Source organism: Stenotrophomonas sp. TEPEL (assembly GCF_004348785.1).
In the GTDB taxonomy this organism is placed as follows: Bacteria; Pseudomonadota; Gammaproteobacteria; order Xanthomonadales; family Xanthomonadaceae; genus Stenotrophomonas; species Stenotrophomonas indicatrix.
Genome location: NZ_QQXJ01000001.1, coordinates 3836552 through 3893391 on the forward strand (window position 1 = coordinate 3836552; position 56840 = coordinate 3893391).

The 56840-nt window shown below is 67.1% G+C and carries 53 protein-coding genes and 1 pseudogene (1 of these 54 cut by a window edge); 24 read left to right on the forward strand and 30 right to left on the reverse strand.

Going from position 1 to position 56840, the window contains the following annotated elements; genetic code table 11:
- A partial coding sequence (locus TEP_RS17555; RefSeq protein ID WP_132826568.1) for a hypothetical protein occupies positions 1–790 on the reverse strand: 790 nt, incomplete at its 3' end.
- Positions 791–1071: 281 nt separating this feature from the next.
- On the opposite strand from TEP_RS17555, the gene TEP_RS17560 reads away from it, so the two are divergent.
- A complete protein-coding gene (locus TEP_RS17560) occupies positions 1072–1473 on the forward strand; it encodes a hypothetical protein (protein ID WP_132826134.1) in 402 nt (133 codons plus the stop codon).
- Between the two features lie 284 nt (positions 1474–1757).
- Here TEP_RS17560 and TEP_RS17565 read toward each other — a convergent pair whose 3' ends face one another.
- A complete protein-coding gene (locus tag TEP_RS17565; RefSeq protein ID WP_132826135.1) occupies positions 1758–2468 on the reverse strand; it encodes a YceI family protein in 711 nt (236 codons plus the stop codon).
- Between the two features lie 85 nt (positions 2469–2553).
- Positions 2554–3144: a malonic semialdehyde reductase gene (locus TEP_RS17570; RefSeq protein WP_132826136.1), complete on the reverse strand. Its 591-nt coding sequence runs from the start codon at positions 3142–3144 to the stop codon at positions 2554–2556.
- 122 nt (positions 3145–3266) lie between these two features.
- On the opposite strand from TEP_RS17570, the gene TEP_RS17575 reads away from it, so the two are divergent.
- The 6 genes from TEP_RS17575 to TEP_RS17600 all read left to right on the forward strand — a co-directional run bounded on the left by TEP_RS17575 (position 3267) and on the right by TEP_RS17600 (position 7825).
- Positions 3267–4226 (forward strand): mitochondrial fission ELM1 family protein, encoded by a 960-nt coding sequence (locus TEP_RS17575; protein ID WP_025878217.1) that lies wholly within the window; start codon positions 3267–3269, stop codon positions 4224–4226.
- A 151-nt stretch (positions 4227–4377) separates the two neighbouring features.
- Positions 4378–5226 (forward strand): DUF2145 domain-containing protein, encoded by an 849-nt coding sequence (locus tag TEP_RS17580; RefSeq protein ID WP_132826137.1) that lies wholly within the window; start codon positions 4378–4380, stop codon positions 5224–5226.
- An 18-nt stretch (positions 5227–5244) separates the two neighbouring features.
- Positions 5245–5739 (forward strand): hypothetical protein, encoded by a 495-nt coding sequence (locus tag TEP_RS17585; protein ID WP_132826138.1) that lies wholly within the window; start codon positions 5245–5247, stop codon positions 5737–5739.
- Between the two features lie 32 nt (positions 5740–5771).
- Entirely contained in the window at positions 5772–6287 is a 516-nt protein-coding gene (locus TEP_RS17590; RefSeq protein ID WP_025878222.1) for a hypothetical protein, read from the forward strand.
- A gap of 74 nt (positions 6288–6361) precedes the next feature.
- A complete protein-coding gene (locus TEP_RS17595; RefSeq protein ID WP_132826139.1) occupies positions 6362–6922 on the forward strand; it encodes a queuosine precursor transporter in 561 nt (186 codons plus the stop codon).
- Positions 6923–7189: 267 nt separating this feature from the next.
- Entirely contained in the window at positions 7190–7825 is a 636-nt protein-coding gene (locus tag TEP_RS17600; protein ID WP_132826140.1) for a hypothetical protein, read from the forward strand.
- A gap of 132 nt (positions 7826–7957) precedes the next feature.
- Here the strand turns inward: TEP_RS17600 and glnE are convergent, their stop codons facing one another.
- Complete coding sequence (gene glnE, locus TEP_RS17605) at positions 7958–10753, reverse strand: bifunctional [glutamate--ammonia ligase]-adenylyl-L-tyrosine phosphorylase/[glutamate--ammonia-ligase] adenylyltransferase (protein WP_132826141.1); 2796 nt, start codon at positions 10751–10753, stop codon at positions 7958–7960.
- A 368-nt stretch (positions 10754–11121) separates the two neighbouring features.
- Between glnE and TEP_RS17610 the strand changes: the two genes are divergently transcribed.
- Positions 11122–12636, forward strand: coding sequence for an acetyl-CoA hydrolase/transferase family protein (locus TEP_RS17610; protein ID WP_132826142.1), 1515 nt, complete (start codon positions 11122–11124; stop codon positions 12634–12636).
- An 85-nt stretch (positions 12637–12721) separates the two neighbouring features.
- On the opposite strand, the gene TEP_RS17615 is transcribed toward TEP_RS17610, so the two are convergent.
- The 9 genes and pseudogenes from TEP_RS17615 to TEP_RS17655 all read right to left on the reverse strand — a co-directional run bounded on the left by TEP_RS17615 (position 12722) and on the right by TEP_RS17655 (position 24038).
- Positions 12722–14083 (reverse strand): VOC family protein, encoded by a 1362-nt coding sequence (locus TEP_RS17615; protein WP_132826143.1) that lies wholly within the window; start codon positions 14081–14083, stop codon positions 12722–12724.
- 162 nt (positions 14084–14245) lie between these two features.
- Positions 14246–14734: a hypothetical protein gene (locus TEP_RS17620; protein WP_132826144.1), complete on the reverse strand. Its 489-nt coding sequence runs from the start codon at positions 14732–14734 to the stop codon at positions 14246–14248.
- Positions 14735–14765: 31 nt separating this feature from the next.
- The gene (locus tag TEP_RS17625) at positions 14766–15518 is read right to left on the reverse strand and encodes an HAD family hydrolase (protein WP_032975604.1); all 753 of its coding nucleotides are present in this window, start codon (positions 15516–15518) and stop codon (positions 14766–14768) included.
- A gap of 97 nt (positions 15519–15615) precedes the next feature.
- A complete protein-coding gene (locus tag TEP_RS17630; RefSeq protein ID WP_032975605.1) occupies positions 15616–16035 on the reverse strand; it encodes an EF-hand domain-containing protein in 420 nt (139 codons plus the stop codon).
- Positions 16036–16262: 227 nt separating this feature from the next.
- The gene (locus tag TEP_RS17635) at positions 16263–16634 is read right to left on the reverse strand and encodes a hypothetical protein (protein ID WP_132826145.1); all 372 of its coding nucleotides are present in this window, start codon (positions 16632–16634) and stop codon (positions 16263–16265) included.
- 603 nt (positions 16635–17237) lie between these two features.
- Entirely contained in the window at positions 17238–17951 is a 714-nt protein-coding gene (locus TEP_RS17640; protein ID WP_132826146.1) for a M15 family metallopeptidase, read from the reverse strand.
- Positions 17884–19436: pseudogene (locus TEP_RS17645) on the reverse strand (serine hydrolase). The gene TEP_RS17640 and the pseudogene TEP_RS17645 overlap by 68 nt, the downstream one beginning before the upstream one ends.
- Before the next feature lie 55 nt (positions 19437–19491).
- A complete protein-coding gene (locus tag TEP_RS17650) occupies positions 19492–22515 on the reverse strand; it encodes a TonB-dependent receptor (protein ID WP_132826147.1) in 3024 nt (1007 codons plus the stop codon).
- A 50-nt stretch (positions 22516–22565) separates the two neighbouring features.
- Positions 22566–24038 (reverse strand): transglutaminase-like domain-containing protein, encoded by a 1473-nt coding sequence (locus TEP_RS17655; protein WP_132826148.1) that lies wholly within the window; start codon positions 24036–24038, stop codon positions 22566–22568.
- Positions 24039–24170: 132 nt separating this feature from the next.
- On the opposite strand from TEP_RS17655, the gene TEP_RS17660 reads away from it, so the two are divergent.
- From TEP_RS17660 to TEP_RS17685, 6 genes are all read left to right on the forward strand, one after another.
- The gene (locus TEP_RS17660; protein ID WP_132826149.1) at positions 24171–25616 is read left to right on the forward strand and encodes an SH3 domain-containing protein; all 1446 of its coding nucleotides are present in this window, start codon (positions 24171–24173) and stop codon (positions 25614–25616) included.
- On the forward strand, positions 25617–26711 hold the full coding sequence (locus tag TEP_RS17665; protein ID WP_132826150.1) for a dipeptide epimerase: 1095 nt from the start codon (positions 25617–25619) through the stop codon (positions 26709–26711).
- 415 nt (positions 26712–27126) lie between these two features.
- Positions 27127–27975 (forward strand): MurR/RpiR family transcriptional regulator, encoded by an 849-nt coding sequence (locus tag TEP_RS17670; protein ID WP_032975614.1) that lies wholly within the window; start codon positions 27127–27129, stop codon positions 27973–27975.
- 12 nt (positions 27976–27987) lie between these two features.
- Positions 27988–28752 (forward strand): L,D-transpeptidase family protein, encoded by a 765-nt coding sequence (locus tag TEP_RS17675; protein WP_132826151.1) that lies wholly within the window; start codon positions 27988–27990, stop codon positions 28750–28752.
- Positions 28749–30050: an amino acid permease gene (locus TEP_RS17680; protein WP_132826152.1), complete on the forward strand. Its 1302-nt coding sequence runs from the start codon at positions 28749–28751 to the stop codon at positions 30048–30050. The genes TEP_RS17675 and TEP_RS17680 overlap by 4 nt, the downstream gene beginning before the upstream one ends.
- A gap of 82 nt (positions 30051–30132) precedes the next feature.
- A complete protein-coding gene (locus TEP_RS17685) occupies positions 30133–30480 on the forward strand; it encodes a hypothetical protein (RefSeq protein WP_132826153.1) in 348 nt (115 codons plus the stop codon).
- A 116-nt stretch (positions 30481–30596) separates the two neighbouring features.
- Here the strand turns inward: TEP_RS17685 and yiaA are convergent, their stop codons facing one another.
- Positions 30597–31049 carry an inner membrane protein YiaA gene (gene yiaA / locus TEP_RS17690; RefSeq protein WP_132826154.1) on the reverse strand — a complete coding sequence of 151 codons (453 nt, stop codon included), beginning with the start codon at positions 31047–31049 and terminating at the stop codon, positions 30597–30599.
- A 172-nt stretch (positions 31050–31221) separates the two neighbouring features.
- Here yiaA and TEP_RS17695 point away from each other — a divergent pair, with 172 nt between their 5' ends.
- Positions 31222–32388 (forward strand): PQQ-dependent sugar dehydrogenase, encoded by a 1167-nt coding sequence (locus tag TEP_RS17695; RefSeq protein ID WP_132826155.1) that lies wholly within the window; start codon positions 31222–31224, stop codon positions 32386–32388.
- Positions 32389–32464: 76 nt separating this feature from the next.
- Here the strand turns inward: TEP_RS17695 and TEP_RS17700 are convergent, their stop codons facing one another.
- The 4 genes from TEP_RS17700 to folB all read right to left on the reverse strand — a co-directional run bounded on the left by TEP_RS17700 (position 32465) and on the right by folB (position 37179).
- Positions 32465–33055, reverse strand: coding sequence for a hypothetical protein (locus tag TEP_RS17700; protein ID WP_132826156.1), 591 nt, complete (start codon positions 33053–33055; stop codon positions 32465–32467).
- Positions 33056–33192: 137 nt separating this feature from the next.
- A complete protein-coding gene (locus tag TEP_RS17705) occupies positions 33193–35367 on the reverse strand; it encodes a glycoside hydrolase family 3 N-terminal domain-containing protein (protein ID WP_132826157.1) in 2175 nt (724 codons plus the stop codon).
- Between the two features lie 128 nt (positions 35368–35495).
- Positions 35496–36767 (reverse strand): mechanosensitive ion channel domain-containing protein, encoded by a 1272-nt coding sequence (locus tag TEP_RS17710; protein WP_033830173.1) that lies wholly within the window; start codon positions 36765–36767, stop codon positions 35496–35498.
- A 58-nt stretch (positions 36768–36825) separates the two neighbouring features.
- Entirely contained in the window at positions 36826–37179 is a 354-nt protein-coding gene (gene folB / locus TEP_RS17715) for a dihydroneopterin aldolase (RefSeq protein WP_005415016.1), read from the reverse strand.
- A gap of 365 nt (positions 37180–37544) precedes the next feature.
- Between folB and TEP_RS17720 the strand changes: the two genes are divergently transcribed.
- Positions 37545–38204, forward strand: coding sequence for a hypothetical protein (locus TEP_RS17720; RefSeq protein WP_132826569.1), 660 nt, complete (start codon positions 37545–37547; stop codon positions 38202–38204).
- A 41-nt stretch (positions 38205–38245) separates the two neighbouring features.
- On the opposite strand, the gene tsaD is transcribed toward TEP_RS17720, so the two are convergent.
- Positions 38246–39271, reverse strand: a complete 1026-nt coding sequence (gene tsaD / locus TEP_RS17725; protein ID WP_049468546.1) for a tRNA (adenosine(37)-N6)-threonylcarbamoyltransferase complex transferase subunit TsaD — start codon at positions 39269–39271, stop codon at positions 38246–38248.
- 166 nt (positions 39272–39437) lie between these two features.
- Between tsaD and rpsU the strand changes: the two genes are divergently transcribed.
- From rpsU to TEP_RS17755, 6 genes are all read left to right on the forward strand, one after another.
- A complete protein-coding gene (rpsU, locus tag TEP_RS17730; protein WP_002808376.1) occupies positions 39438–39653 on the forward strand; it encodes a 30S ribosomal protein S21 in 216 nt (71 codons plus the stop codon).
- Positions 39654–39792: 139 nt separating this feature from the next.
- Positions 39793–40236 (forward strand): GatB/YqeY domain-containing protein, encoded by a 444-nt coding sequence (locus TEP_RS17735; RefSeq protein WP_032975623.1) that lies wholly within the window; start codon positions 39793–39795, stop codon positions 40234–40236.
- A 105-nt stretch (positions 40237–40341) separates the two neighbouring features.
- Entirely contained in the window at positions 40342–41301 is a 960-nt protein-coding gene (locus tag TEP_RS17740; RefSeq protein ID WP_051501539.1) for a YihY/virulence factor BrkB family protein, read from the forward strand.
- 60 nt (positions 41302–41361) lie between these two features.
- Positions 41362–43101: a DNA primase gene (gene dnaG, locus TEP_RS17745; protein ID WP_025878279.1), complete on the forward strand. Its 1740-nt coding sequence runs from the start codon at positions 41362–41364 to the stop codon at positions 43099–43101.
- Positions 43102–43127: 26 nt separating this feature from the next.
- Entirely contained in the window at positions 43128–43628 is a 501-nt protein-coding gene (locus TEP_RS17750) for a protein tyrosine phosphatase family protein (RefSeq protein WP_132826158.1), read from the forward strand.
- A gap of 40 nt (positions 43629–43668) precedes the next feature.
- Positions 43669–44640, forward strand: coding sequence for a bile acid:sodium symporter family protein (locus TEP_RS17755; RefSeq protein WP_132826159.1), 972 nt, complete (start codon positions 43669–43671; stop codon positions 44638–44640).
- Between the two features lie 42 nt (positions 44641–44682).
- On the opposite strand, the gene cyoE is transcribed toward TEP_RS17755, so the two are convergent.
- The 4 genes from cyoE to TEP_RS17775 are packed head-to-tail and all read right to left on the reverse strand — an operon-like array spanning position 44683 to position 48091.
- Positions 44683–45576, reverse strand: coding sequence for a heme o synthase (gene cyoE / locus TEP_RS17760; RefSeq protein WP_132826160.1), 894 nt, complete (start codon positions 45574–45576; stop codon positions 44683–44685).
- A gap of 4 nt (positions 45577–45580) precedes the next feature.
- Complete coding sequence (locus tag TEP_RS17765) at positions 45581–46744, reverse strand: COX15/CtaA family protein (RefSeq protein WP_132826161.1); 1164 nt, start codon at positions 46742–46744, stop codon at positions 45581–45583.
- 10 nt (positions 46745–46754) lie between these two features.
- Complete coding sequence (locus TEP_RS17770) at positions 46755–47324, reverse strand: hypothetical protein (RefSeq protein WP_032975628.1); 570 nt, start codon at positions 47322–47324, stop codon at positions 46755–46757.
- A 50-nt stretch (positions 47325–47374) separates the two neighbouring features.
- On the reverse strand, positions 47375–48091 hold the full coding sequence (locus tag TEP_RS17775; RefSeq protein ID WP_132826162.1) for an SURF1 family protein: 717 nt from the start codon (positions 48089–48091) through the stop codon (positions 47375–47377).
- 57 nt (positions 48092–48148) lie between these two features.
- Between TEP_RS17775 and TEP_RS17780 the strand changes: the two genes are divergently transcribed.
- Complete coding sequence (locus tag TEP_RS17780) at positions 48149–48367, forward strand: twin transmembrane helix small protein (protein WP_010484233.1); 219 nt, start codon at positions 48149–48151, stop codon at positions 48365–48367.
- Positions 48368–48420: 53 nt separating this feature from the next.
- Here TEP_RS17780 and TEP_RS17785 read toward each other — a convergent pair whose 3' ends face one another.
- The 6 genes from TEP_RS17785 to TEP_RS17810 form a co-directional block, all read right to left on the reverse strand.
- Entirely contained in the window at positions 48421–49296 is an 876-nt protein-coding gene (locus TEP_RS17785) for a cytochrome c oxidase subunit 3 (protein ID WP_025878291.1), read from the reverse strand.
- Positions 49297–49310: 14 nt separating this feature from the next.
- Positions 49311–49901 carry a cytochrome c oxidase assembly protein gene (locus TEP_RS17790; protein ID WP_132826163.1) on the reverse strand — a complete coding sequence of 197 codons (591 nt, stop codon included), beginning with the start codon at positions 49899–49901 and terminating at the stop codon, positions 49311–49313.
- On the reverse strand, positions 49898–50095 hold the full coding sequence (locus tag TEP_RS17795) for a hypothetical protein (RefSeq protein ID WP_049464333.1): 198 nt from the start codon (positions 50093–50095) through the stop codon (positions 49898–49900). The genes TEP_RS17790 and TEP_RS17795 overlap by 4 nt, the downstream gene beginning before the upstream one ends.
- 8 nt (positions 50096–50103) lie before the next feature.
- Entirely contained in the window at positions 50104–51711 is a 1608-nt protein-coding gene (gene ctaD, locus TEP_RS17800; protein ID WP_025878294.1) for a cytochrome c oxidase subunit I, read from the reverse strand.
- Between the two features lie 61 nt (positions 51712–51772).
- The gene (coxB, locus tag TEP_RS17805) at positions 51773–52738 is read right to left on the reverse strand and encodes a cytochrome c oxidase subunit II (protein WP_132826164.1); all 966 of its coding nucleotides are present in this window, start codon (positions 52736–52738) and stop codon (positions 51773–51775) included.
- A gap of 11 nt (positions 52739–52749) precedes the next feature.
- Entirely contained in the window at positions 52750–53226 is a 477-nt protein-coding gene (locus TEP_RS17810) for a DUF2244 domain-containing protein (protein WP_093821024.1), read from the reverse strand.
- A gap of 273 nt (positions 53227–53499) precedes the next feature.
- Here TEP_RS17810 and putA point away from each other — a divergent pair, with 273 nt between their 5' ends.
- Positions 53500–56718, forward strand: a complete 3219-nt coding sequence (gene putA, locus TEP_RS17815) for a bifunctional proline dehydrogenase/L-glutamate gamma-semialdehyde dehydrogenase PutA (RefSeq protein WP_132826165.1) — start codon at positions 53500–53502, stop codon at positions 56716–56718.
- Between the two features lie 89 nt (positions 56719–56807).
- On the opposite strand, the gene TEP_RS17820 is transcribed toward putA, so the two are convergent.
- On the reverse strand, positions 56808–56840 hold the 3' portion of the coding sequence (locus tag TEP_RS17820; protein ID WP_132826166.1) for an AAA family ATPase. It continues 1035 nt past the right edge of the window; 33 of the gene's 1068 nt are visible here — the last part of the coding sequence; its start codon lies off the right edge, out of view; its stop codon occupies positions 56808–56810.

A 56840-nucleotide genomic window follows, 5' to 3' on the forward strand; every position in this document is an offset into this window, starting at 1 on the left:
GCACTACCCCACGGGGCGCAGCCCCACGTACCCACCCGAACCGATGCGCGGCCCAGATCTCCAGCGCCAGCAGCAGCGCGATGATCGCCAGCGGCAGCAGCAACCCCAGGTACACGCCCGGCATCATGCCGTTGATCTGCGCCTTCACCAGCCGCAGCACGCCACGCGTATGCAGCAGCTCATCCATGCGCATGGTCAGCGCCTCACGCACCATCTTCGGCTCCAGGCCCACAGTGCCAGCCTTGTCGATCAGCGTGTCTTCCACCATCGCGCGCAGCAACCCGGCGCGCACCTTGCCGATCACCCAGCCCACGCCGCGTGCCATCGGCCCGTTACCCAGACGATCCACGCCGGGCAGCGGATGCTCGCGCAGGTAGATCGCAGCAAGCGAATCGGCAACGTCACCCACGGTGCCCTGGCTCTGCAGCGCGGCACGCATGCGCTCGTCTTCCAGCGAGTCGGTGAAGCCGCTGCTCCACCCTTCCACCATCGTCTGCAGGTGCGGCTGGAAGTGGTCGAGCTGCTTGAACAGCGCGCGGTGTGCGCCGGCGGTGAAACCCAATTGCAGGCCGAAGAACGCGACAAGCAACGGCAGCAGCACCACATACGAGGCCAGCAGCCCGTGGTGCCAACGCCGCTGCCGGCGCAGCCAACCGCGTCGATGCAGCCCGCGCCAGGCGAAGATGCCCAGCACCAGCCCCAACAGCGTGCCCAGCACGCTGCCGCCGATCAGATCGAGCACGCTCAGGCCGGTCCAGAATTCGCCAAGCCAGTACTGCGCTTCCTGCATGGTGTTGCCTTCCATGGTTCAGTGCGGCCGCCATGGTAACCGCGACCCGATGCTCGGCTGCTCTCTGCCGCCGGCGGGTGCGGACCGTCGGCCAGCCGGCAGGTGCAGACCGTTGGACAGCCGATGGGTGCGGCCCCTCGCCCAGCCGGTCGGTGCGGCCCCTCAGCCGGTGGGTGCGGACCGTTGGTCCGCACGCCCCCACGCAGTCGCCCGCCAGCGGCCGGCACGACCCGGCAAGCAATGCGACAATCGCACTCCTTTCCTGCAACAACGAGGCCCACATGGCCAAACTGACCCTGGCCAGCGTGGACACGCTGCGTACCCGCTTCACTGATGATGCCGCCTGCGATGCAGCGCTGTCCGCCTTTGCCGACCCGGCTGCGGCGCGCGTACCGCTGCGTGAGCTGGTCGAGGCACAGCACCGCTACCTGCGGGCCGAACACGAAGTGGCACAGGTGGCCGACATCCTGCGCCGCGACCAGAAGTACGCACCGGTGGGTCGCCCGTCGGTGCATATCGTGCAGCTGCGCAAGCAGCAGGCAACGACCAAGCAGGCCGCGCTGATCGCCCGCCAGGTAGTGGCGCAGGCGGCGCAGACGTTCGTGCGTGCGAGCGGGTTGGTGGTGAAGGCCAAGCAGAGCCCGAGCGAAGCGTCGGCGGCGTGGCTGGGCGCGTTGCGCTAAGCGCGCGTGCCCGGTAGTGGCCAACCTTGGTTGGCCTGCGGAGTGCTCGTGCGCCAACCGAGGTTGGCACCTACCGGGTAGTGCCGGCCGCCGGCCGGCAACCTCGGGGTAGTTGGATGCATGCAGTTGCCGGCCAGCGGCCGGCACTACCAGACGATCGGGCCACCGAGTGATTCGGCAATCGGCCAATCAGGCAATCGAGCGACCCGTCCAGGACGCCGCCAAAAAGAAGGCCCGCATTTCAGCGGGCCTTCTGCCTTCTCACGACGAGTGAGCGGGAGGGATCAAGCCGCCGGCTTCTCGCCGGTGGCTTCGGTGGTGATGCGGATCTTCACTTCATCGCTGACGTTCGGGGCGTAGGCGCCGACGCCGAAATCGCTGCGCTTGATCGTGGTGGTGGCATCGAAGCCGGCGGCCGGAACCTTGGCCATCGGGTGCTCGCCGCCGCCGTTGACGGTGACGTCCAGGGTCACCGGCTTGGTGATGTCCTTGATGGTCAGGTCGCCGGTGACGGTCAGCTTGTTGGTGCCGGCCGCTTCAACCTTGGTGCTCTTGAAGCTGGCAGCCGGGAACTTGGCAGCGTCGAAGAAGTCGGCGCTCTTCAGGTGCTCGTCGAACTTGGCGGTGAAGCTGTTCAGGCCGCTCAGCGGCAGCTTCACTTCCACGGTGGACTTGGTGACGTCGGTGGCGTCGTACACCAGGGTGCCTTCGACGTTGCCGAAGTGCGCGCTCGGGTTGGAGAAGCCGAAGTGGCTCCACTGCGCCAGCACGTCGGTATGGGTCGGGTCGAGCTTGTAGGTGCCCGAGGCGATGGTGATGGCGGCAGCAGCCGGGGCGGCAGCAGCGGCATCGGCGGCCGGGGTGGTGGCAGCCTGTTCGGTGGCGGCCGGGGCAGCAGCATCGGCCGCCGGGGCGGCGGTGTCGGCCGGCTTGGAGCAGGCGGCGATGGCCAGGGTCAGGGCCAGCGGCAGCAGCAGTTTACGGGTGGCGCTCATCTCAGGAACTCTCCGGATCGTAGGGTGGGAACACAGTGCAGCAATGGCCCGCCACGGCGGGCGGGCCCGAAACCGTTACAGCGACTTACGCGATGCGCGCCGCTTCGTCGAAGGACAGGCGCGGCAGACGGGGGAACAGGCCCGAATCGTCACCGTACCCCAGGTTGACCAGGAAATTCGACTTGATGCTGGTGCCGGCGAAGAAGGCTTCATCGACCTTGGCGTTGTCGAAGCCGGACATCGGGCCGGCATCCAGGCCCAGCGCGCGTGCGGCCAGGATCAGGTAGGCACCCTGCAGGCTGCCGTTGCGGAACGCGCCTTCATGGCGGCCTTCGCGCGGGCCGTCGAACCAGGCCTTGGCGTCGGTGTGCGGGAACAGGTACGGCAGCTTCTCGTGGAAGTCCTGGTCGAAGGCGACGATGACGGTGACCGGGGCGGCCAGGGTCTTGTTGTGGTTGCCTTCGGACAGGGCCGGGGCCAGCTTGGCCTTGGCTTCGGTCGACTTCACGAACACGAAGCGCGCCGGGCTGCCGTTGGCGGCGGTCGGGCCCCACTTCAGCAGGTCGTACAGGGCGTGCAGCTGGGCGTCTTCGACCGGCTTGTCGAGGAAGGCGTTCTGGGTACGGGCAGTGCGGAACAACTGGTCCAGTGCAGCAGCGTCGAGCGCGTGGGACATCGGTGGATCTCCAGGGCGGCTAAGGTCTGTGCCCGCGGGCGGCGCGGGGCGAAACGTCGATCCGCAGTGTAGAGTGTCGCGACTGTTGCAACACCCAGCAGGGTTGAAACGAATTAATGCCAATGGTGAAACGATCGAGCGCGCCTTGGACGGTCACCGACGGCCGTGCCGGCAATGTCCGGCAGGCGGTCGCGCTGGCCTCGGCGCTGCGCCAAGGCACCCACCGCCCCCTGATCCTGCAGCCCCGGGCGCCATGGCGCTGGCTGGCACCGCGGCGCTTGCCCGGTGATGTACACGGCTACGGCCAAGCCCTGGCAACCCTCGCCGCCGATGCGCCCGCGCTGGCGATCGGCTGTGGCCGCCAGGCCGCCGGCGCGCTACGCGTACTGCGTGCGCGCGGCAGCCAGGTGGTGCAGATCCTCGACCCGCGCATCGGTTCCCGTCACTGGGATGTGGTGGTGGTGCCCGAACATGACGCGCTGCGCGGCAGCAACGTGTTGACCCTGATCGGCAGCCTGAACCCGGTGGACGATGACTGGCTGGCCTGGGGCCGCGCCGCGTTCGCCAGCTTCAGTACCCTGCCCGGCCCGCGCACCGCGCTGCTGGTGGGCGGCCCGACGCCGCTGGCGCCGTGGGACGAAACCGCGATGGTGCATGTATTCCAGGCGCTGGCCGAGCAGATCCGCAGCGAGGGCGGCAGCCTGCTGGCGACAACGTCGCGACGCACGCCGCCAGCATTGGCCGAGATCCTGCGCGCGAAGTTCGCCGATCTGCCGCATGTGATCTGGGGCGATGGCGGCGATGGCGTGAACCCGTATGCGGGCCTGCTCGGCTGGGCCAACCGCGTGGTGGTGTCGCCCGATTCGGTGAACCTGCTGTCCGAGGCCAGCGCCACCCGCATGCCGGTGATGGTGGCCCTGGCCGATACCGCACAGGGACGGTTGGCACGCTTCCAGCAGCAGCTGCGCGAGCGCGGGCGCCTGCAGCCGCGTTGGCTGGACTGGCAGTACGACCGCATTGAACCGCTGCGCGAAACCACGCGGATTGCCGCGGAGGTCAAAGCACGCCTGGCATCACGGTAGTGCCGGCCGCTGGCCGGCAACTCATGATCTTCGGCGACGTATATGCGGATGCCGGCCAGCGGCCGGCACTACCTCCCCCCCTGTGGAGCCCTGATTCCAGCGATGCGGGTATGATCGGCGCGCGGGCCTGCCCGCGTCTGGAGCGGTATACATGGAACGTCTGCATCGCCTGCGCTGCGCCCTGCTGCTGTCGATGGGCCTGCTGGCCACCGCGCCGGCATGGGCCGACAGCGGCACCTGCCGCGAGCGCTACCCCAGCGTGGCCGCGCAGGCGGCGATGTTCGATGTGGCGTGGACCACGGCCGAGCGCCTGGATGCGCTGCCCGACGTGGACGTGGTGATCGCCGCGCGTGGCGGCCAGGACCTGAGCCGCTACGGCCTGCGCCACAGCCACTTGGCCTTCCTGCTGCGCGAGGACGACGGCCGCTGGCGCGCGATGCACTTGCTCAACCGCTGCAAGACCGACAGCTCGCAGCTGTACCGCGAGGGCCTGGGCAATTTCGTCGGTGAAAGCGGCACCCATACCGATCTGCGCATCGGCGTGCCGCCCCCGGCGTTGCAGGCTGCCCTGAAGCGGATGCTGGCAGCGCCGGCGATCCAGCCCAAGGCGCTGCACGAATCGAACTACAACGTCGTGGCCTATCCGTTCGCGACCGACTTCCAGAATTCCAACCAGTGGATCCTGGAATTGCTGGCCGCAGCGATGGCGCAGGCCGAAGGGGGCCCGGTCATCCTCAAGCGCGAACAGGCACAGCAATGGCTGCGCGCGCAGAAGTACCAGCCCAGCGTGCTGCATATCGGCTTGGGCAAGCGCGTGGGTGCGCGCTTGTTCGTGGCCAACGCCACCACCACCGATCATCCGGCCAGCGAACGCATTTCCGGCAACTACTCGGTGGTGACGGTGGAATCGGTATTCGACTTCCTGCACCAGCGCAGCCAGCTGCAGCAGGAACTGACCATTGCGCATGCGACGGCCGACACTGCCGCAGCTGCGCCCTGACCTGGCAAGGAGAAGATGATGCGCAACCTGCAGTTTTCCGCGTTGGCCGTGCTTCTGTGCGGCAGCCTGTTGTCTGCAGCGCCGGCACATGCCGAGCGCCGCATCGTGATCCTCCAGAACAGCGTGCCCGAGGGGCCGAGCCTGGCCATGTCCGCGCCGATGGTGGAACGGGCGCGCGCAGCCGCGGCTGGGGAAACCGACGATGCGGGCATGCCCCCCGGCCAAGGACCGCGGGTGACGCTGCCGCAGATGCAGGTCAGCGCCATCTCCACCACCGTCGATGGTCGCCGTGAGGTGCTGCTGCAGGACCCCGCCAACCCGCAGAACACCGCGTCCGTGCAGTGGCCCAAGCGCCCCGGTGACCCGGCCGTGCAGTTCACCGTGGGCCAGACCGTGAACTTCGAGCCTGCTGAATCGGGCAACGGCTGGCGGGTGAGCGACAACCAGGGCCGGCCGCTGGAATACCTGCCCGAGGCCACCGGCCCGCGCGACATTTTCGATACGCAGCGCTGAGCCGCTGCCTTCATCCCGACCAGGAGGTCACCATGCTTCGTTCCCTGCGCGCCCCCGCTGCCGCCCTGCTGCTCTCGGCCCTGACCGTGCCGACCGTGCACGCTGGCGCCGCCCCGCACATCAACAGCGGCCAGGCCAGCGTGCTGGTCACGTCGCTGATCGTGGTGTCGGTTCCGCTGGCCACCTCGATGGGCCTGGCCGCGCTGTCCAAGGCGCCGTTCAAGGCCAGCGAGCGCAATGGCCGGGTGGCCGAGCGCACCCCTGCGGTACCGCTGCCGCCGATGGAAGTGAAGCAGGTGGCGACCACCGCCGCTGGCGAGCGCCAGGTGCAGCTGCAGGTGCCGGACAAGGCCGACCAGACCGCCACTCTGCAGTGGCCGGCGATCGAGGGCGAAGACCCGGTGGCCGGTTTCGTGGTGGGCCAGCAGGTGCGCTTCGACCCGACCGATGCCGGTGCCGGCTGGACAGTGAAGAACAGTGACGGCAAGGCCCTGGCCTATGTGCCGACCGCCTATGCCGCCGGCGACGCGCTGAGCGAGCAGCTGTAAAACTGAACGGCCGTTTTTGGCTTTGCGGCGGGCCGGGCGGATAATGGGCGATCCCCTTTGTCCCCTGGCTCGCCATGTCCGTGCGTCCTGCGCCTGTTTTTGCCCCGTTGACCGCCCGCGCCCTGGTGCTGGCGGTGCTGGCCATGGGCGCGGTGGTGCTGCTGTCCAACGTGCTGGTGCAGTACCCCATCAATGACTGGCTGACCTGGGGTGCTTTCAGCTACCCGGTGGCCTTTCTGGTCAGCAACCTGATCAACCGCCGCTTCGGCCCGGGCCCGGCCCGCCGCGTGGCGTGGATCGGGTTTGCGGTGGCGGTGCTGCTGTCGGTGTGGGTGGCGACGCCGCGCATTGCGATCGCCTCGTGCTCGGCCTTCATCGTGGCCCAGTTGCTGGACATCACCGTATTCGATCGCCTGCGTCGCGGCAACTGGTGGCGCGCACCGATGGTGGCCACCACCTGCAGCGCCACGGTGGACACCACGATCTTCTGGTCGATCGCCTTCGCCGGTTCCACCCTGCCGTGGGTGAGCTGGGCGGCGGGCGACCTGGCGGTGAAGCTGGCGATCGGCGTGTGCCTGCTGGCCCCGTTCCGCGCGCTGCTGTGGAAGATGGCGCCGCTGCGTACAGCGGGCTGACCACCATTGATCCGGTAGCTGCCAACCTTGGTTGGCACACCCCATGGAACCCGGTGGGTGCCGACCTTGGTTGGCACACTCCATGGAACCGGTGGGTGCCGACCGTTGGTCGGCACGCTTCTTCAGGGTTCATCGCAGCTGAGGGATTGTGCCTACCAACGGTCGACACCTACCAATGGAAGGCCATCGGCGGGCCATTGACCCGGTAGCTGCCAACCCTGGTCGGCACGCTGGACACCCCCACATCACCTGCGTCACGCTACGTCGATGGAAACGGACGCCACGTACAAGATCGCCGTGGAACGGCAGGTGCGTCAATACCTGACCGCCGCCGCCGCCGCCGCAGGACACGATGGACTGCGCACTCGCGGGCTGGGCTGGGTATTGCGCGAAGGCCGCACGGAAATCGCCAGCCTGTCCCTGTGTCCGCTGCGCAATGCGGGCGGTTGGTCAGCCATGATGGAGGTGGCCTGCCCGCAGGCGCTGGCCTTCTGCCAACAGTGGGCTGATGGCACGCCTTCTGCGCTGTTCAACCCGCAGACGGTGATGGCCACCACCTCATCTGCCGGCGGCCTGCCGGGCTTCGCAGGCCAGAGCGGCGTCATCGTACGCGCCGGCACACACGATGCCGATGCCCTGGCCCAGCACCTGGTCGAGCGACTTTCGGCCAGCGGCCTGGCACACATGCTGGCGTGGCGCAGCGTATCGGCGTCGCTGATCGACGATGTGGTGGCCCGCGCCGAGTTTCATGCATGGCCGCTGCAGACGGTGCTGTATATCGCGCACCACAACGGCATGCGCGCCGATGATCCGCGCCTGCGCGACGCCCTGCAGCGCCGCGCGATCATGCGCCGTGGCCAACGCGACCGCGTGTTGGTGGAACAGGTGCTGGCCTCGGGCTAGCTTGGGCATGGTCGCTGCCAACCTTGGTTGGCACGATCCTCCAGCGTTGATGGCGCCGGCAACAGCGTGCCAACCAAGGTTGGCACCTACCAGGAGCGCATCCCCAGCGAGGCGCATCCCGCCCTCTGCTGGTCAGGCGAACGGCAGCTCCGCGGCGATGCACGCGGCGCGGATCGCCGCACACGCCTCTTCGATGGCCGGCGTCGTCGGCGCCAAGCGCGGTCGGCGATCCAGCGTGCAGGCCAGCCCGACCTCCAGCAGCGTGGCATGCGCGCCATGCAGCGCCTGTGCGGTGGCTTCGGGCAGGAACCCCGCCGCGGCCAGCGCGTCGATCAAGGCAGGCGTGGCACGCGGCTGCAGCAACGCAGGGGTTTGCGCACTGCATGCCAGCACGCCGGTCTGCAGCAGGAACTCCAGGTCGACCACGCCGCCTTCGCCCTGCTTCAGGTCGAGCCGCGCGGCATCGCTGCGGTCCAGTTCGGTGCGCATGCGCCCGCGCATCTTCACCACATCGGCATACAGCGTTGCGCGATCACGTTCGCGGCCCAAGGTCTGTGCACGTACCTGTTCGAAATCCTGCAGCAGGCTGGCATCGCCGGCCACGCCGCGTGCGCGCACCAGCGCCTGGTGCTCCCAGGTCCATGCGCGATCGCGCTGGTACTCGGTGTAGCTGGCCAGCGAAGACACCAGCGAGCCCTTGCCACCATCCGGACGCAGGCGCACGTCGATGTCGTACAGGCGGCCGGCGGCGGTGACCGCAGCCAGCAGCGCCATTACCTTCTGCGCCAGGCGTGCATACCAGCGGCCCGGTTCCAGCGGGCGCGCGCCGTCACTGGCTTCCACGCCCGGCGGGTGATCGTGCAGGAACACCAGGTCCAGATCCGAGCCGAAACCCAGCTCCAGGCCGCCCAGGCTGCCGTACCCGATGATCGCGAAGCGGCCGCCGGCGATAGCGCCGTGCGCGGCGTGCATATCGGCCTCGGCCATCGCCAACACGGTGATGACCACCGCCTGCGCCAGTTCGGCCAGTTGCCGGGTGCTGTCGACCGCGCCCTGGCGGCCATCCAGCGTGGCCATGGCCATGCGGAAGCTCAACGCCAGGCGCGTTTCATTGAGCCAGCGCAGCTGCGATTCGGGATCTTCCACCGGCAGCACCTGCCGGCATTCGGCCAGCATGCCGGCGGCGTCGGGCATCGGCCCGGACACGCGTACGTCCAGCAGTTCGTCCAGCAGCAGCGGATACGCGGCCAGGCGTTCGGCCAGCAGCGCGCTGCGTGCCAGCACGTCGACCAGGCGCGCGAGCGCGCTGGGCTGTTCGTCCAGCAGCGCCAGGTAGCTGGTACGGCGCAGCACTGCCTGCAGCAGGCCGAGCACGCGCTTGAGTGCGGCATCGGGCTGCGGTGAACGGGTGGCGGCGTGCAGCAGTGCCGGCAGTACGCGGTCCAGGCGCGCGCGCGCGGCATCGGACAGCGACTTCACACCCGTGCCGTGAGCGAAATCGCGCAGTGACTGGTCTGCGCCATTGGCATCGAGGAAACCGGCCTCGGCCAGCAGTGGCGCGTTGCTGCCCTCGGGCAGGCTGCGCCAGTAGTTGGCCAGCGCATCGGGTGCTGCCTGGCCCTTGCGTGGTGCCAGCAGCGCACCGAACTCGGTACTGACGCGCTGCTGCTGCACACGCAGCGCGTCGCGCAGCGCATCCCAATCGGCATAGCCGAGGCCGACGGCAATCCGCTGGCGATCCAGCACATCGCTGGGCAGCACATGGGTCTGCGCATCGCGCAGCATCTGCAGGCGGTTTTCCAGCCGGCGCAGGAACAGATAGGCCTCGCGCAGTGCGGCGCCATCATCGCGGGCGATCTGCCCGGCAGCCACCAGGGCATCCAGCGCGACCAGCAACCGCCGCTCACGCAGCACCGGCTCGCGGCCACCGCGAATGAGCTGCAACGCCTGGCACAGGAATTCGATCTCGCGGATACCACCGGCACCGCGCTTGATGTCGTCGTGCATCTCGCGCCGGGCGACTTCCGCGGTGATCGCCGCCTTCATCTCGCGCAGGCCGTCGAGCGCGGTGAAATCGAGGTAGCGGCGGTACACGAACGGACGCAGGGTCTGCAGCCAGGCCTCGCCAGCGGCAATGTCGCCTGCCACCGCGCGCGCCTTCAACCAGGCATAGCGCTCCCAGTCGCGGCCTTCGCGCTGGAAGTACTGATCCATTGCGGCAAAGGACAGCGCGACGCGGCCCGCGCTGCCGAACGGGCGCAGGCGCAGGTCGACGCGATGGCTGAAGCCATCGACGGTGGTTTCATCCAGCAGCTTGGCCAGGCGCTGGCCGAGCCGAGCGAAGTACTCCTCGGCCGCCAGCGCGCGCGGACCGTCGGATTCACCGCCCTGCACGTAGGCGTAGACCAGATCGACATCGGAACTGAAGTTGAGCTCGCCACCGCCCAGCTTGCCCAGCCCGAACACCACCAGTTGCTGCGGTTGGCCGTTGTCATCGGTGATCACCCCGTGGCGCTGGGCGAACTCCTGCTGCAGGGCGTCCAGCGCCAAGCGCAGGCAGTCCTCGGCCAGCGCGGTGGCGCCCGCCAGGGTCTGCGGCACGTCGTCCAGCCCGGCCAGGTCGCGCCAGATCAAGCGGGTGGACATCGCCGTGCGCCAGCGTCGCAGTTGTGCCGGCCAGTCGCTGGGCTGCAGCGGGTCGAGCACCGGCGCCGGCAGCGGCGGGCAGCCCGGCGCGGCCAGCTGCGCCAGCAGGCCGGGCTGGCGCACCAGGGTGTCGATGGCGAAATCGCTGCTGATGGCCAGCTGCACCAGCATCGGCTGCAGTTCGGCCGGGATGGGATCGGGCACTGCCTGGGCCAGGCGCGCCAGCGCGCGGTCGACGAGGGGCTGCAGGGTGGCGGGCAATTCGGCGGGGGCGAGGGTCATGCACTGATTCTCGCGGGGTCGCATCCCTTTGCCAACGGCGAAGGGCTGCGCCCCTTTGCTGCGGCCTGTCGGGTCAGAGCCTTTTGCCGTTGGCAAAAGGATCCGACCCCGGCACCGCGCATTCATCTTGGGCGACAGGCAATAAAAAAGCCCGCTTGCAGCGAACTGCCAGCGGGCTCTGCTCCCTCCCCCACGTCGGGATGCAGGGCCATCGTGCGGTGTACGAAAGTACTTTGCACGCTGCACTGCAAAACAAAACTGACGGGTATGGGAGAGGCCTTGCCGGAAACACCATTCCACGAAGGTAGAACCCCCCGTACAGGAGGGGATGGCCGATAATCGGAATTCCCCCCAGAAATGCTGTCGTCATGACTGTTGATCGCATCGCCAACGCGCGTCTTCGTGACCGCGTGGTCTCCGCCGAGGCCGCAGCCGCGCTGATCCAGCCCGGTGAAACCGTGGCCATGAGCGGCTTTACCGGCTCCGGTTATCCCAAGGCCGTTCCCGTTGAGCTGGCCCGCCGCATCGAATCGGTGCATGCCCAGGGCCTGCCCTTCCAGATCAGCCTGATGACCGGCGCCTCCACCGCGCCGGAACTCGATGGCGCGCTGGCCAAGGCCGATGGCATCGCCATGCGCATGCCGTTCCAGAGCGACCCGGATGCGCGCAACCGCATCAACGAGGGCAAGCTGGATTACATCGACATCCACCTCAGCCACGTCGCCCAGCACGTCTGGTTCGGCTTCTACGGCGAGATCGATACCGCCGTGGTCGAGGTCTCGGCGATCCGCGAGGATGGCTCGCTGGTGCCGTCCACCTCGGTGGGCAACAACAAGACCTGGCTGGACCTGGCCAAGAAAGTGATCGTCGAGGTCAACGAGTGGCAGCCGGCCGGCGTGGACGGCATGCATGACATCTACTACGGCACCGCCCTGCCGCCGCACCGCAAGCCGATTCCGCTGGTGAACGCCAACGACCGCATCGGCGAGACCGCGCTGCGCTGCGACCCGGACAAGATCGTGGCCGTGGTGCGCACCAACGGCCCGGACCGCAACAGCCCGTTCAGCCCGATCGATGCGACCAGCGAGCAGATCGCCGCGCATCTGATCGAGTTCCTGCAGCACGAAGTAAAGCGCGGCCGCCTGCCGGCCAACCTGCTGCCGCTGCAGTCGGGCGTGGGCAACATCCCCAATGCGGTGCTGGCCGGCCTGGCCAAGAGTGGTTTCCGCGACCTGGCCGCGTTCACCGAAGTGATCCAGGACGGCATGCTCGACCTGCTGCGCAACGGCGTGCTGAGCTACGCCTCGTGCACCGGCTTCGCACTGAGCCCGCAGGCCAACGAGACGTTCAAGGAGAACATCGATTTCTACCGCGAGCGCATCATCATGCGCACGCAGGAAATCTCCAACCATCCGGAACTGGTGCGCCGCCTGGGCTGCATCGGCATGAACGGCATGATCGAGGTGGACATCTACGGCAACGTCAATTCGACGCACGTGATGGGTACGCGGATCATGAACGGCATCGGCGGTTCGGGCGACTTCGCGCGCAATGGCTTCCTGTCTGCGTTCCTGAGCCCGTCGACGGCGAAGAACGGCACCATTTCGGCGATCGTGCCGATGGCCAGCCATGTCGACCACACCGAGCACGACGTGTCGGTGATCGTGACCGAACAGGGCCTGGCCGATCTGCGTGGCCTGACCCCGCGCAAGCGCGCGCAGGTGCTGATCGACAACTGCGCGCACCCGGATTTCCGCGCGCAGCTGCAGGACTACTTCGACCGCGCCAGCCGCGAGAGCTACGGCAAGCACACCCCGCACCTGCTGCCGGAGGCGCTGTCGTGGCACCAGCGGTGGCTGGATACGGGCACCATGAAGGGCTGAGTATTGCCGGTTCGCCGGGCATGGCCCGGCGCTACCCCGCATCGCACCTTGGTAGCGCCGGGCCATGCCCGGCGGGTGTGCCGCATCAGCTGCGCAGGCTCGCCAGCGATTCGGCCTGGATGCGCTCGTAGATCTCGAACTCATCGTTCACCGCTGCACCCAGCGCCTGTTCGAAGGCCTCGCGATTGGCATGGGCGGCGTACGCGCGCTGCTCGCCACCGCCCAGGTTCGACTGGAAGATGCCTGCGGCGCTGACCGGCAGGAAGTCCTCGTAGACGATCGGATCGGCCGTGGCCAGGCCCGCGGCAACCAGCACTTCGGCCGGCAGATCGGCCACGCGCTCCGGCGCGGCGCGGCCAGCGTCGGTCAGCTGGTAGCGGTAATACCCCAGGCCTTCCTGGCGCAGGGTGTCGTGGTCATCCGGGAAGCTGGCGAACACCGCCTGCAGGCGCTGCCCATAGTCGCCACCGGTGCTGCCCGCGCCGTCGGCATCGCGCGCCTGCGTCAGCAGCTGGTCGTACAGCGCGCGGCCCTTGGCGGTCAGCGCCAGGCCGCGCTGCTCGATCTCGCCGAAGCGCGCGGTATGGGTACCGGCGTCGCCGCCCTCGTTGCCCGGGAAGTGCACCGCCTCTTCCAGCGCCTTGAAGCTGGTCTGCCGCAGCAGGATCGGGCAGGCACGGCGCGGCGGGCCCTCGATCACCGCCTTGGCGGCCATGCCGTGCTCGATCATCGCCGCCTGCGCAGCGTCGATGTCCAGCGTGCGCGGGGTCAGGTGGTTGATGTGCGGGCCACGGAAGCTGACCACGTCGGCCACCAGCCGGTGTGCCTTGTGCAGGGCATGGTAGGTCGGCAAGTCGACGGTGGCGTCGCCATGCCAGCGGAAGGTTTCCAGCGCCTGTTCGACGAAGCGCTCGGCATCGGCCTGGGTGAGGCCACCGTCACGTTCGGCCTGGTCGATCAGCGCCAGTGCCTCGTCGGTGAAGATGCGGCGACGGGCGAGGATTTCGGCCGACTGCGCACGCAGTGCCTCGTCTTCGATCAGCTCCAGGCGCAGCAGCGAGGTGAACACGCGGAACGGGTTCAGTGCCAGCGCAGCGGCGGTCAGCGGGCGGAAGGCGGTGGAATGCACCGGCACGCCGGCCACCGACAGATCGTAGTAGCCCACCGGGTACATGCCCATCACCGCGAACAGGCGGCGCAGGGTTGCCAGTTCCTGCGGGGTACCGACGCGGATCGCGCCGTGGCGTTCTTCATCCAGGCGGGCACGCTCGTCGTTGCGCAGCAGCTGCGCGGCCAGCGCCGGGTCCTGCGCCAGGACCTGCGTGTTGATCCGCTCCACCAGTTCCACCAGCGTGCCGTACAACGGCACTTCGGTGCGGTACATGCGGGACATGGCCTGGGCGAACAGGCGGCGGATCACATCAGGCGAAACGAAAGAGGCGCTCATCAGTCACTCGATTACGGGAACGGGGAACAGCTCGGACCCGTATTGTCGCCGGAGCGCGCGGCGGCGGCGATACGCAGAGCAACATGAAGAACATCGGTAGCGCCGGGCCATGCCCGGCGAATCCCAGGGCCGCGCTGCGCGCTCGCCGGGCGTGGCCCGGCGCTACGGCTTCAACTGCCGCTTCAGCGTGGCATCGAGGGTGATCGGCCGATCCCAGTGCTCGTAGCTGGCCACGATGGCGTGGCGAACGGCCCGGTAGTGCAGGTTCTGCGGCTTGACCGGCATCCGCTTCACCACCTCGGCCCAGCCGCCCTCGGGGTCCTGGCTGAAGGCACGCACGCTGTCGCGGCAGGTCTGGCCACTGGCCTTGGCCCAGAAACAGGCGAAATAGATGTCGCCGGCCTGCCACCGGTGGGTGGTGGCCAGCGCGGCGATGTAACCGCGCGGTACACCGGCGTAGCGCGATACCTCGTCGAGGAAGGCATCGGGGTAACGCTCGGCGTAGTGGTTGATGTCGGCCAGCTGGGTGTCGACCCAGGCATCGCCGGTATCCACCTCATAGGTCGCCGAACGTTCGGCGGTCTGCTGCGCCAGCACGATGGCCGGCGCCAGCAGCAGGGACAACAGCAGGGCGCGCAGTGGCAGTTTCATCCTTCGATTCTGCCGCAGCCGCCGCGCCGTGTCAGGCTGCGGCAGCGGCCTTGGCCTCGATCGTCGCCAGCGCCGCCGGCCAGTCCCAGGCGGTATCGGCGTTGACCATGCGTGGTTCGTCGTCGGCCACGCCGTGCTGGGTCTCGTGCGCCCAGGTCACCGCGTACGGGGTGTGGATACCCCAGCCGCCAAGGGTGATCACCGGTTCGATGTCCGAGCGCAGCGAATTGCCGACCATCACGAACTGCTGCATCGGCAGGTCGAATTCGGCCAGCACGCGGGCATAGGTTTCCGGGTCCTTCTCGGACACGATCTCGATGCGCGGGAACAGGTCCGCCAGCGCCGCGACCTTGATCTTGGCTTCCTGGTGGAACAGGTCGCCCTTGGTGATCAGCACCACCGGGTACTGCGCGGCGATGGCGGCCACCGACTCGCGTACGCCGTCGATCAGTTCGACCGGGTGGCGCAGGGTGTCATGGCCGATATCGAGGATGCGCTGGATGTCCTTGGCTTCGATCCGCTGCGAGGTGATCTCGATGGCCGCTTCGATCATCGACAGCGTCATGCTTTTCACCCCGTAACCGAACACGCCGAGGTGGCGCTGCTGCACTTCCAGCAGGTGGCGGGCGGTCTGGGTGTCGTGGACGTCGATGTAGCGCGACAGCAGGTCCAGGTAATCCTGCTCGGCCTTGCGGTAGTAGTCCTCGCTCTTCCAGAGCGTGTCGTCACCGTCAAAACCGACCAGGCCGATGGCGCGCGAGGGCGCAGGCGTGGAGGTGTTCATCGCCCTAGGATACAGGCGCGGCGATGACGAAAAAAACCCGGGTGGCCGAAGCCACCCGGGTTGCCCATGCACCGGTTGTCCCGAATTCAACCGTGGATCAGCGACCCTGGCCTGCGGCCGTGCCACCCGCGCCAGCACCCGACTGCTGGGCGGCCACATAGGCCTTGTACTCGTCGGCGCTCAACTGGCCGTCCTTGTTGGCATCAGCCTGGTCGAACACCTGCGCAAGGCCCGCATTCACCTGCGACTCGCTCTTGCTGATGGTGCCGTTGCCATCGGTATCGATGCTGGCCCACGTCTGGCCACCGCCGTTGGCCTGCGCCGAGGCTGCTGCGGCCGCGTCGGTGGCCTGGTCAGCCGCTTGGCCTGCCTGTGCCGCCGCCTGCTGGGCCTGCGCCGCTTCGTTCTGTGCATGCGCGGCCTGCTGCTTGGCCGACTGCGCCATCGCCGGGATGGCCAACACGCTGCCGGCGGCGACGATCAGGGCGATCAGGGGCTTGCGGTTGCGAATAGTCATCTGGGGTGTCTCCTGAAGGGTGGTAGTGCGCGGTCGTTGTCTCCGCACGGCACCTACCCTGCCACCGCGTTTCTGAATCGATTTTGCGCCGCGATTCCCTCGAACACGCATGGTTAACCACCGGCGCAGGCGCATGCGTTAGCGCGGTGGTTAGTGCGAAGTGAGCAGGTAGTAAGACGAGCATTCAGCGCTGCACGATTTAACCGGCAGCGAACGAAAAACCTGCGTCAGTCGACGGTTTTTCCCGATGACCGCGAACTGAACAACACCCAACCCAATGCAACACCGGAGAGCGCACCGGCGATCTCCAGCACCACGCGGCTGCCCAGTTCGTTCGGATCGTGGATGGTGGACAGGAACAGGCGCGCATACAGCGGCGACTCCAGCCGCACGATGCCCATGTAGAACAGCTTCCAGGCGTCGATGCCGGCGGAGATGATCACCGCGATCACGCACGACCAGCCGATGGCATGGCCCACGGTCCAGTGCAGCACCCGGCACAGGTGGTGCCACAGGAAATACACCAGCAGGCCGACCAGCAGGGCGATGAGGCCCGCCTCGAGCGTACCGAGCAGGCCGAAATGCAGGGGAAGGTTCATCAGGCGGGGACGCAGGAGAAGGCGGCCAGTGTAAGGGGTATCGGCAGGGCTGCGCTCTGGTACGCGCCATCGCATACGCGCTGTCGCTCCCACGCTTCGCTGCGCGAACCGCGGGCCCCCCTTACCAGCTTCCATACCCCCGCCGCTTCGCGGCCGCCCCCTGACTCAGGGGGCTCTTCCCCAGACGAGTACCGGCGGCTTCAGTAGATCCACGCCATGCGTGGATGGATTTCCATCGAATCGAATATTTCGACAATTGAACGAAGAACATCCACGCATGGCGTGGACCTACCGTGTCGACCAAGGTCGACACCCACCAGGAGCACGCCAAGCCATTCCGACAGATCGCGGAAATCTGTCGAAGGCGGGGTGGGTCCGGTTGCGGGGGCGTGAGCGCCATGGATGGCGCGACCGAGCTTACAGGGACGTACTTGCAGCGGGCGTGAGCGCCATGGATGGCGCGACCGAGCTTACAGGGACGTACTTGCAGCGGCCCCCGCAACCGGCCCCACCCCGCCATCCCACTGATAGCCCGCTTCTGCTGTTGCTGTTGCCGTTGCCGTCGATTCGGCGGGTGCAGGGCGCGGCCCTGCCGACACCCCCTTACCGCACTGGCACGTCGTAGGCGGTACCGGAGTCCGGCTCGGGCTGCAGCGTGTAGTGCCACCACTCCTGCGCATAGTTGGCGAAACCACGCCGTGCCATCGCCTGTACCAGCTGCTGGCGGTTGGCCTTCTGTGCGTCATTCAGGCCGGGCGTCTGCGTATGCGCGCGCGGGCCGAAGAAATCGAAGTCGGTGCCCATGTCCATCGGCGTACAGCGGCCGCTGCGGCAATCCAGCAGGCCCAGATCCACGGTGGCACCGCGGCTGTGGCCGGAACGCTCGGCGATGTAGCCATCGCTCAGCAGCTGCGGCTTGTCCAGATGGGGATACTGCAGCGCCTTGCGCGACTGTTCCTGCGGATCACGTACCCAGGCCATGAACGCCTGCACCGCGCGCACCGGGCGATAGCAATCGTAGAGACGCAAGCCAAAACCCTGCGCGCGCAGGTCGGCTTCCACAGCGGCCAACGCCTTTGCCACCGGCGCCAGCAGATAACACGCGGGCGCCTCATAGCCGGGCACGGGCGCAGCAGTGAAGTTGTTGGCACCGGCGTAGCGGATGTCCATCTCGATGCGTGGCGACAGCGTGCGGATCTCCACCAGTCCCGCCGCAGTGACGTCGGTGGCGGGCGAGATGCGCGGCGGCTCAGCGGCGTGCGCCGCCGCTGCCAGGGCAATCGCCAGTACGAGTGAAATGCAGGTCCTGGAAGTCATAGCTGAAGTCGATCTCCGGATCGATGGCGCGCAGCTCCAGCGTCGGCGTGCCTGCATCGGGATTCAGCCACGCCTGTGCCGAGGGTTCCAGCGTATCCCACTGCAACAGCCAGCGCCCTTCCAACTGCTTCACTGTTGCCTGCAGCGCGGGCGATTTGTCGACGATGAAGCGCAGGCCATTGCCGGTGGGGCATAGCGAGGCGGGGCCAAGCCAGGGATCGCGGTAACGCCCCTGCCATTGCGCCAGATCGGTGGTTTCAGCCGGTCGGGCCGCCCGGGTAGAGGGCGCACGACTTCCCGTGGCGGCACGCGCGGCCCGATCGGCCTTCAGCTCGGCCAGGTAATACCCCACAGGTTGCGCGTCATCCGGCGCGGTGAACTGTTTCAGCGTCGACTGCATCAACGCGGTGCGGGCTTCTTCGGCCTCGCCGTTGATCAGCATCACCACGCCGACCTTGCGATCCGGCAGCAGCGCCAGCGAGGAATACATGCCCGACAGCGTACCGGTGTGTGCGACCTTCCACTGCCCATCCATGTCCGACACCCGCCAGCCCAGCCCATAGCCATAGAAGTGGGCGTTCTCCCACTGCGTTGGCGTTCGCCCAATGGCATCGGCATGTGCAGCGTCCACAGCATGCGGCGTTGCTCGGCGCCCAACCACGCCGGTGCCAGCGCCGGGTCCAGCAGCACCTGCATCCAGCGCGTCATGTCGCGCAGCGAACAGCGGATGCCACCGGCCGCCATCGACGTCAGATCGGGGCTGAGCGTTCCATCGGCACCGGCCACCACATTGCGGCCATCTCGACGCATATGCGGTTGGGCGACATTGCCGACCTGCTTCACCGACCATGCGCCCACCTGGCAACGGGTCATCCCCAGCGGTTCAAACACCCGCTCGCGCATCAGCTGGTCATAGGGCTTGCCACCGGCGGCCGCAGCCACCTCACCAGCAACGACGTACATCAGGTTGTCGTAGGCGTAGCCGCTGCGGAAACTGGTGACTGGCTTCAGGTGTGCAAGCCCTGCGATGACATCGCTGCGGGTGAAGGCATTGGGCTCAGGCCACAGCATCAGGTCACCGGCCCCCAGGCCGAGGCCACTGTTGTGAATCAGCAGATCGCGCACCTGCAGGTGTTCGCCCACCCACGGGTCATGCATGCGGAACGCCGGCAGATGGCGGCGTACCGGGTCGTCCCAGCGCAGCTTGCCCTGCTCCACCAGCGTGGCCAGCAGCGCGGCGGTCATCGCCTTGCTGTTGGAGGCGATCTTGAACAGCGTGTCTTCGTCGATGCGGCCGCCGTCACCGCGCGCGCCTTCGGCGTGGCGATAGACGACCTGGCCGTCCTCGACCACCGCCATCGCCAGCCCCGGCAGGTGCTCGTGCTGGCCCACGAAGGCGATGTCGGCGTCAAGGCGTGCGGTGTCCACCGCCCCTGCTGGGGCGGTGGCGGCAAGCAACGCGGCCAAGGTCAGCAGGCGATACACGACCGGTCTCCATTGGCAGGGCCGGGCGACGCCCGGCCCTGCGCATCCTCGTCGATCAGAAGTTCCAGGTCACCACCAGCTGGGTGTAGCGCGGCGCCTGCCAGCGGGTACCGGTAGCAAAGGTGTTCTCGCGGTACTGGCCAGGCTGGGCTTCGTAACGCTGGTGCACGTTGATGGTCTTCTGGTTGTTGAAGATGTTGTACACCGACAGCCGGGCACTCAGGTCGATGCCCTCCACCGGCAGCCGCCAGGTCACGTTCGCGCCCATGGTCCAGGTCCACGGCAGGCGACCGAAGGCACCACGCGGGCTGTATTCGAACTGGCGTTTGTCATAGGGGCCGGAGCAATTGGCCACGCACAGCCAGCCGGTGCCACCACCGCTGCCCTCACTGGAGGTGCTGCCACCTGCGATCGAATCGTTCGGCCACATCACGCCATAGGCGGTGATCGGGCCGCCGGACTGCACCTGCAACGTGGTGCCGAACGACCACTGCTTGTTCAGCGCATACGCCGCGCGCAGCTTGAACTGGTGACGGAAATCATTGAACAGCACGCCATAACGTTCATTGGTAGCCGGGTGATCCCAGAACTGGACCATGCCGGTGTCGCCGTAGTTGGTATCGGAGTTCACCGGCCCTTCGAAATTGCCCTCGCTCTTGGACCACAGGTAGGACGCGTTGAGCATCCACTTCTCGTCCCATGCGCGATCGATCTGGAATTCCAGCGCCTTGTAGGTACGCTTCGGCTTGGAATAACCGATCACCTCGCCGCTGCCGCCCTTGCGATAGCCGCTGCTGGCGGTATCGATGGTGATCCAGCCTTCGTTTGCGCAGCCGATGCTCTTGTCGCCCCAGATGGTCAGGCTCTCGCCCGGGTTCGCGATCGGCCACAACGTGCTCGGCGTCGGCCCGCAGGGGGTGTAGTTGATGCGGATGTCATCCAGTGCGCGGGTCATGCGCCGGTAGGTGGCGTTGACGCCCCACGACCAGGCCTGGTTGATCATGTTCTGGAAACCGAGGATGTACTCGTCCTGGTAGACCGCTTTCAGGTCCTTGTCCACGCTCTGCCGCAGGTCGGCACCACCGGTGTTCATGCGGGTGTCGGTCGGCCCGATCTGCTGTCCGATGACCGGCGCCATGTACGCCGAACCGGTAGGCGAGGTCTTCCGTTCCCAGCCCTCAAGCACGTAGTAGCTGTACTCGTCGGTCAGGCCGCCGGCGAAGTTGACGTTGATGTTGTTGGTCACCGGCAGATAGTAACGACCCGCGTTGCCGAACAGCTTGGTGCTGCCATCGCCCTTCATGTCCCACGAGAAGCCGACCCGCGGCGCGATCAGATCGTCCATCTTGATGAACGCCTTGCCGGCGGCGGTGCGGTTTTCGAAGCGGTCCCAACGCACGCCAAGGTTCAGCATCAGGTTCGGGGTGATGTTCCAGATGTCTTCCAGGTAGAAGGCATTGGCTTCGGTCTCGAACTTGCCGCCGGATTGCCGGTTGCGCGCACGCAGCATCTCGGTGACACCGGCCGGCACGTAGGCATTGGCGCCGTCCCACACTTCATCCCCGGGACGCGCCACGTAGGCGGTGTAGCTCAAGGCGTTCGGCCCGGGATAGCGGGTGGTCTGGTCGGTGGTCATCAGCTCGCGGTCAACGCCGAAGCGCAGCAGGTGGTCTCCCAGCTGCCATTCGAAGTCCAGGCGCGCCACGTCGCGTGTGTCATCACGTTCGGCCACGGCGGTCCCGGTCGGATGGCAGCCGGCGCGCAGGCCCTGCAGCTTGGACAGACGGGTGCCATAGGTGCTGTCGGTGAACACCGGGCTGCAGGCCTGGTCCAGCGATGAGTTGGTGAACGCGCGCTGGTTGTTCTGGCCGACCATCGCGCGGGCGGTGAAGTTCTGTCCGAAGTGACCGGTGTAGGTGGCCGACCAGTTCTTGCCGCCAGTCTCGGTGATCGAATCACCGCCCCAGTCGCCGAGGCGGTTGTCATCCCAGTCGTAGGCGTAGGACGCATTGGTGACATCGCCTTCATCGGAGAATGCCAGCAGCGCCAGGCTGTGGTTGTCATTGATGTTCCAGTCCAGCTTGGTGCCCCAGAACCCATTGCCGGACTTGTTCTTGAACCAGGTGCTGCCGTCGGACGAGGTGTTGTGGCCGCGGTCGTTGCGGTCCTCGTACATGGCGAACAGGAACAGCTTGTCCTTGATGATCGGCCCAGAGCCCCAGACGTTGGTCTTCAGGAACGAGTTGTTGTCGCGGCTGCCATAGGAATGCGGCGTACCGTCGCGATGGAAATGGTCACCGCCGCTTGAGCGCCCTGCGCTGGGCTCGGCAGTGACTTCCACGCCGCCCTTGAACTCGTTGCTGCCCGAGCGGGTGACCGCGTTGATCACGCCGCCGGTGGAACGGCCAAACTCGACCGAGTAGCCGCCGGTCTTGACCTGGAATTCATTGAAGAACGCGAACGGGGCCGTGCTGAAGCCGCGACGCGTGTACATGTCGGTAACGTTGAGGCCGTTGATGAAGACTGCGTTCTCGGCCACCGAGGAACCGGCGAAGGACAGGCCGCCGAACGAGGAGTTGCCGCCGACCACGCCCGGTGCCATCAGTGCCACGGCGGACAGATCCTGTGCCACCGGAAGCCGTGAGATTTCCTGCCGGTTGATGTTGAATGAGGTCTCGGTGGAATAGACGTCCACCCGGTTTATCACGCGGGTGCCGACCACCTGCAGTGCATCGAGGTTGGTGACGCCGCCGCCACTGGCCAGGTTGACGGTCGTGGTACCGCCGACAGCGACGCTTACCGCCACCTGTTCGCCCAGGGTCTGGCCATCGCGGCTGAGCTGCAGCCGATAGTCCCCCACCGGCAGCTGGCCGAGGCGGTAGCTGCCATCGGCACCGACGGTGACCGTCCGGGTCAGACCGGTGCCGGCATTGACGACGGTGATCTGGTCGCCCGCGGTGGCGCGGCCGGCAACGGCACCCGACACGTTCTGGGCCATGGCCGTGGTGGGCAGCATGATGCCCAGACACGCGCCGAGGGCGACGCACAAGGCCGCCCGCTTGATGTTGTAAGCCTTCATCCCCTGCTCTCTCCTGCAAGAATTGAATGGTGGTGGGGTGGTGTGTCGCGCTAGCGTTGCCCGGCTGGCAGTACCCGCCACTGGAAGTCGTAGCTCCATTGGTCGAAGTACAGGTTGCCGCCTGACCACTCGGCCTCGCCGCGCTGCGAGTCGACCGTTTCCGAGCGGTAGTGCTGTTTGGCCGGCACGAACGCCTGGCCGAAATCGTCGTTGAAGGCGATGCGGTAGCCATCGAGGCCACCGAGGTAGAAATCACGCAGCGCGGGCGTGTCGCTGGCCAGCGCACCGGTGGTCACATCCATCGGCAGCCAGCCATAGGGCGCCAAGTAGACCTGGCCCCAGTCGTGCAGGTTGTTGTAGCCGCTGCCATCGTCGGAGAACACCATGCCCGACTGCCAGCGCGCGGGAATGCCGTTCATGCGCAGCAGGGCGATCAACAGCAGTGTCTGCTGCCCGCAGTCGGCATGACCGGCGCGCAACGCGTAGTCGCTGATGTTGCTGAGGGTCGAGTACTCGCGTGCACCGGCCCACGGAATGCGGTCGACGGCGGCGAACAGCTTGCGTACCACTTCATACGGGCGTGTCTCGCCCTGCAGCACCTGGTCGGAGAACAGCTTCAGCGCCGGCGTGAAGCGCACGTGCGGCAGCTGCTCGGCCAGATAGGGCTTCAATGCTGGATCATCCGGCGTGGCCTGCACCTTCGTCGCATCGATTGCCGTGTGGCGCGCGAAGATCGTCACCGCATAGCGGATTTCAAAGCGCGTCGGCTGCCCCGCCACCGCCTTGGCCTCCAGGTAGGCGGTGCGCTGCTGGGTGCTGGCCGGGGCGACTCGAGCCTTGCCTGGTGCACTGCCGATCCACTGCACGCGCTCCTGCTGGCCGGGAATCTCGCGCGGGTATGGAATCCAGGCACGTACGGTTTCGCCGGCCGGTACGGCATCCGCCTTCACCGTCAACGATTGGGTGAATTCGATGCGCTGCGGCAGCACCGATGCCATGCCGCTCTGTTCGGCGGCAGCAACCACGCGCGCGTGATGCGCGTTGAGCACCTCGTTGGGGCCCGGCGCCGGCATCGGCGCATCCGCGCGGCGGCGTGCACGCGCTTCATCGCTGAGCAGGAACAGGTTCGATGGTGCGCGCTTGAAGTACCAGCGCGTGCCATCGATGTCGAGATGCTCGATCAGGCCAAGCTGGTCCCAGCGCGCGAATTCCTCGTCGGTCAGGTCGGGAATCCAACGGCGTACCGCTGCTTTGGCAGCGGCGCGGTCAAGGGAGAAATCCAGTTTGATGCGGCGCATGCGCTCGCGCTGGAACGCGCTTTCGGCAGCATCGCCTGCGGTCGCCAGCAACGCATCGGCATCGCTGAAACGACCGCTGTCAACCAGATCGATCAGTTGGGTTTCCCGTTCGCGTTCAGTGGCGCTGCGCGGATCCGCGCCCGCTGCCGCCGACGCCCACAGCAGCAGCGCGGCACACAGGCCGGCAGCGGCAGGCAGAGACGGTTTGCGAACGGCAGGATCCACAGCGACACTTCCCAAGCGCGGGTGGTAACGGCTGTGTAACACGGGCCGGAAGACCGGTCAATAATTTATTCTTGCTTTCGGGGCCGAAAGGAATAAATATTCCAACAGGCATTCGAGGAGGGTGTGCAGCGCATGATCCTGGCTTCCCGCGAACCGCGTCGGCACTGGCCGCACCGGTTGACCTTGGCACTGGCCCTGGGCCTGCTGGGCGCACCCGCATTCACCCAGGCGGCCACGCCTGTACCCGACCCCGGCGCCCCGCTGCCTTACGTGATCGGCCTGCACGAGGCCTACCTCACCGCGGACTACTGGGCGGCACGGCTGGACAATGCCGACGCACCTATCCTGGACCGCGCGCAGATCGAGGCGCAGAACGCACGGATGCGCGCGCAGGGCAAGCACATCCAGGACATCGCCACCCTGCCTGCGCAGCTCAGCGCGGCACAGGTGCGTGACAGCATCGGCGCGCTGTCGAGCTGGCCCACGCGGGCGCTGTATGACGACAAGGGCCGCACCATCGCACCGGACGTGCGTAGTGCGATCGAAGCCAACCTCGGTCTCGACGCAGTTCCGTCGCAGGTGTCGCCGGACTACGCACTGGTGGTGAAGCGCGCCGCGCTGCGCACCTTCCCCACCCGCCAGCGTGTCTTCAGCACCGTCGGCGATACCGACATCGACCGTTTCCAGGAGTCGGCGCTGTTCCCCGGCGACAAGGTTGCCGTCGTCCACCGCAGCACCGACGGCCGCTGGCTGTTCGTGCACAGCGAGCGCTACAGCGCATGGATCGAAGCCGACGCGGTGGCCAGCGGTGACAAGGCCACGGTGCTCGGCTACGGCGCGAAGGGCCCGTACCGCATCGTCACCGCCGCCACAGCGCACACCGCCTACACACCCGAAGAACCGCGTGTCTCGCGCCTGCAGCTGGACATGGGCGTGCGCCTGCCGGTGCTGGCCGACTGGCCCGCCGCTGAGCCAGTGAACGGGCAACAGGCGCACGCCTCGTGGGTGGTGCAGCTGCCAGTGCGCGAGGCCGATGGCCGCCTGAAGCTGGTGCCGGCGCTGCTGCCGCGCTCGCAGGACACCGCCGCCGACTACCTGCCGCTGACGCCGCGCCTGCTGCTGCAGCAAGCGTTCAAGTTCCTCGGCGAGCGCTACGGCTGGGGCCACGACTACGACACCCGCGACTGCAGTGGATTCGTATCGGAGATCTACCGCAGCTTCGGCGTGCTGCTGCCACGCAATACCAGCGCACAGGCGGTCAGTCCCGCGCTGGACCGCTTGCCGTTCACCGCCAAGGACGGCAAGGCCGTGCGCGACCGCGCCGTCACCGATCTGCAGGTGGGTGACCTGGTCTACATCCCGGGCCACGTGATGATGGCCATCGGCCACGTCGATGGCCGCGCCTGGGTGATCCACGATACCGCGGGCGGCAGCTGGTTCGGCGCCGACGGCAAGCGTGTGCAGGCCCACCTCAACGGCGTATCGGTCACCCCGCTGGAGCCGATGATGGCCAGCGACAGCGTCCGCTACATCGATCGCATCACCAACATCCAACGCCTGCGTGCCAAGAACCCCTGAATGAAGATCACCGCCATCGAACTGGGCATGCTGCGCGTGCCGCTGAAGACCCCTTTCAAGACCGCGCTGCGCACGGTGGAAACCGTGGAGGACGTGGTGGTGCTGATCCGCACCGACAGCGGCCACACCGGCTACGGCGAGGCGCCTGCCACCGCGGTGATCACCGGTGACACCCACGGCTCGATCATCGAAGCGATCCGGCACTTCATCGCCCCGCGCCTGATCGGCCAGGAGGTGGTCAACCTCAACCGCCTGTGCACGCTGGTGCAGACCGCGATGGAGCGCAACACCAGCGCCAAGGCGGCGGTGGAGATCGCCCTGTACGACCTGTGGGCGCAGCTGCATGGCGCGCCGCTGTACCAGATGCTCGGTGGTGGCGACCCGGTGATCACCACCGACATCACCATCAGCGTGGACTACATCGACAAGATGGTGGCCGATTCGCTGTCGGCGGTCGAACGCGGCTTCGAGTCGCTGAAGATCAAGGTCGGCAAGGACATCGGCGTGGACATCGAGCGGGTCAAGGCGATCCATGCCGCCGTCGAAGGCCGTGCGCTGCTGCGCCTGGATGCCAACCAGGGCTGGACCGCCAAGCAGGCGGTGCATGCGATGCGCACGCTGGAAGAGGCAGGCGTGGTGCTGGAACTGCTGGAGCAGCCGGTCAAGGCCGCCGACATCAGTGGCCTGAAGTACGTGACCGATCGGGTCAACACCCCGGTGATGGCCGACGAGAGCGTGTTCAGCCCAAGCCAGGTAATGGACCTGATCCAGCAGCGCGCCGCCGACATCATCAACATCAAGCTGATGAAAACCGGTGGCCTGTCCAACGCCATCCGCATTGCCGACATCGCCGGCATCTACGGCGTGCCGTGCATGATCGGCTGCATGATCGAATCCAGCATCAGCGTGGCCGCAGCGGTGCACCTGGCGGTAGCCAAGAGCGATGTGATCACCAAGGTCGACCTGGATGGTCCCTCGCTGGGGCAGTTCGATCCGGTCAGCGGCGGGGTGCGCTTCAACGAGTCGGAGATCAGCATCAGCGATGTGCCGGGGTTGGGCATTACCGAAGTGCGGGGGTTGGAGATGCTGGGTTGATTGGAGCTCCGCTGCCAGCGGTGTCTACGTCTGATGCTTGGTCGGGCGTTACTTTTCTTTTCGCGAAAAGAAAAGTAACCAAAAGAAACGCTCCGCCGGCCGCGAGCCGACGTGCTGCGCACGCCGGTGCCCTGCGCTCCTCGGTCCGCCGAGGGACGGCGCGGAACTCGCTGCGCTCAGACACCCGCGCCTCTGCGCCCTCGCCGGACCTGCGGTGCTCGGCTCGCTTGAAGGCGGACTCAACGGCAGCTCCGGGTAGATCCACGCCATGCGTGGATGCCCTTGCTCCTGCTATTGCCCCACTCCGCACCCCCTTCGCGGCTGGCACGCGCGCGAGCCACCACATACTCTGCTCTACGCCGCCAACCGCAACGCGTTCCTCTATGCTCCAGCGCACGACCATCGGACGCCCCGCATGCCGCCCCTGCTGAAAATCCGCACCGAGCGCGGGCAGATGTCGGCCATCGAACGCCGCATCGCCGACTTCATCCTCGACAACGCGCACCTGCTGCGCGACTACTCCTCGCAGCAGCTGGCCAGCGCGCTGGGCATCAGCCAGTCCAGCGTGGTCAAGTTCAGCCAGAAGCTCGGCTTCAAGGGCTACCCGGACCTGAAATATTCCATCGGCGAGGACGTCGCCCGTGCCGGTGCCGACCCACAGCAGGCGCCCGCCGAACCGGACATCAGCGATGACTACCTGCGCCTGGGCGACGCCCTGCGCCGCAGCAAGGCCCAGGCCGAGGAAGAAACCCGCCAGGCCAACCCACGCGAGGAGATCGAGCGCATCGTGCAGCTGCTCGACGGCGCGCCCAAGCTGTTTGTGCACGGCCTCGGTGACGACGGCCTGTATGCGCGCGAATTCGCCATGCGGCTGTCGCTGCTCGGCCTGCTGGTGGTGCCGCATACCGATCCGATCCTGATGCTGGCCAACCTGTCCGCCGCACGCCCGGGCGATGTGCTGCTGATGTTCTCCGAGTTCGGCAAGTTGCCGCAGCTTTCGCAGCTGTCGCGGCAGTTCCAGGACATGGGCGGCAAGGTGGTGTCGATCACCCGCCACACCGCCAACCCGCTGCGTGCGCATGCCGATGCGGCACTGGTGGTGTGCGCGCACGACCGCGCGCCGCAGGTGGCGCAGCTGCTGTACCGTAGCGCCATGCATGCCCTGCTCGATTTCCTGTTCGTGCTGCTCTGCCACGCCAATCCGGATCGCCAGCAGCAGCTGGCGGTGAACCTGGAACGGATCGACCACCTGCTGGATTCCTGACCGGAGCGCCCGATGAACCTGCTGCTGGCCCGCCTTGCATCTGCCGCGCTGCTGCTCGTTGCCGCAGCTGCTCTCCACGCTGCCCCGCTGGACAGCGCTCGCCAACTGATCGTCGTCACCAGCGAGAACTGGGACAGCACGCAGGGCCAGCTGCAGGCCTTCGTGCGCGACGGCAAGCACTGGCGCAGGCACGGCCAGGCCTTCCCGGTGGCGCTGGGTCGCACCGGCAGTGCCTGGGGCCTGGGCCTGCATCCTGCCCAGACCGACGGTCCGCAGAAACAGGAAGGCGATGGCCGCAGTCCGGCCGGTGTGTTCGCGCTGGGCAGCGCGTTCGGCTATGCCATCACCCGGCCCGGCACGGCGATGACCTATCAGCCGATGCTCGAGAGCAGCTACTGCATGGACGTGCCAGCATCGCCGTTCTACAACCGCATCGTCGATGCGAAGAAGGTGGGCCGCGCCGCCATCGCCGGTTCCACCGAACCGATGCGGCTGGACCTGCACAACCAGGGCGACGTGCGTTACCGGGAAGGCTTCGTGATCGCGCACAACCCGGACAACCAACCCGGCAAGGGCAGCTGCATCTTCGCCCATCTGTGGCGCCAGCCCGGCGAGGCCACCGCTGGCTGCACTGCGATGCCAGAGGTGCGCATGCAGGCGTTGCTGGACTGGCTGCGCCCGCAGGACACGCCACGCTTCGTCCTGCTGCCACGGGCCGAATACCAGCGCCTGCAGGCACAGTGGAAACTGCCCGCGCTTGAAGGAGCCGTACGTTGAGCGCCGCCGACGAACCGCAACTGCAACGCGCGGTCAGCCGCTGGCAGATCGTCGGCCTGTCCATCAACGATGTGGTCGGCAGCGGCATCTACCTGCTGCCGGCCGCCACGGTCGCCCTGCTCGGCCCCTTCAGCCTGTGGGGCGTGGTCGCCGCCGGCATCGTCGTCGCCCTGCTGGTGCTGTGCTACGCGCAGGCGGCCAGCTATTTCGACGAACCCGGTGGCAGCTACCTGTACGCGCGCGAAGCCTTCGGCCGCTTCGCCGGTTTCGAGATCGGCTGGATGATCTGGCTGACCCGCATCAGCTCGGCCGCAGCGCTCAGCAATGCGCTGGCCGACGCCGTGGCGCGGTTCTGGCCGTGGGCAGGCGCAGGCATGGGCCGTATCGCGATCATCGTTGTCTCGCTCGGTTTCCTCACCGGGGTGAACATCATCGGCGTGCGCTCGGCTGCCCGCACCGGCATCGTGCTGGTGATCGGCAAGATGCTGCCACTGCTGTTGTTCGTGGCCATCGGCGCCTTCTACATCGACCCGCAGCTGGCCTTCTCCGGCCAGCGCCCGGACCCGCACGACCTGCAGCGCATGGGCGAGGCAGCGCTGCTGTTGCTGTATGCCTATGCCGGGTTCGAGAACATTCCGGCCGCAGCCGGTGAATACCGCAACCCACGCCGCGACATCCCGTTCGCGCTGATCACCATGATCGTCACCGTCACCGTGATCTACGCGGCGGTGCAGATCGTGGCGCAGGGCACGCTGCCCGGCCTGGCCGACTCGGCCACGCCGCTGGCCGATGCGGCCTCCAGCTTCGGCGGCGAGGCCCTGGCGCTGATCCTCACCGTGGGCGCGACCATCTCCATCCTCGGCACCAACAGCAACACGATGATGATGGGCCCGCGCTTCCTGTTCGCCCTGGCCCGCGATGGCTACGGCCCGAAGGTGCTGGCACAGGTGCACCCGCGCTTCCGTACCCCGGCCGCGGCGATCTTCTGCCAGGGCCTGATCGCCCTCGGCCTGGCGCTGTCCGGGTCGTTCGTGCAGCTGGCACTGCTGTCGATGACCACGCGCCTGTTCGCCTACATCGGCACGGCCGCCGCCGTGCTGGTGCTGGCCAAGCGCTATGCTGACCGTCCCGGCGCGTTGAAGCTGCCCGGCGGCCCATTGATTCCGGTGCTGGCCCTGCTGCTGTGCGTGGCCCTGTTTGCCAGTGCCAGCTGGCAGAACATCGTCGCAGCGCTGGTCGCCTTCGCCGTTGGCGCGGTGATCTACAAGCTGCCGCGCAAGGATGCCGCTGCTGATTGACCTGCCGATCACGCTGCCGGTCCGGCGCGTTAACCGGCCGATGGGCACGATCAGGCTTCGTCCACTACGGAGCCTTCTGTCCATGAGCCCCGATTACCAGATCCCCGGCCGCGTGCCGGAAGACAGCACCCCGCGCGAGGCCATCTCCGACTACTGGCGCGACCGCTACAGCGCCGAACCGTATTACGACGCCAGTCTGCTGTTCGATGACTACGAGCCGGCCTATCAGATCGGCCACGCAGCACGCGTCAACGAAACCCGCGCCGATCAGGTGATCCGCGCCTACGAACAGGTCGAAGCGGAGTTGCAGTCCCGCTGGGCGACCGAGCGCGGCAAGAGCCGCCTGGAATGGGACCAGGCCCGCGCCGCTGTCCGCCGCGGGTGGGATGAAGCCCATGTGGCCGATCCGCGGCTGACGCGCCACGGTTGACCCATCCAGCTGTTCCAGCTGTTGACTGATGCAGCCACAGTGGCGCCGAGCCCATGCCCGGCGCCTTCTGCGTTGCAGGCCTGGGCCGGGCAGGCGCTCGGCGCTACCTCAGCCGGTCACTCCTGTTCCGGGAGCGGCGGAATCGACGAAGCGCGCTTGGGCTCGGCCGCGTTGGCGGCAATCAGGTCGCGGGTGTTCTTCTGCACCGCCACCGCGCCAAACAGCGACAGCGCGAACGCCATGCCGTAGAAGCCCTTTTCGCTCAGCACCAGGGTGGCATTCCACAGGCCGACCAGCAGCAGCAACAGCGCCGACAGCAGTGCGAACCAGCACAGCGCGTAGTACAGGCCGCTCACCGGAATGGCCTCGACGCGGTCGCGCACGCTCTTCTGCAGCGATATCGCCGCAAACAGGCCGAACAGCAGCAGGGTCAGGTAATAGCCCTTCTCGTTCAGCGGCATCTCGGCATTGAACAGGCCGACCAGGTAGGCCACCGCGCCCAGCAGCAGGGCCACCCACGAGGCGGCGATGAAGGCGGGCGAGGGTCGATGGATGAGGGGTGCGTTCATTGCAGGTCCTTGGCAGACAGGCGGGCAATGCTTTGCCCGGGCGACAACACCCTAGACGATCCGCGCCATGCCGCACAGGGGGGAGCAGGACCTTCGGGCCACGACCGTCACCGTCCCGGTGGTATACAAGGGAGAGCCTGGCCATCCGCATCCCCTTCCGCTGGAGATACCCATGACCCGCACGCCCCTGCTGCTCGCCCTCGGCCTGCTGCCGATCCTCGCCACCACCGCCTGCAACGCGGCCGGCCCTGATGCGTCTGGCCAGAAGGCCCCGGCGAGCGCCGCGGCCAGCGCAGACCAACGTCCCTTCACCGCCACCGAGGTCAGCCGGTTCGACCAGCCGTGGGCGATGACCTTCCTGCCCGATGGCAGCCTGCTGGTCACCGAAAAGCGCGGCAAGCTGCAGCATCTGGACCTGGCCAGCGGCCAGAAACATGAAATCACCGGTGTGCCGAAGGTCGCCTACGGCGGCCAGGGTGGATTCGGTGACGTCATCCTGCATCCGGATTTCGCCCGCAACCGCGTGGTGTACGTCAGCTACGCCGAGGAAGGCACGCTGGACACGCGCGGCGCGGCCGTGGCCCGTGCCACCCTCGCCCTCGATGCCAACGGTGGCGGCCAGCTGAAGGACCTGAAGGTGATCTGGCGGCAGACGCCGAAGGTCAGCGGCGAAGGCCACTACGGCCACCGCCTGGCCTTCGGCCCGGACGGCAAGCTGTGGATCAGTTCCAGCGAACGGCAGAAGTTCGATCCTGCGCAGGACATGAGCGGCAACCTGGGCAAGATCATCCGCCTCAACGACGACGGCAGCCTGCCGGCCGACAATCCGTTCGCCTCGCAGGGCGGCGTGGCCGCGCAGGTGTGGTCGCTGGGCCACCGCAACGTGCTGGGCATCGCCTTCGATGCCAACGGCAAGCTGTGGGCGCAGGAGATGGGCCCGGCCGGCGGCGATGAGCTGAACCTGATCGTGCGCGGTGCCAACTACGGCTACCCGATCGTGTCCAACGGCGACCACTACGACGGCCGTCCGATTCCCGACCATGACACCCGCCCGGAGTTCGCCGCACCGAAGGTGACCTGGAACCCGGTGATTTCCCCGGCCGGCCTGATGTTCTACAGCGGCAGCCTGTTCCCGCAGTGGAAGGGCAGCGCCTTCATCGGCGGCCTGTCGTCCACCTCGCTGGTGCGGGTGGCCTTCGACGGCGACAGCGCGCGCGAGGCCGAACGCTTCAACATGGGCGAGCGCATCCGCGAAGTGGAACAGGGCCCGGACGGCGCGCTGTGGCTGCTGGAAGACGGCAGCAAGGCACGGCTGCTGAAGCTCACGCCGAAGGCCTGATGGCCTGATGGCCGGGGTGCCGGCCNGCGGCCGGCACGACCGGTGTGCAACGGCCCCGCATGCGGGGCCGTTTTCGTTACTGGATGGTGCCGACCTTCACCTCGGTGCGCGTGCAGGCCTTGTCCAGGCACTCGCCGGTCAGCCAGACCTGGCCATCGCCGATCATCACGCCCTGCTGGTTGACGAACACCGTGCCGAAGTCCTGCGCGGACACCGCCTTGACCACCGCCGGGGTGATGATCTTTTCGTAGTTGCGCTGGAATTCACCGGGCCCGGTGATCTTCCTGCCACCGCTGATGTTCAGCGGGAAACGCACTTCTTCAACCACCGCCGCGCGATCGCCACCGACCACTGCGGTCTTGAAGGCAGTGAATACTTTTTCATACTGCGCCGCATCGCCGAGCAGCGTCTCGATGCGCGCGCGGGCGTCGTCTGCCGCAGGTGCTGCGGGGTTGGCAGCATCGGCCGGCGTCGCAGCCGCATCCTTGGCGTGCTCCGCCGCAGCCTGTGGCGCGGCGACGGCATCGGGCGTGGTGCTGGCGGCCGCTTCGGCCGGCGTCGCGCCCGTCATCGGCGGAGGCGCATCGGCGGCAGGTTCGGGCGGCGGTGCCGGCTGCGAGCACGCTGCCAGCAACAGGACAGGAACAAGGTAGGCCATCGTGCGCATGCGCGGTCTCCATCGGATCAGGCTCCGATGGTAGCGCCGGGCCGTGCCCGGCGTGTTCGCCATGGGTGAGGACGCCGGGCATGGCCCGGCGCTACTCATTGCCAGTAGATCCACGCCATGCGTGGATGCTCTACCGATCAGGCGTTCAGCAGTTCGAACTGCACCGCGTCACCAGCCATCGACGAGGCGCACACCCACACGTCGAACAGGCCCGGCTCGGCACGCAGCACGCCGTCGCGGCCGGTGAATGCCAGCTGTTCACGGGTCAGGGTGAACACGACCTCGGCCGACTCGCCCGGCTGCAGGGCCACCTTGCGGAAGTCCTTCAGCTCGCGCACCGGCCGCACGCGGCTGGCCACGCGGTCGTGGATGTACAGCTGCACCACTTCCTCGCCGGCCACGCTGCCGGTATTGGTCAGCGTGGTGGTCACGGTCAGGGTGTCGTCCCAGCCGACGCGCGCAGTGCTCAGCTGCGGCACGCCGTAGGCGAAGGTGGTGTAGCCGATGCCATGGCCGAACGGGTACAACGGCTCGTTCGGAATCTCGCGCCAGCGTGCCTTGAATTCCGACATCGTCGGCAGTTCCGGGCGACCGGTGCGCGGGTGGTTGTAGAAGTACGGCTGCTGGCCGGACACCTGCGGGAAGCTGACCGGCAGGCGGCCGGAGGGGCTGTAATCGCCGAACAGCACATCGGCCACGGCATGGCCGGTCTGCGTGCCCAGGTACCAGGTGATCGCAACGGCATGCGCATTGCGCACCGCGCCCTGCAGGGCCAGCGCGCGACCATTGCGCAGCAGCACCACCAGCGGCTTGCCGGTCATCGCCACCGCTTCGGCCAGCGCCTGCTGTGCCGGCGGCAGCGTGATCTCCACGCGCGACTGCGCCTCGCCGCTGTAACGCTGCGGCTCGCCCAGCGCCAGCACCACCACGTCGGCGCGCAGCGCAGCGGCCACGGCCGCCTCGGTGCCACCGGCAATGGCGGCTTCCAGTTCGCAACCCGGCACCACTTCCAGCAGCGCGTCATCGCCGATGGCCGCGCGCACGCCGGTTTCCAGATCCACGTAGCGCTGCTTGTCGCCGAACAGCGTCCAGCAGCCTTCGATGTTGTCGCGGTCCTGCACGAACGGGCCGATCAGCGCGATCTTCTGCCCGTTCTTCTGCAGCGGCAGCACGTTGTCGCGGTTGTTCAGCAGCACGATCGACCGGCGCGCGGCATCGCGCGACAGTTCGTCATGGGCGGCGATATGGGAGGTATCGGCTTCGCGCGCCGGGTCCAGCGAGCGGTACGGGTCGTCGAACAGGCCGATGGCCTCCTTCAGCCACAGGATGCGGCGCACGCCTTCATCCAGCACGCTCATCGGCACCTCGCCGCTCTCCACCAGGCCCGGCAGGTGCTCGGCGTAGAAGCCGCTCTGCATGCTCAGGTCCAGGCCGGCGGTGAACGCCTTGGCGGTGGCATCGCGGTCGTCGGCGGCATAACCGTGCGCGACCAGTTCCATGTCGGCGGTGTAGTCGGAGATCACCACGCCCGGGAACTTCCATTCACCACGCAGGATGTCGGTCAGCAGCTCGGCGTTGGCGCTGGCCGGCACGCCGTTGATGTCGTTGAACGAGGACATCACGGTGATCGCACCGGCGTCGAAGGCCGCCTTGAACGGCGGCAGGTGCACATCGCGCAGGGTCTGCGGCGAAATGTCCACCATGTTGTATTCCATGCCGGCCATCACCGCGCCGTAGGCGGCAAAGTGCTTGGGCGTGGCCAGCAGCGAGTCGGCGGCGCGCAGGTCGCTGCCCTGGAAGCCACGCACGCGGGCAGCGGCGAAGGCACAGCCCAGTACCACGTCCTCACCGGCACCTTCGGCCCCGCGGCCCCAGCGCTGGTCGCGGGCGATGTCCACGGCCGGTGCGTAGGTCCAGTGCAGGCCGGCAGCGGTGGCTTCAACCGCAGTGGCGCGCGCGGTGCGCTCGGCCAGGTCCGGCTCGAAGCTGGCGGCCTCGCCCAGCGGAATCGGGAACACCGTGCGCATGCCGTGGATGACGTCGGCCGCCAGGATCACCGGGATGCCCAGGCGGCTCTCCTCGGTGGCGACCTGCTGGATGCGGCGGCCGAGCTCGGCGCCGACACCGTTGAACAGCGAGCCGACCTTGCCCTCGCGCACCTGCTGCAGCACCTGGTCGGCATTGCGCACGTTGGCTTCCGGGTTCACGTCCGGGGCGAACGGGCGGACCATGTCCGCGAAGACACCCAGCTGGCCGACTTTTTCCTCGACGGTCATCTGGGCAATGAGGGATTCGATGCGATCGGAGGCCACCGGCAGTCCTTGATGAAAACGTTTACAAGCCCGGCATTCTAGCGATCCCGGACGATTTGGCGAGAGGTTTCGTCATTCAGTTTCAGCCACCAGCCGGATCCGTACGGTCTGGCCGGGGGCATCGCAGCTTACTCCGAGCCGGCCAGTTGGCGCTGCCCGGCCATCAACATCGCGTCGCTGGACGCCTGGAACACCCGCAGGCCAAAGGCCGGCAGGATCGCCAGCAGGTGGTCGAAGATGTCCGACTGCACCGCCTCGTATTCGCCCCAGGCGGTGCTGCGGGTGAAGCAGTACAGCTCCAGCGGCAGGCCTTCGGTGGTCGGCTGCAGCTGGCGCACCAGCAGGGTCATATCGGTATGGATGCCCGGGTGGCTGGCCAGATAACGCTCCACGTAGGCGCGGAAGGTGCCCAGGTTGGTCACCCGGCGGCTGTTGACCTCGGCCACGCCCTGCTCGCGCAGACGCCCGTTCCACTGGCCCAGCTCCTGCTGCTTGCCGCGCAGGTAGTCGCCCAGCAGGGCGAACTGGCCGAGGAAGGCCAGGTCGTCCTCCTCCATGAAACGCACACTGTGCTGGTCCAGGAACAGCGCGCGCTTGATCCGGCGGCCACCGGCCTCCTGCATGCCGCGCCAGTTCTTGAACGACTCGGTCACCAGCTTCTTGGTCGGGATGGTAGTGATGGTCTTGTCGAAGTTCTGCACCGTCACCGTATGCAGGGCGATATCGATGACATCGCCGTCGGCATTCTGGCTGGGCATCTCGATCCAGTCGCCGATACGGATACGCCCATCACCACTGATCTGCACGCTGGCCACCAGCGACAGGATGGTGTCCTGGAAGATCAGCATCAGTACTGCGGTGGCCGCGCCCAGGCCGGTGACCAGGTAGCGCAGGTCGACACCGGCGAGGGTGGCAACGATCGACAGCCCGGCGATCACGAAGATGATGATCTTGGCGACCTGCAGGTACCCCTTGATCGGCTTGTTGCGCGCCTCGGGGCGACGTTCGTACAGGTCGTTGGCCGCATCCAGCGCATGCGACAGCGCCAGCACCACGGTCAGGATCGCCCACGCCTGGCAGGCACCGATGATGAAGCCGACCAGGCCCGGCGGCAGGTCCGGCACGATACGGATGCCCGAGGCGATCACCTGGCTGGGCACCACGTTGGACAGCCGCGAAATGACCCGCATCAGATGGCTGCCGCGGCCGGTATCGGCGCCGGGCAGGCGGTTGAGCAGGCGACGCAGGCCGCGCAGCAGGATGCGCTTGGTCACCCAGTTGGCCAGGCCGGCGGCAACCAGCAGCGCCGAGATCATCAACGCCAGGTAGGCGCCAGGATAGGGTTCCAGTGTGTTCTGCAGCTTTTCCAGCCACTGTACCGCCACCACCGCGTCCACCATCAGTTGTCTCCTTCTTCATTGCTGTTGAGGTTGCCGGCCAGCGGCCGGCACTACCGGATCAGTCCCGCGAACGTTCGATGATCACGCCGACCGCACGTGCACCGCGCACCGCCCCGGGCTTGCTCAGCTTCAGGCGCAGCCACTTCACGTCGAATTCGTCCAGCACGATCTGCGCGCAGCGCTCGGCCAGGGTCTCGACCAAGCCGAATTCCGACTCGCGCACGAACTGCTCCAGGCGCTTGCTCACCGCTTTGTAGTTCAGGGTGTGGGCGATGTCATCGGTGGCTGCGGGGCGACGATTGTCGAAGCCCATTTCCAGGTCGAACACCAGGTCCTGGCGGATCCGTCGTTCCCAATCGTAGATGCCGATCAGGGCGTCGATCGTCAGCCCTTCGATGAAAACCTTGTCCATTGCGGTTACCAGCCGGAAAACAGGCGGCCATGGTAACGGGACGGCAGTGAGCCTGCCCGGAACGGAGGCGGGTCGCCGGGCATTCGCAAGGTCTGGAAAAGACAAAGGGCCCTGCTAGCGGGGCCCTTTGGTACTACCGTTTTGTCCCCGGGGGGAGCTTTCTCAAGCCGCGGGTCCCGGTGGCGCAGGCACTGAGGTTAGGCAAGGTCCCAATCGCCGGTCAAGGCCAATTGCGACAAAGCAGCTCACGGAATTCGCCCGAGCCGAAACACAGGAAATCGGTCACGCAGGCAACGGCGTTCCCCGATGGTGATCGCCGCCGTCTCTGGCCAGCATCGACCCTTCCTTCACCACCGCACATCACGATGGCTGCATACGATGCATTGAGGCGCGCTCTGTCAGCGGAGCGCCTGTCGACCTACGAGAGAATTGCATCGGCCTGCAACCCGGGTGTCACCGCCGAATCCCTGTACCTGTGGAACATGCGGATGTGCGGTGCGCTGATGATGCCGGTGCATCTGTGCGAAGTGGTCGTCCGCAACGCAGCCGCATCGGCGCTGGCCCGGCAACATGGGCCTCGATGGCCGTGGAATGATGCCTTCCGACGCAGGTTGCCGGCATCTTCATCCGCTTCGGCGAGAACCGCACTGGAACTGGTCACCGGCCGTACCACCGACACGCCCGAGATCGTCGCCAACCTGCCGATGGTTTTCTGGCAGCAGCTCTTCACCTGCCGCTTCGACGCTTCGCTGTGGATACCAGCGCTCAGCGGCGTTCTACGCCATGCGCCTTCGGCCCATCCCAGTGTCACCAGGAAAGCCATCCACGCAGATATCGGACGCATCCGCCACCTGCGCAACCGCATCGCCCACCACGAACCGATCCTTGAGCGCGACATCGGCGCCGACCTGGCCGCGATCGGCCGGCTGATCCACGCCCGGTGCCCGCACACGCTGGCATGGCTGCAGCGTCATGAACGGGTGACGACGGTATTGGCGGCGTCGCCGTTGGCAGGGCGCCCATGATGCGTCCGCCGGGCGTGGCCCGGCGCTACCGGTTGCGGGGCTCACACCGCCGGCAGCGTCGCCATGTCCCAACGCGGGGTGACGTCCACCTTCGGCGGGCTGTGCTGTCCCGCCAGCAGGCGCAGCGCGCCGGCGAAGGCGATCATCGCGCCGTTGTCGGTGCACAACGCCGGCCGCGGGAAGCAGGCGCGGCCGCCGAGGCGCTCGGCCATCTGCTGCAGGCGGGCGCGCAGGCGCTTGTTCGCACCCACGCCGCCGGCCACCACGATCACATTGGTGCCGGCCGCTTCCAGCGCGCGTTCGCACTTGATGCACAGGGTCTCGACCACGGCGTCTTCAAAGCCACGCGCGATGTCGGCGCGGGTCTGCTCGCTCTGGTCGCTGTCGCGCCAGGCCATCAGGACCTGGGTCTTCAGGCCGGAGAAGCTGAAATCCAGGCCCGGGCGGTCGGTCATCGGCCGCGTGAAGCGGTAGACGCCCGGCGTGCCCTGCTCGGCCAGCGCGGCCAGCTGCGGCCCGCCCGGGTATGGCAGGCCCATCATCTTGGCGGTCTTGTCGAAGGCTTCGCCTGCGGCGTCGTCCAGGGTTTCGCCCAGCAGCCGGTACTGGCCGATGGCATCGACGGCCACCAGCTGGGTATGGCCACCGGACACCAGCAGGGCCACGAACGGGGCCTGCGGCGGATCGTCTTCCATCAGCGGCGCCAACAGATGACCTTCCATGTGGTGCACGCCCACGGCGGGAACCTCCAGCGCCCAGGCCAGCGACCGGGCCACGCCGGCGCCCACCAGCAGCGCCCCGACCAGGCCGGGGCCGGCGGTGTAGGCCACCCCGTCGATGTCGTTCACGCCGAGCCCGGCCTCGGCCAGCGTCTGCCGGATCAACGGCAGCAGCTTGCGCACGTGGTCACGGCTGGCCAGCTCAGGCACCACACCGCCGTACTCGGCGTGCAGGGCGATCTGGCTGTAGACCGCATGGGCGCGCAGGGCAGCGCTGCCGGCCAGGTCGGTGTCATACACCGCCACGCCGGTCTCGTCACAGGAAGATTCAATGCCAAGGACTCGCATGCCTGCTATTATGACGCCCCTGCCAACCCCTCGGGGAACTGACAGGCCTCACTGCAATCCAACAACTTGCCCCTATTCAGGATTTGTGGCTTGCAGTTTGTTTATTCGCCACTATAATGTGCGGCTCGCCGGGCGTGACCCGGTTCTACTGTGTCCCGGAGATTCCATGCCCAGCGTCAAAGTCCGCGAGAACGAACCCTTTGAGTTTGCTCTTCGCCGCTTCAAGCGCACTTGCGAAAAGGCCGGTGTGCTGGCCGAAACCCGCAAGCGCGAGTTCTACGAAAAGCCGACCCAGGAGCGCAAGCGCAAGGCCGCCGCTGCTGTGAAGCGTCAGCTGCGCCGCTCGTCGCGCGACGTCACCAAGCGTCAGCGCCTGTACTGATCGGACGCATCTTCATTGCGGTGGGCATTCCCTGCCGCGATGGAGTCGAAGCCGGCACGCGCGAGCGTCGCCGGCTTTTTGCGTTTCCGGGCCCGGGCCCGGGCATCCGCCCTGCCCCACTACCACCACGAGGTTCGTCATGAGCATGAAGCAGCAGCTCACCGAAGACATGAAGGCCGCCATGAAGGGCGGCGAGAAGCACAAGCTGGGCGTCATCCGCCTGATCAACGCCGCCATCAAGCAGAAGGAAGTCGACGAGCGCATCGAGCTCGACGACACCGCCGTGATCGCCGTGCTCGACAAGATGGTCAAGCAGCGCAAGGACTCGGTCAGCCAGTTTGAAGCGGCCAACCGCGAAGACCTGGCGGCAATCGAGCGCGCCGAAATCGTGGTGATCGAAGCCTACCTGCCGGCCAAGATGGGCGAAGCCGAGATCGTCGCGGCCATCCAGGCGGCCATCGCCGAAACCGGCGCCAGCAGCGCGGCCGACATGGGCAAGCTGATGGGCGCGCTGAAGCCCAAGCTGGCCGGCCAGGCCGACATGGGCCTGGTATCCAAGCTGGTCAAGCAGGCGCTGTCGTAAGCAACGCCAGACCCGGGTCCCTTCCGCACTGCGAAGGGACTGCGGGACGCGCTCCTGCGCACCTGCTTCACCGCGTCTTCGACGTGGTGCTGCTACAACTCCGGCATGGTTGATCCAACGTCCCACGCCCCCGAAGACCGCGCGCCGCACGGCGGCCCCGCGTCCCTGCACAAGTACATCAAGCGCCTGCAGGACAGTTTCCCGATGGCCGTCGTCAAGCGCTTCGTCGAAATCGACGTGCTGACCCAGGCCGCCTCGGTTTCCTTCTATGCCCTGCTGTCGATGGCGCCGCTGCTGGTGCTGCTGCTGTGGCTGACCGCCTCGCTGTATCCGCCGGCACAGCAGGCCCTGGTCGACCAGATCAGCTCGGTGGCCGGCAGCAGTGCCGCGACCGTGGCCGAAACCGTGCTGAAGAATGCCGACAACCAGCCCGACGTCGGATCGCTGGCCGGGCTGTGGAGCACGCTGTTGCTGTTCGTTGGCGCCACTGCGGTGTTTGCCCAGCTGCAGAACGCACTGAACCTGATCTTCCGCACCAGCGGCGAACGCCTGGAGGGCATCAAGGCCTGGCTGCGCAAGCGCGTGTTCTCCTTCGGCGTGGTGCTGGCGCTGGGCTTCCTGCTGATCCTGTCGATGACCGCCACCACCGTGCTGCAGGTGGCCTTTGCGCAGCTGCCCTCGATCCTGCCGGCCATCGGCTACCTGACCAGCCTGCTGCTGTACGCGGTCGGCTTCGCCTTCATGTATCACTACCTGCCGGACCGGCGCGTGGCGTGGCGCCAGGCCTTCATCGGCGGCCTCATCACCTCGGCACTGTTCGCGCTCGGCCGCTATGGCATCGGCGTGTACATCGCCACCGTCGCACCGGGCAGCGCTTACGGCTCGATGGGTGCGCTGGTGATCTCGCTGGTCTGGATCTACTACGCCACCGTGGTCTTCTTCGTCGGCGCGCTGATGACCGCGGTGATCGATGAACGCCTGCGCGCACGCCATCATCTGCTCGCTGCCGGCATCGACCCTGGCACTGCGGCGAACGCGCCCGGGAACGTGGCCGGCAAGGGGTAAACTAGGGGGGACTGACTTCCCCCTTCCGCGTGGCTGCCGCCGCGCCCTGCCTCGTTGCCCATGGCCCGTATCCCCGACGCTTTCATCGACGACCTGCTGGCCCGCTCCGACATCGTCGAGGTGGTGGGCAGCCGCGTGCCGTTGAAGCGCCAGGGCAAGGAGTACGCCGCGCGCTGCCCGTTCCATGACGAACGCTCGGCCTCCTTCACCGTCTCGCCGACCAAGCAGTTCTATCACTGCTTCGGCTGCGGCGCGCACGGCACGGCCATCAGCTTCCTGATGAACTACGACCGCCTCGAATTCCTCGACGCGGTGGATGAACTGGCCAAGCGTGCCGGCATGGAAGTGCCGCGCAGCGAGAACCCGCGCAGCGCCCAACAGCAGGATGACAGCCGCGAGCTGTACTCCGCGCTGGACGCGGCAACCAAGTTCTTCCAGAAGAACCTGGAAGGCAGCGAGAAAGCCCGCAGCTACCTCGATGGCCGCGGCGTGGATGAAGAGAACCGCGCACGCTTCCAGATCGGCTATGCACCTGATGGCTACAGCGGCCTGCGCGACGCACTGGGCAAGGACGAGCGGCGGATGAAGCTGCTCGACCGCGCTGGCCTGTTCTCCAAGAACGACCGCGGCCACGTCTACGACAAGTTCCGCGACCGGGTGATGTTCCCGATCTTCGACCGCCGTGGCCGGGTGATCGCCTTCGGCGGGCGCGTGTTCGAGAAGGACGACGGCCCCAAGTACCTCAACTCGCCCGAGACCGCGCTGTTCCACAAGGGCCGCGAGCTGTACGGCCTGTGGCAGGTGCGCCAGGCCAACCAGAAGATCGAGCGCTTGATCGTGGTCGAGGGCTACATGGACGTGGTCTCGCTGTTCCAGTTCGGCGTCACCCAAGCGGTGGCGACGCTGGGCACGGCAACCACGCCGGACCATGCCGAGCTGCTGTTCCGCAACGCGCCGGACGTGTTCTTCTGCTTCGATGGCGACGCCGCCGGCCGCCGCGCCGGCTGGAAGGCGCTGGAATCGGTGCTGCCACGCATGAAGGACGGCCGCCAGGCCTTCTTCCTGTTCCTGCCCGACGGCGAAGACCCGGACAGCATCGTGCGCAAGGAAGGCGCCGAGGCCTTCGACGAACGCTTGAAGCAGGCCACGCCGCTGTCGCAGTTCTTCTTCGACGAGCTGACCCGCGAGATCAACCTGGGCACGCTGGACGGCAAGGCACGGCTGGCCGAGCGCGCCAAGCCGATGCTGGCGCAGATTCCCGATGGTGCCTTCGGCGACCTGATGAAGCAGCAGTTGGCGCAGCTGACCGGCCTGGGCGGCAACGCGCAGGCGGGCCGGCCGCAGATGCCGCAACGCGCCGCTCCGCGCACGATCCAGCCGGCGGCCAAGCGCAGCCTGGTGCGCGGTGCGATTGCCGTCCTGCTGCAGCAGCCATCGCTGGCCCTGACCCTGGGCGGCAAGCACCACTTCCAGGGCCTGCGCCTGCCCGGCGTGGAGTTGCTGCTGGAACTGCTGGGCTTGGTCGAACAGCGCCCGGACATCAGTACCGGCGCCCTGCTGGAGCATTTCGACGGCCGCGAAGAACAGGCCTCGCTGCACACCTTGGCCGCGCAGACGCTGGCGGGCGATGAAGCGATGTGGACGGTGGAACTGCATGATGCGGTCGGCCAGCTGGAGAAGCAGTTGCTGTTCCAGCGGATCGATGACCTCAACGCCAAGCAGCGACAACAGGGTCTGGACGATACTGACAAGTACGAGATGCGCGAGCTGCTGAAGGCACGCGCCAATCTGCGCCTGTAGCGGCAGAACACATCCCCGGAGAGAGCATGCTGCTGCGCCTGACCTGCCTGCTGTTGTTGTCGCTCTGCCCGATCCTGCCGGCCTGGGCTGCGGACCCCGCCCTTGCTGAAGTCCGGCCCGGCCTCTACGCCGGCGGCCAGCCCACGGCCCCGCAACTGCGCCAACTGGCTGCACAAGGCGTGCGCACGGTGATCGACCTGCGCCAACCCGACGAAGATCGCGGCTTCGATGAAACACGCGAGGCCGAAGCGCTGGGCCTGCGCTATGTACGCATTCCTGTGGCCGGTGCCGAGGGCCTGGATGCCGCCAATGTGCGCGCCGTGCACCAAGCGCTGCAGCAGAGCCACGGGCCGGTGCTGCTGCACTGCGCTTCCGGCAACCGCGCCGGTGCCGTGCTCGGCCTGGTCAACGCACGCTACGAACACGCCAGCCCGGAACAGGCGCTGCAGCTGGGCCAGCGAGCCGGCCTGAAGTCGTTGGAAGCAGCCACCCGCGAGCGTCTGGCGATCCCTTCTCCCACCCCCTGATTCCCGGGGTAATCCCCCCGCACCAAGGAGCCCATCCACCATGACCCGCTGGTGGTCGCGCCTGCGACCGGACAACTTCACCCTCGCCCTGTTATGCACCGTCGGCCTGGCCTCGCTGCTGCCGATGAAAGGCGCCGCCGCCCTGGTGCTCGACGATGTCACCACCGTCGCCATCGCAGCGCTGTTCTTCCTGCACGGCGCGCGCCTGCCGCGCGAATCGATCATCGGCGGCATGCTGCACTGGCGCCTGCACCTGACGATCCTCGCCTGCACCTTCATCCTTTTCCCGCTGCTGGGGCTGTTGTTCAAGCCGTTGTCAGGCTGGCTGCTGACGCCTGAGCTGTACCTGGGCGTGCTGTTCCTGTGCACCCTGCCCTCCACCGTGCAGTCCTCCATCGCGTTCACTTCGATGGCGCGCGGCAACGTGCCGGCGGCCGTGTGCAGTGCTTCGCTGTCGAGCATCCTCGGCGTGTTCCTCACGCCCCTGCTGCTGACCGCGCTGGCCGGTACCTCCGGCGGCGTGCACGACCCGCTGCATGCCATCGGCGGCATCATGCTGCAGCTGCTGGTGCCGTTCGTGGCCGGCCACCTGCTGCGCCCGTGGATCGCCGGCTGGGTGGAGAAGCAGCGCGCGCTGCTGCGCTACACCGACCAGGCCACGATCCTGCTGGTGGTGTACTCGGCATTCGGCGAAGCGGTTACCGAGGGGTTGTGGAGCAAAACGCCGCTGCTGTCGCTGTTCGCGGTGGCGGTGGTGGCGGCGGTGCTGCTGGGCATCGCGATGCCGCTGATCACCTTCATCGCCCGCCGCCTGCGCTTCAACCGCGAAGACGAGATCGCCATCGTGTTCTGCGGCTCGAAGAAGAGCCTGGCCACCGGCGTTCCGATCGCCAAGGTGCTGTTCGCCGGCGGCAGCCTCGGCGCGATCGTGCTGCCGGTGATGATCTACCACCAGATCCAGCTGATCGTCTGCGGCGTGATCGCGCAGAGATACGCGCGGCGCAAGCCCTGACGCTGCGGAGCATCGCCGGGCCATGCCCGGCGGCTCCGCCCGCTACAACCAGGGCAGGATCCAGTGGTCCACCAGCAGGAAGGCGAACAGCGCCATCAGGTAGACGATGGAGTAACTGAACATCTTCATGGAGAACAGCTCGTCCGGCGGGTTGAGCATGCGCCAGGCGTACCAGAGGAACACCGCGTTGAGCACGATCGCCCCGCCCAGGTAGAACGCTCCGCTCATGCCAACCAGGTACGGCAGCAGGCAGACCAGCGCCAGCACCACCGAGTACGCCATGATCTGCTTGCGGGTGTGCACCACGCCATGGGTGACCGGCAGCATCGGGATTTCCGCCTTGGCGTAATCCTCGCGACGGAAGATCGCCAGCGCCCAGAAGTGCGGCGGCGTCCAGATGAAGATGATCAGCACCAGCAGCGACGAGTACGCCCAGTCCGACTGACCCTGCATGCCGGTCACCGCGGCCCACCCCAGCATCGGCGGCATCGCACCGGCCAGACCACCGATGACGATGTTCTGCGAGGTCGCACGTTTCAGGTAGACGGTGTAGATCACCGCATAGCCGATCAGCGACGCGAAGGTCAGCACCGCGGTGATCCAGTTCACCCACAGCACCAGGATCGCCATCGACAGCACGATCAGCACGCCGGCGAACACCAGCACCTGCCACGGCTTGACCTTGCCCACCACCAGCGGACGCCACGAGGTGCGCGCCATCTGCGCGTCGATGTGCGCATCCAGCAGCTGGTTGATGGCTGCAGCGGCGGACGCGGCAAGCCAGATGCCGAGGAAGCCGAGCACGCCGGCACGCACCTGCTCCCAGCTGGGCACGCCGGGAATGGCCAGGACCATGCCGACCAGTGCGGTGAAGACGATGAGGGCGACGACCTTGGGCTTGGTCAGATCCCAGTACTGGCGATAGTTGGAAAACATGGGATCAGTCCGGGGCACGCAGGCGGGCCAGCAGGCTGACCAATACGAACAACAGGGCAACGGCAACGCCGTTGTGCGCCACTGCCACTTCCAGCGGCAGCGCCAGCTTCACGTTGAGGATGCCGAGGGTGACCTGCAGCACCAGCAGCGCGACCAGGGCCGAAGCCCAGCCGCGCATGCTCGGCAGCCGGAACAGGCGCAGGCCCAGCCACAGGAGGTAAACGGCAACGACGATGGCAAACAGGCGGTGGGCCATCTGGATGGCGATGCGCGAGGCACCGTCGAGCACGCCGCCTTCGTAATCCACACCGATACCGCGCCACAGGGTGAAGCCCTCGGCGAAGTTGTGCTGTGGCCACCACTGGTTGGCACAGCGCGGGAAGTTGTCCAGCGAGGCGCTGCCGCCGCCGCAGGCCAGCGCCGCGTAGTTGGCGCTGACCCAGCCACCGAGCGCGATCTGGGTGACCAGCACCGCCACGCCAATGCGCAGCAGCCACTTCAGCTTCGGCGCCTCGGCCAGGGTGATCGGCATGTGCGTGGCACGCCAGGCCATCCACACCAGCAGGCCGAACATCAGCATGCCGCCCAGCAGATGGCCCATCACCACGATCGGCTTGAGCAGCAGGGTCACCGTCCACATGCCCAGCAGGGCCTGGAAGATCACCACCGCCAATGTCAGCAGCGCAGCGCGCGCCAGGTCGATGTTGCTCCAGCGCAGCGCCGCGATCAGCAGGATGGCCTCACCGACCAGCGCCAGCGCGCTGGCGGTTTCATGCCAGCCCATCATGTACAGCGGTATGCCCGCGGCCACCAGCACGCAGGCGGTAACCACCGCCGTGCTTCCGAAACGCCGCTTGCGCGTGGCCAGCAGGGCCAGGGTCAGGATCTCGATGCCGAGCGCGCCGGCCAGGAAGCGGTGCACCTGCTCCCGCCAGGCCTTGTGTGTTTCCAGCGGACGGATCTCCGCTGCCGGGTGGCCGATGGTCTCTTCCACGTGCTGCGGCCAGGTTGCCTGCCCATAGCAGGTCGGCCAGTCCGGGCAGCTCAGGCCGGCATCGGACAGGCGCACGAAGGCACCGAACATGATCGTGCTCGCGGTCATGATCATGGCGAACCACGCCAGGCGGTGGAAATTGCGGTGCAGCGCCGGACGCGCGGAAAGGCTCATCAAACGGGACTCACTTCAGTTTCAGCAACGTGGCCATGTCCTTGCGCAGACCGCCGAGATCGCTCCCGGGGGCATGACGCATGATCACGAAGCCGTTCGGATCGATCACGTAGACCGGCAGACCCGCCGGATCATCGACGCCGGGCAGCGCCGCGCGCAGGGCTGGCGACGGGGCCAGCGGCCGCAGCGCGGGCAGCGAGGCGATCGACGCCGGTGGCGTTCCCAGCCACAGGATCTCGACATTATCGGCGTTATGGCCGAACAGCTGCCACACCTTGCCCAGTCCCTGCGACAAAGTGACGCACTGCGCGTCGCAGGCACCGGCCGGGGCCACCAGCAGGCGCCACGTGCGCGCCTCGGGATTCCAGGGGTAGGCTGCGCCATTGGCCAGCGTTGGCGGTTGCTGGCGCAGATCCACCGGCGGCTTCAGCAATTGCCCGCTGTTGCGGTGCGCGGTCGGCTGCCAACCGGAGAAACGCAGGAGGGCGGCCAGCGCCATCGCCCCGAAGAAAACGGCGAACAGCAGCACCAGGGTCCGGCGGCCGTTGCCGCGCGCCTGCGGGGAGGTAGCAGTGTTCATTCAGGGCATTTTCTCATGGTTGGGAAAGGGATGCCGGCCAGCGGCCGGCACTACCGGGCAACGGGCCGTCTTCTGCGCCATTCCAGTAGCAGCGCCACCACCAGCACGGTCAGCGCCAGCCCGAACCACTGCACGGCGTAACCCAGGTGGCGCTGCGGCGGCAGCGTGTTCGGCAGCAGGTCGAGATCGCGCTCATCGCCGAACGGCAGCGCCGGGTCCAGCCGCAGCACGCGCTCGGGCAACGATGGCAGGCCCAGTGCCGCAGCCAGGCCATCGGCGGGAAGGCGACTGGCCAGCCAGCGCCCTGCAACATCGGTGGTAGTGAACGCCGGCCCCAGCGCCAGCCCGGACGAAGGGGGCGGCGCCAGCAGGCCTCGCACGGCCACCGGTGACGGCGGTGCCGGCACCACCGGCAACCTGCGGTCCGGCGGCAGCGCGCGCCAACCCAGGTCCACCAGCAACACGCTGCCCGCATCGCTGCGGAACGGACGATAGATCTTCACTCCGGCGCGGCCGTGGCGGGTCTGGTTGTCCAGCAGCACCACGCCCGGCAGGAAGCGACCGTGATCGGCCACGCCATGCAGCGCGCCCTGCGCCGCCAGCGCCTGCGCCAACGGCAGCGCCTGCGCCACGGCTGGCCCCTGTGCATCCAGCAACGCCTGCTTGGCCTGCATCCGCTGCAGCTGCCACAGCCCCAGCAGGGTGAATCCGGCCATCGCCAGCAACGCCATCAGCCAGCCGATCAGGCGCGTGTGCTGGCGCATCATGACAAGTCCGCGCAAACGCGGTCAGATAGGCACATCCACCCTGCCCTCGAGCCGCGCATGAGTGATTCGCTGAAGACCCTGCTGGTAATCGCGTTTCTGATCGTCATCGTCTGGAATCTGGGCGCCGGCCTGTATTACCTGCTGGTGGACCGCGGCCAGACCAAGCGCACGGTCAATGCACTGACCCGCCGCATCGGAGTGTCGGTGGCGTTGATCGTACTGGTGATCGTGAGCATCTACATGGGCTGGATCAAACCGCACGGCATCGGCGGCTGACGCTCCATCAGGCCAGGCAGCGCCGGCGGCTGACGCTGCCGACGCCTGCGCGGTCAAAGCACGTAGACGAACAGGAACAGCATCAGCCACACCACGTCGACGAAGTGCCAATACCACGCGGCCGCTTCAAAGCCGAAATGATTGTCGCGGGTGAAGTGTCCCTTCGCCGACCGCAGCCACATCACGATCAGCATGATCGTGCCCAGCAGCACGTGTGCGCCGTGGAAGCCGGTCAGCATGAAGAAGGTCGAACCGTAGATGCCCGAGCCGAGCGTCAGGTTCAGTTCCTTGTAGGCGTGGATGTACTCCTCGGCCTGCAGGGTCAGGAAGCCCAGGCCGAGCAGCACGGTCAGGCCCAGCCAGATCAAGAGCTGGCGGCGGTTGCCCGCCTTCAGCGCATGGTGGGCGATGGTCAGGGTCACGCCCGAGGTCAGCAGGATCAGCGTATTGATCAGCGGCAGGCCCCAGGCGGGGATCGTCTGGAACGCGCCACCGATCGCTGCCGGGCCATTGGTCGGCCAGCCGGCCGAGTAGCCCTGCCATAGCAGCTCGTTGGTCATCACCCCGCGCCCTTCGCCGCTCAACCACGACAGGCCGAGGTGGCGGGTGTAGAACAGGGCACCGAAGAAGGCACCGAAGAACATCACTTCGGAGAAGATGAACCAGACCATTCCCATCCGGAACGAACCATCCACCTGCCGGTTGTAGTTGCCGGCCTGCGACTCGCGCACCACATCGCTGAACCACCAGAACAGGGTCAGCACCAGCATCGCCACGCCGATGTAGAAGGTCCAGCGGCCCCAGCTGGCGTCATTGAGCCAACTGGCCACGCCGACCATGGTCACCATCATCGCGATGGAACCGACGAACGGCCACTTGCTCTGGGCCGGGACGAAGTACACGTTGGCGTCGGTAGGTGTCTGGGCCATGGTCGGTATCCGGGTCAGGGAGCAGCGTGGGCGCCTTCCGACGTGGCGGCGGGCGCCAGCCGATCGGACAACGCATCGTTGCGGTAGAAGGTGTAGGACAAGGTGATCGTGCGGATTTCCGGTGGCAGGTCCGGGTCGACGATGAAGCGCACCGGCATGTCACGCTTCTCGCCGGCCTGCAGGGTCTGCGCAGTGAAGCAGAAGCACTCGGTCTTGCTGAAGAACCCGGAGGCGCGTGCCGGCGCCACCGACGGCACCGCGCTGCCGACCACGGCCTGCTGGCTGTCGTTGCGGGCGAAGTACAGCGCCTCGTTGAGCTCGCCAGGCACCACATCCATGGTCAGCTGCTCGGGATGGAACGACCACGGCAGCCGCGAATTGACGCCACCATCGAATTCCACCCGCACGGTGCGCTTGCCGGTGGCAGCACCGGTACTGGCTTCGTTGCCCGGGCCACGTTCCAGGCGCACGCCGAATACCTTCTCGCAGGCGATGCGATACAGCGGTACCAGCGAGAACGTCAGCAGGAACACCACCACCGCAACGCCGATCAGGCGCGGCAGGCCGGCGCTGCGTGACGGAGCGGTGGCCGGTGTTTCGCTCATCGACCGATCACGCCGCTGAGGATGAAGCCGACGTACACCAGCACGGCGATCGCGCCCACCCACAGCGCGGTGCGCTTGGCGCGCTGGCGCTGCTCCGCATAAAGCGGCGCGGTGCCCGGCCGCTGGCCTGGCGATGCGCTTGCGGCCACGCGTGGCTCGGCTCTGGCCGGGGTGATCGGGCTCTCGTTATGCATCCATCACCTCAATGACCGATATCGTCGTGGGCCAGGTCACCCGGGCGGATGGTCGGCGGCGTGGTGAAGGTGTGCGCCGGTGCCGGCGACGGCAGCGTCCACTCCAGGCCGCGGGCGCCTTCCCAGGAGCGGGCCTCGGCCTTCTCGCCGTTGCGCAGCGAGGACAGCAGGATCGCAGCCATCATGAACGGCGTGGCGAACATGCCGAACGCACCGATCGAGCTGATCAGGTTCCAGTCGGCGAACGCCACCGAGTAATCGGGGATGCGGCGCGGCATGCCGGCCAGGCCCAGGAAATGCTGCGGGAAGAACAGCAGGTTGACGAACACGATCGACCACCAGAAGTGCACCTTGGCCCACTTCTCGCTGTACATGCGCCCGGTCCACTTCGGCCACCAGTAGTACACCGCCGCGATCAGCGCGAACACCGCGCCGGTCACCAGCACGTAGTGGAAGTGGGCGACCACGAAGTAGGTGTCGTGATACTGGAAGTCGGCGGCCACGATCGCCAGCATCAGGCCGGAGAACCCACCGATGGTGAACAGGATGACGAACGCCACCGACCACAGCATGGGGGCTTCGAACGTCAGCGAACCGCGCCACATCGTGCTGACCCAGTTGAACACCTTCACCCCGGTCGGGATCGAGATCAGCATGGTGGCGAACATGAAGTAGATCTCACCGCCCAGCGGCATGCCCACGGTGAACATGTGGTGGGCCCAGACGATGAACGACAGGAACGCGATCGCGGCGGTGGCGTAGACCATCGCCTGGTAGCCGAACAGCGGCTTGCGGCTGAAGGTCGGGATGATCTCGCTGACCACGCCGAAGGCGGGCAGGATCATGATGTAGACCTCGGGATGGCCGAAGAACCAGAAGATGTGCTGGAACATCACCGGGTCGCCACCACCGGCCGCATTGAAGAAGCTGGTGCCGAAGAACTTGTCGGTCAGCAGCATCGTCACCGCACCGGCCAGCACCGGCATCACCGCGATCAGCAGGAACGCGGTGATCAGCCAGGCCCAGCAGAAGATCGGCATCTTCAGCAGGTCGATGCCGGGCGCGCGCATGTTCAGCACCGTGGCGATGATGTTGATCGCGCCCATGATCGAACTGATGCCGGCCACGTGGATGGCGAACACGGTGAACGCCACGTTGTAGCCGCCCTGCAGCGACAGCGGCGGGTACAGCGTCCAGCCACCGGCCGGCGCGCCACCGGGCAGCAGGAAGGTCAGCAACAGCAGGCTGAAGGCCACCGGCAACAGCCAGAACGACCAGTTGTTCATGCGCGGCAGCGCCATGTCCGGCGCGCCGATCTGCAGTGGGATCATCCAGTTGGCCAGGCCGACGAAGGCCGGCATCACCCCGCCGAAGATCATCACCAGCGCGTGTACGGTGGTCAGCTGGTTGAAGATTTCCGGACGGATGTACTGGATGCCGGGCTGGGCCAGTTCCAGGCGGATCAGCACGCTCATGAACGCGCCGATGACGAACATGATGAAGCTGAAACCCAGGTACAGCGTGCCGATGTCCTTGTGGTTGGTCGAGAAGAACCAACGCTCGAAGAAGCTCTGCGGGTGATGGTGATCGTCGTGCCCAACTGCCGAGTGCGCCATTGCAAAACACCTCTCAGGATCGGTTGTCGCCGCAGCCGCGATACGGCCGCGGGCAGTTACATCAGGCTCCGCTGGCCGCCGCCGCAGGCGTGTTGCCGGCCTCGGCGGCTGCCGGTGCCGCCGGCTGTGCCGGCGTTTCACTGGCAGGTGCGGTGGGCGCGGTGGGTTCGGCGGGCGCGGCAGGGGCTGCCGGTGCAGGCGCCGGTTTGCGCTGCGCCAGCCACTGCTTGAATTCTTCCTTGGACACCGCCTCGACCACGATCGGCATGAAGCCATGGTCCTTGCCGCACAGCTCCGCGCACTGGCCGCGGTAGACGCCGGGCTGCTCGATGCTGGTCCAGGCTTCGTTGATGAAGCCGGGAATGGCGTCCTGCTTCCAGCCCAGCGCCGGCACCCACCAGGCGTGGATCACATCGTCGGAGGTGATGACGAAGCGCACCTTGGTGTCCACCGGCAGTACCAGCCGGTTGTCGACATCCAGCAGGTAGTGCGGATGGCTCTCGCGGGTCGGCACCTTGCCACTCTGCCGCATGCGGTCGGACTCGCGGTCCAGGCGGCTGGTGAAGGTCACGTTCTCGCCCAGGTACTCGTACTTCCACATCCACTGGTAGCCGGTGACCTTGACCGTCATCTCGGCATCGCGGGTGTCGTACATCTTGATCAGGTTGGCCGTGGCCGGCCACGCCATCACCACCAGGATGATCACCGGGATCACCGTCCAGATGACTTCGGCCTTGGTGTTGTGGCTGAACGTGGCAGCGACCGCACCCTTGGACTTGCGGAACTTGAACATCGCGTAGGCCATCGCACCGAACACGATTACGCCGATCACCGTACAGACGATCAGCGAAAGGTTGTTCGATTCCCAGGCCAGGCGCGAGGTCTGGGTCACCCCCTTGCCCATGTTCAGCTGCCACGGTTTTGGATCGGCCGCCTGGGCCAGCGCCGTCCCCGGCATCGACAGCAGGGCCCCCATCGCGGCGGCCATTGCAACGCACTTCGTGCCCCACCCTCTGCTTTGCTTCATTGCCTAGACCCTTAGCGTCGTCGGTTGCCGCCATCGCTGGCGGCGAGCAAATCTTCAAGCGTTTCAACAAGCGTTTGACGTTCGGCCGGCGCGAGGAAACTCCCCACCTCCACCTGCCGGCCGCTGGATGCCAACCGGACCCTCGCATCGTCGGTGAGCAGGCGCACCCAATGCGGATGAGCCCGGAACACCGGCGATCCACCGGGCACGGGGATGACCTCCACGCACGCCGGCACTACCCGGATTTCCTCCTGCCGTTCACCACTGCGCCACAACGCGCGCAACGCAGCTGCCAGCAACAGGCTGTACAGCAGCGCGAACAGGGGGGCGAATGCATTGCCGGCCACCCACCCGAAGGCGGACACCAGCCACATCACTCCCGACAACACAGCAAACAACAGGACGAACTGCCGGGCATCGAGCGCCCGTGGGGGACGCAGTCGCAGCTGCGTACCTGACCCATCCGGAGCTGTAAGCACCTCGATCATGTCGCAACCGCGTTCCTGCCGCGGGAAACGTCTCGATGGTAGCCCTGCCCTCTCGCCGGTAGCAAGGGTGCATTCACACTTTTTCCGATGCTGCAATACAGCATGGGCCCAGCGGCATGAATGACGAATTCGGCACAAAAAGGCCCGACTTTGCTGAACACGCTGAATCCACCACCGCTAGTGGCTATCAGCATTCATGAAGGTGGCTGCGCGGGCCTTCCTGAAGTCGAAAAAATGATTAAAATCGCCAAGTTTTCCACTGGCCGGACCGGCATGAACGCACCCTCCTCTCCCCTTGCCGCCAGCGACGCCCCGCGTCCCTCGGCGCTGCTGTCGCCGGAACTGCCGGCGTCCCCCAACCCGTTCCGCCAGGCCATCACCGATGCCTGGCTGAAGGACGAGGCCAGCCATGTGCGCGAACTGCTGGAGCAGGCACGCCTGCCGGCCGACGAGCAGGCCAGGGTGCAGGCGCTGGCCGCCGACCTGGTCGCCCGCGTGCGTGTGCGCGCCAAGGACCAGGGCGCGATCGAAGCCTTCATGCGCCAGTACGACCTGGGCAGCGAGGAAGGCGTGCTGCTGATGTGCGTGGCCGAAGCGCTGCTGCGCATTCCGGACCAGGAGACCGCCGACAAACTGATCCGCGACAAGCTGGCCGATGCCGACTGGGAAAAGCACCTGGGCGGCAGCGACTCGGTGCTGGTAAACGCCTCCACCTGGGGCCTGATGCTGACCGGCAAGCTGGTGCAGATGAACGACGCCACCCGCGCCGATGCGCCCAGCGCGTTCAAGCGCCTGGTCGGCCGCGTCGGTGAGCCGGTGGTACGCCTGGCCGTGCGCCAGGCGATGAAGATCATGGGCCACCAGTTCGTCATGGGCCGCACCATCGGCGAAGCGCTGGCACGCTCGCACAAGGGCGACAGCGCCAGCTACCGCTACTCGTTCGACATGCTCGGCGAAGGCGCGCTGACCATGAAGGACGCCCTGCGTTACCTGGAAGACTACCGTCGTGCGATCCACGCCATCGGCGGTGACCACAAGGCACGCGGTGGCCGTGCCGATGGCGACGTCAACAACGCACCGGGCATCTCGATCAAGCTGTCGGCGCTGTACCCGCGCTACGAGCACGCCAAGCGCGCGCGCGTGCTGAAGGACCTGGTCCCCGGCGTGCTGGAACTGGCGCAGCTGGCCAAGAGCTACGGCATCGGCTGCACCGTCGACGCCGAAGAGTCCGATCGCCTGGAATTGTCGCTGGACATCATCGAGCAGGTGTTCGGCGATGCCTCGCTGGCCGGCTGGGATGGCTTCGGCGTGGTCGTGCAGGCTTACCAGAAGCGTACGCCGTACACGATCGACCACCTGGCCGACATGGCGCGCCGCGCCGGTCGTCGCCTGCAGGTGCGCCTGGTCAAGGGTGCCTACTGGGACGCCGAGATCAAGCGTGCGCAGATCGAAGGCTATGCCGGCTACCCGGTGTTCACCCGCAAGCAGAACACCGACGTGTCCTACCTGGCGTGTGCCAAGCGCCTGTTCACCCATGCCGACGCGATCTACCCGATGTTCGCCACGCACAACGCGCACACCATCGCCGCAGTGCGCAGCATCGCCAACGGCGGCGTCTACGAGCACCAGAAGCTGCACGGCATGGGCGATGACCTGTACGCCGAAGTAGTGCCGGCCGATCGCCTTGGCCTGCCCTGCCGCGTGTACGCGCCGGTCGGCTCGCATGAAGACCTGCTGCCGTACCTGGTGCGTCGCCTGCTGGAAAACGGCGCCAACTCCAGCTTCGTCAACCGCATCACCGACGAGCGCGTGCCGATCGCCGACCTGGTCCGCGATCCGGTCGAGATGGTGTCCTCGTTCGAATCGATTCCGCATCCCAAGATCCCGCTGCCGGTTGACCTGCTGCGCAGCCAGAACCACGACAGGAAGAACTCCATGGGCGCCAACCTCGCCAACGACAACGAACTGCGCGCCCTGGCCGAGCAGCTCAACGCTGCAGTGAACCCCTGGCAGGCCGCACCGCTGGTGCCCGGCGCGAACCCGACCGGTGCCTCGCTGCCGGTGACCAACCCGGCCGACACCCGTGAAGTGGTCGGCCAGTGGCAGGCCGCCGATGCCGCCATCGTGCAGAAGGCGCTGGCCAATGCCGTGGCTGCGCAGCCGGGCTGGAACCGCACCCCAGCCGCCAGCCGCGCCGCCATCCTCGAGCACGCCGCCGACCAGCTGGAAGCGCGCATGCCCGAGTTCATGGCGCTGTGCGTGAAGGAAGCCGGCAAGAGCCTGCCCGACGGCATCGCCGAAGTACGCGAAGCCGTGGATTTCCTGCGCTACTACGCCAAGCAGGCACGCGAGCAGTTCAGCCACGCCGAGAAGCTGCCCAGCCCGACCGGTGAATCCAACGAACTGCAGCTGCATGGCCGCGGCGTGTTCGTCTGCATCAGCCCGTGGAACTTCCCGCTGGCGATCTTCCTGGGCCAGGTGGCTGCCGCACTGGCCGCCGGCAACAGCGTGATCGCCAAGCCGGCCGAGCAGACCAACCTGATCGGCTACTACGCAGTGAAGCTGCTGCACGATGCCGGCGTGCCGGCTGACGTGGTGCAGTACCTGCCGGGCGATGGCGCCACCGTCGGTGCTGCGCTGACCGCCGACCCGCGCGTGGCCGGCGTGGCCTTCACCGGCTCCACCGACACGGCCCGTGCGATCAACCGCGCGATGGCTGCACGTGATGCCGCCATCGGCGTGCTGATCGCCGAAACCGGCGGTCAGAACGCCTTCATCGCCGACTCCTCGGCACTGCCGGAACAGCTGGTCAAGGACGCGATCGGTTCGGCCTTCACCTCGGCCGGCCAGCGCTGCTCGGCCGCGCGTGTGCTGTTCGTGCAGGACGACATCGCCGACAAGGTGATGACCATGCTGGCCGGTGCGATGAAGGAACTGAAGGTCGGCAACCCCGGCCTGCTGTCCACCGACGTCGGCCCGGTGATCGACGCCGATGCACTGAAGACCCTGCAGGACCACGCCGCGCGCATGGACCGCGAAGCGCGCCTGATCGCTGCGGCCGAGCTGTCCGCCGAAGCGGCCAACGGCACCTTCTTCGCACCGCGTGCGTACGAGCTGAAGGACCTGGGCCAGCTGCAGAAGGAAATCTTCGGGCCGGTCCTGCACGTGATCCGCTGGAAGGGCGACCAGCTCGACGCGGTGATCGACCAGATCAACGCCACCGGTTATGGCCTGACCCTGGGTGTGCATTCGCGCATCGACGAAACGGTCGACCGCATCAGCAACGGCGTCCACGTCGGCAACGTCTACGTCAACCGCAACCAGATCGGTGCGGTGGTCGGCGTGCAGCCGTTCGGCGGCCAGGGCCTGTCCGGCACCGGCCCCAAGGCCGGCGGCCCCCACTACCTGCTGCGCTTTGCCACCGAAAAGACGGTGACGGTGAACACCACCGCGGCCGGCGGCAACGCCTCGCTGCTGACCCTGGGCGACTGATCCCAGGCGTCATGCAGTAAACGAAAAACCCCCCGAAAGCGGGGGTTTTTTGTACGGTTGCGGTAGCGCCGGGCCATGCCCGGCGACCATCACGCCACCACACTGAACCGGTTGTCCGCACG

Bases quoted from the DNA above. Each gene is read 5' to 3' on its own strand.
- folB (WP_005415016.1), bottom strand. From the start codon at position 37,179: ATGGACAAGGTTTTCATCGAAGGGCTGACGATCGACGCCCTGATCGGC.
- yiaA (WP_132826154.1), bottom strand. From the start codon at position 31,049: ATGAACGCACCCCTCATCCATCGACCCTCGCCCGCCTTCATCGCCGCC.
- TEP_RS17575 (WP_025878217.1), top strand. From the start codon at position 3,267: ATGGTGAAACGATCGAGCGCGCCTTGGACGGTCACCGACGGCCGTGCC.
- TEP_RS17775 (WP_132826162.1), bottom strand. From the start codon at position 48,091: ATGATGCGCCAGCACACGCGCCTGATCGGCTGGCTGATGGCGTTGCTG.
- TEP_RS17630 (WP_032975605.1), bottom strand. From the start codon at position 16,035: ATGACTATTCGCAACCGCAAGCCCCTGATCGCCCTGATCGTCGCCGCC.
- TEP_RS17580 (WP_132826137.1), top strand. From the start codon at position 4,378: ATGGAACGTCTGCATCGCCTGCGCTGCGCCCTGCTGCTGTCGATGGGC.
- TEP_RS17640 (WP_132826146.1), bottom strand. From the start codon at position 17,951: ATGACTTCCAGGACCTGCATTTCACTCGTACTGGCGATTGCCCTGGCA.
- putA (WP_132826165.1), top strand. From the start codon at position 53,500: ATGAACGCACCCTCCTCTCCCCTTGCCGCCAGCGACGCCCCGCGTCCC.
- TEP_RS17740 (WP_051501539.1), top strand. From the start codon at position 40,342: ATGGTTGATCCAACGTCCCACGCCCCCGAAGACCGCGCGCCGCACGGC.
- TEP_RS17785 (WP_025878291.1), bottom strand. From the start codon at position 49,296: ATGGCCCAGACACCTACCGACGCCAACGTGTACTTCGTCCCGGCCCAG.
- TEP_RS17615 (WP_132826143.1), bottom strand. From the start codon at position 14,083: ATGAGCGCCTCTTTCGTTTCGCCTGATGTGATCCGCCGCCTGTTCGCC.
- TEP_RS17590 (WP_025878222.1), top strand. From the start codon at position 5,772: ATGCTTCGTTCCCTGCGCGCCCCCGCTGCCGCCCTGCTGCTCTCGGCC.
- TEP_RS17665 (WP_132826150.1), top strand. From the start codon at position 25,617: ATGAAGATCACCGCCATCGAACTGGGCATGCTGCGCGTGCCGCTGAAG.
- TEP_RS17695 (WP_132826155.1), top strand. From the start codon at position 31,222: ATGACCCGCACGCCCCTGCTGCTCGCCCTCGGCCTGCTGCCGATCCTC.
- TEP_RS17765 (WP_132826161.1), bottom strand. From the start codon at position 46,744: ATGAGCCTTTCCGCGCGTCCGGCGCTGCACCGCAATTTCCACCGCCTG.
- TEP_RS17700 (WP_132826156.1), bottom strand. From the start codon at position 33,055: ATGCGCACGATGGCCTACCTTGTTCCTGTCCTGTTGCTGGCAGCGTGC.
- TEP_RS17570 (WP_132826136.1), bottom strand. From the start codon at position 3,144: ATGTCCCACGCGCTCGACGCTGCTGCACTGGACCAGTTGTTCCGCACT.
- TEP_RS17735 (WP_032975623.1), top strand. From the start codon at position 39,793: ATGAGCATGAAGCAGCAGCTCACCGAAGACATGAAGGCCGCCATGAAG.
- TEP_RS17710 (WP_033830173.1), bottom strand. From the start codon at position 36,767: ATGGTGGACGCGGTGGTGGCGGTACAGTGGCTGGAAAAGCTGCAGAAC.
- TEP_RS17670 (WP_032975614.1), top strand. From the start codon at position 27,127: ATGCCGCCCCTGCTGAAAATCCGCACCGAGCGCGGGCAGATGTCGGCC.
- TEP_RS17565 (WP_132826135.1), bottom strand. From the start codon at position 2,468: ATGAGCGCCACCCGTAAACTGCTGCTGCCGCTGGCCCTGACCCTGGCC.
- TEP_RS17685 (WP_132826153.1), top strand. From the start codon at position 30,133: ATGAGCCCCGATTACCAGATCCCCGGCCGCGTGCCGGAAGACAGCACC.
- TEP_RS17720 (WP_132826569.1), top strand. From the start codon at position 37,545: ATGGCTGCATACGATGCATTGAGGCGCGCTCTGTCAGCGGAGCGCCTG.
- coxB (WP_132826164.1), bottom strand. From the start codon at position 52,738: ATGAAGCAAAGCAGAGGGTGGGGCACGAAGTGCGTTGCAATGGCCGCC.
- TEP_RS17790 (WP_132826163.1), bottom strand. From the start codon at position 49,901: ATGAGCGAAACACCGGCCACCGCTCCGTCACGCAGCGCCGGCCTGCCG.
- TEP_RS17755 (WP_132826159.1), top strand. From the start codon at position 43,669: ATGACCCGCTGGTGGTCGCGCCTGCGACCGGACAACTTCACCCTCGCC.
- tsaD (WP_049468546.1), bottom strand. From the start codon at position 39,271: ATGCGAGTCCTTGGCATTGAATCTTCCTGTGACGAGACCGGCGTGGCG.
- TEP_RS17585 (WP_132826138.1), top strand. From the start codon at position 5,245: ATGCGCAACCTGCAGTTTTCCGCGTTGGCCGTGCTTCTGTGCGGCAGC.
- TEP_RS17675 (WP_132826151.1), top strand. From the start codon at position 27,988: ATGAACCTGCTGCTGGCCCGCCTTGCATCTGCCGCGCTGCTGCTCGTT.
- TEP_RS17600 (WP_132826140.1), top strand. From the start codon at position 7,190: ATGGAAACGGACGCCACGTACAAGATCGCCGTGGAACGGCAGGTGCGT.
- TEP_RS17660 (WP_132826149.1), top strand. From the start codon at position 24,171: ATGATCCTGGCTTCCCGCGAACCGCGTCGGCACTGGCCGCACCGGTTG.
- TEP_RS17635 (WP_132826145.1), bottom strand. From the start codon at position 16,634: ATGAACCTTCCCCTGCATTTCGGCCTGCTCGGTACGCTCGAGGCGGGC.
- dnaG (WP_025878279.1), top strand. From the start codon at position 41,362: ATGGCCCGTATCCCCGACGCTTTCATCGACGACCTGCTGGCCCGCTCC.
- cyoE (WP_132826160.1), bottom strand. From the start codon at position 45,576: ATGTTTTCCAACTATCGCCAGTACTGGGATCTGACCAAGCCCAAGGTC.
- TEP_RS17750 (WP_132826158.1), top strand. From the start codon at position 43,128: ATGCTGCTGCGCCTGACCTGCCTGCTGTTGTTGTCGCTCTGCCCGATC.
- ctaD (WP_025878294.1), bottom strand. From the start codon at position 51,711: ATGGCGCACTCGGCAGTTGGGCACGACGATCACCATCACCCGCAGAGC.
- TEP_RS17620 (WP_132826144.1), bottom strand. From the start codon at position 14,734: ATGAAACTGCCACTGCGCGCCCTGCTGTTGTCCCTGCTGCTGGCGCCG.
- rpsU (WP_002808376.1), top strand. From the start codon at position 39,438: ATGCCCAGCGTCAAAGTCCGCGAGAACGAACCCTTTGAGTTTGCTCTT.
- TEP_RS17810 (WP_093821024.1), bottom strand. From the start codon at position 53,226: ATGATCGAGGTGCTTACAGCTCCGGATGGGTCAGGTACGCAGCTGCGA.
- TEP_RS17610 (WP_132826142.1), top strand. From the start codon at position 11,122: ATGACTGTTGATCGCATCGCCAACGCGCGTCTTCGTGACCGCGTGGTC.
- TEP_RS17780 (WP_010484233.1), top strand. From the start codon at position 48,149: ATGAGTGATTCGCTGAAGACCCTGCTGGTAATCGCGTTTCTGATCGTC.
- TEP_RS17595 (WP_132826139.1), top strand. From the start codon at position 6,362: ATGTCCGTGCGTCCTGCGCCTGTTTTTGCCCCGTTGACCGCCCGCGCC.
- glnE (WP_132826141.1), bottom strand. From the start codon at position 10,753: ATGACCCTCGCCCCCGCCGAATTGCCCGCCACCCTGCAGCCCCTCGTC.
- TEP_RS17770 (WP_032975628.1), bottom strand. From the start codon at position 47,324: ATGAACACTGCTACCTCCCCGCAGGCGCGCGGCAACGGCCGCCGGACC.
- TEP_RS17795 (WP_049464333.1), bottom strand. From the start codon at position 50,095: ATGCATAACGAGAGCCCGATCACCCCGGCCAGAGCCGAGCCACGCGTG.
- TEP_RS17560 (WP_132826134.1), top strand. From the start codon at position 1,072: ATGGCCAAACTGACCCTGGCCAGCGTGGACACGCTGCGTACCCGCTTC.
- TEP_RS17650 (WP_132826147.1), bottom strand. From the start codon at position 22,515: ATGAAGGCTTACAACATCAAGCGGGCGGCCTTGTGCGTCGCCCTCGGC.
- TEP_RS17625 (WP_032975604.1), bottom strand. From the start codon at position 15,518: ATGAACACCTCCACGCCTGCGCCCTCGCGCGCCATCGGCCTGGTCGGT.